Origin of the sequence: Micromonospora sp. SL4-19 (assembly GCF_047921475.1) — a bacterium.
Classification (GTDB): Bacteria; Actinomycetota; Actinomycetes; order Mycobacteriales; family Micromonosporaceae; genus Micromonospora.
The window spans coordinates 275,487-331,471 of the sequence record NZ_JBLROB010000003.1 but is presented as its reverse complement, the minus strand read 5'-3'; the positions used below and the strand labels follow the sequence as shown (position 1 = coordinate 331,471).

Annotated in this window: 53 protein-coding genes (2 of these 53 cut by a window edge); 18 read left to right on the top strand and 35 right to left on the bottom strand. The window is 73.4% G+C overall.

Annotated elements, in window-relative coordinates; all coding sequences use genetic code 11:
* The 9 genes in view from ACNAVT_RS07620 to coxB are tightly spaced (at most 7 nt apart) and all read right to left on the bottom strand, a layout consistent with a single transcriptional unit that may run on beyond the window.
* On the bottom strand, nt 1-709 hold the start of the coding sequence (locus ACNAVT_RS07620) for a cytochrome b (protein ID WP_416294126.1). Its footprint begins 1,073 nt before the window's first position; the window shows 709 of its 1,782 coding nt (coding positions 1-709); it begins with the start codon at nt 707-709; the stop codon falls past the left edge of the window.
* Nucleotides 706-1,569, bottom strand: coding sequence for a ubiquinol-cytochrome c reductase iron-sulfur subunit (locus ACNAVT_RS07615; RefSeq protein ID WP_416294125.1), 864 nt, complete (start codon nt 1,567-1,569; stop codon nt 706-708). Before ACNAVT_RS07615 ends, ACNAVT_RS07620 begins: the two co-directional genes overlap by 4 nt.
* Nucleotides 1,566-2,372: a c-type cytochrome gene (locus tag ACNAVT_RS07610; protein ID WP_416294124.1), complete on the bottom strand. Its 807-nt coding sequence runs from the start codon at nt 2,370-2,372 to the stop codon at nt 1,566-1,568. The genes ACNAVT_RS07615 and ACNAVT_RS07610 overlap by 4 nt, the downstream gene beginning before the upstream one ends.
* 3 nt (nt 2,373-2,375) lie before the next feature.
* Nucleotides 2,376-2,771 (bottom strand): c-type cytochrome, encoded by a 396-nt coding sequence (locus tag ACNAVT_RS07605; RefSeq protein ID WP_416294122.1) that lies wholly within the window; start codon nt 2,769-2,771, stop codon nt 2,376-2,378.
* Complete coding sequence (locus ACNAVT_RS07600; protein WP_416294120.1) at nt 2,768-3,658, bottom strand: cytochrome c oxidase assembly protein; 891 nt, start codon at nt 3,656-3,658, stop codon at nt 2,768-2,770. Before ACNAVT_RS07600 ends, ACNAVT_RS07605 begins: the two co-directional genes overlap by 4 nt.
* Nucleotides 3,655-4,056, bottom strand: coding sequence for a hypothetical protein (locus ACNAVT_RS07595; protein WP_416294119.1), 402 nt, complete (start codon nt 4,054-4,056; stop codon nt 3,655-3,657). The genes ACNAVT_RS07600 and ACNAVT_RS07595 overlap by 4 nt, the downstream gene beginning before the upstream one ends.
* A complete protein-coding gene (locus tag ACNAVT_RS07590; RefSeq protein ID WP_416294117.1) occupies nt 4,056-4,685 on the bottom strand; it encodes a cytochrome c oxidase subunit 3 in 630 nt (209 codons plus the stop codon). The genes ACNAVT_RS07595 and ACNAVT_RS07590 overlap by 1 nt, the downstream gene beginning before the upstream one ends.
* On the bottom strand, nt 4,682-6,610 hold the full coding sequence (gene ctaD / locus ACNAVT_RS07585; RefSeq protein ID WP_416294115.1) for a cytochrome c oxidase subunit I: 1,929 nt from the start codon (nt 6,608-6,610) through the stop codon (nt 4,682-4,684). Before ctaD ends, ACNAVT_RS07590 begins: the two co-directional genes overlap by 4 nt.
* Nucleotides 6,611-6,617: 7 nt before the next feature.
* Nucleotides 6,618-7,640 (bottom strand): cytochrome c oxidase subunit II, encoded by a 1,023-nt coding sequence (gene coxB / locus ACNAVT_RS07580; protein ID WP_416294114.1) that lies wholly within the window; start codon nt 7,638-7,640, stop codon nt 6,618-6,620.
* A 136-nt stretch (nt 7,641-7,776) separates the two neighbouring features.
* Between coxB and ccsA the strand changes: the two genes are divergently transcribed.
* From ccsA to ACNAVT_RS07555, 5 genes are read left to right on the top strand one after another with little or no spacing between them, the layout of a single operon-like run.
* A complete protein-coding gene (gene ccsA, locus ACNAVT_RS07575) occupies nt 7,777-8,532 on the top strand; it encodes a cytochrome c biogenesis protein CcsA (protein WP_416294112.1) in 756 nt (251 codons plus the stop codon).
* The gene (locus tag ACNAVT_RS07570) at nt 8,529-8,936 is read left to right on the top strand and encodes a cytochrome c maturation protein CcmE (RefSeq protein ID WP_416294110.1); all 408 of its coding nucleotides are present in this window, start codon (nt 8,529-8,531) and stop codon (nt 8,934-8,936) included. Before ccsA ends, ACNAVT_RS07570 begins: the two co-directional genes overlap by 4 nt.
* Nucleotides 8,926-10,932, top strand: a complete 2,007-nt coding sequence (locus ACNAVT_RS07565; protein WP_416294109.1) for a heme lyase CcmF/NrfE family subunit — start codon at nt 8,926-8,928, stop codon at nt 10,930-10,932. Before ACNAVT_RS07570 ends, ACNAVT_RS07565 begins: the two co-directional genes overlap by 11 nt.
* Nucleotides 10,929-11,492 carry a TlpA family protein disulfide reductase gene (locus ACNAVT_RS07560; RefSeq protein WP_416294107.1) on the top strand — a complete coding sequence of 188 codons (564 nt, stop codon included), beginning with the start codon at nt 10,929-10,931 and terminating at the stop codon, nt 11,490-11,492. The genes ACNAVT_RS07565 and ACNAVT_RS07560 overlap by 4 nt, the downstream gene beginning before the upstream one ends.
* Nucleotides 11,493-11,506: 14 nt before the next feature.
* Nucleotides 11,507-12,379, top strand: coding sequence for a cytochrome c-type biogenesis protein CcmH (locus ACNAVT_RS07555; RefSeq protein WP_416294105.1), 873 nt, complete (start codon nt 11,507-11,509; stop codon nt 12,377-12,379).
* A gap of 71 nt (nt 12,380-12,450) precedes the next feature.
* On the opposite strand, the gene ACNAVT_RS07550 is transcribed toward ACNAVT_RS07555, so the two are convergent.
* From ACNAVT_RS07550 to ACNAVT_RS07515, 8 genes are all read right to left on the bottom strand, one after another.
* On the bottom strand, nt 12,451-12,633 hold the full coding sequence (locus tag ACNAVT_RS07550) for a hypothetical protein (RefSeq protein ID WP_416294103.1): 183 nt from the start codon (nt 12,631-12,633) through the stop codon (nt 12,451-12,453).
* Nucleotides 12,634-12,774: 141 nt separating this feature from the next.
* On the bottom strand, nt 12,775-13,209 hold the full coding sequence (locus tag ACNAVT_RS07545; protein ID WP_416294102.1) for a ChaB family protein: 435 nt from the start codon (nt 13,207-13,209) through the stop codon (nt 12,775-12,777).
* Nucleotides 13,210-13,256: 47 nt separating this feature from the next.
* Nucleotides 13,257-13,703, bottom strand: coding sequence for a phage holin family protein (locus ACNAVT_RS07540; RefSeq protein WP_416294100.1), 447 nt, complete (start codon nt 13,701-13,703; stop codon nt 13,257-13,259).
* A gap of 82 nt (nt 13,704-13,785) precedes the next feature.
* Nucleotides 13,786-14,442, bottom strand: coding sequence for a DUF3105 domain-containing protein (locus tag ACNAVT_RS07535; protein ID WP_416294098.1), 657 nt, complete (start codon nt 14,440-14,442; stop codon nt 13,786-13,788).
* Nucleotides 14,435-15,067, bottom strand: coding sequence for a flavoprotein (locus ACNAVT_RS07530; protein ID WP_416294096.1), 633 nt, complete (start codon nt 15,065-15,067; stop codon nt 14,435-14,437). Before ACNAVT_RS07530 ends, ACNAVT_RS07535 begins: the two co-directional genes overlap by 8 nt.
* Nucleotides 15,049-17,283, bottom strand: coding sequence for a peptidase domain-containing ABC transporter (locus tag ACNAVT_RS07525; RefSeq protein ID WP_416294095.1), 2,235 nt, complete (start codon nt 17,281-17,283; stop codon nt 15,049-15,051). The genes ACNAVT_RS07530 and ACNAVT_RS07525 overlap by 19 nt, the downstream gene beginning before the upstream one ends.
* A complete protein-coding gene (locus tag ACNAVT_RS07520) occupies nt 17,271-20,456 on the bottom strand; it encodes a type 2 lanthipeptide synthetase LanM family protein (RefSeq protein WP_416294093.1) in 3,186 nt (1,061 codons plus the stop codon). The genes ACNAVT_RS07525 and ACNAVT_RS07520 overlap by 13 nt, the downstream gene beginning before the upstream one ends.
* A gap of 93 nt (nt 20,457-20,549) precedes the next feature.
* Nucleotides 20,550-20,732 (bottom strand): mersacidin/lichenicidin family type 2 lantibiotic, encoded by a 183-nt coding sequence (locus ACNAVT_RS07515; protein ID WP_416294091.1) that lies wholly within the window; start codon nt 20,730-20,732, stop codon nt 20,550-20,552.
* A 349-nt stretch (nt 20,733-21,081) separates the two neighbouring features.
* Between ACNAVT_RS07515 and ACNAVT_RS07510 the strand changes: the two genes are divergently transcribed.
* A complete protein-coding gene (locus ACNAVT_RS07510) occupies nt 21,082-23,706 on the top strand; it encodes an AAA family ATPase (RefSeq protein WP_416294089.1) in 2,625 nt (874 codons plus the stop codon).
* A gap of 124 nt (nt 23,707-23,830) precedes the next feature.
* Here ACNAVT_RS07510 and ACNAVT_RS07505 read toward each other — a convergent pair whose 3' ends face one another.
* The 8 genes from ACNAVT_RS07505 to ACNAVT_RS07470 all read right to left on the bottom strand — a co-directional run bounded on the left by ACNAVT_RS07505 (nt 23,831) and on the right by ACNAVT_RS07470 (nt 34,652).
* Entirely contained in the window at nt 23,831-24,586 is a 756-nt protein-coding gene (locus ACNAVT_RS07505) for an ABC transporter permease (protein WP_416294199.1), read from the bottom strand.
* A gap of 98 nt (nt 24,587-24,684) precedes the next feature.
* Complete coding sequence (locus tag ACNAVT_RS07500; RefSeq protein ID WP_416294088.1) at nt 24,685-25,665, bottom strand: ATP-binding cassette domain-containing protein; 981 nt, start codon at nt 25,663-25,665, stop codon at nt 24,685-24,687.
* A 67-nt stretch (nt 25,666-25,732) separates the two neighbouring features.
* The gene (locus ACNAVT_RS07495) at nt 25,733-28,900 is read right to left on the bottom strand and encodes a BTAD domain-containing putative transcriptional regulator (protein ID WP_416294086.1); all 3,168 of its coding nucleotides are present in this window, start codon (nt 28,898-28,900) and stop codon (nt 25,733-25,735) included.
* 97 nt (nt 28,901-28,997) lie between these two features.
* Nucleotides 28,998-30,098 (bottom strand): hypothetical protein, encoded by a 1,101-nt coding sequence (locus ACNAVT_RS07490; protein WP_416294085.1) that lies wholly within the window; start codon nt 30,096-30,098, stop codon nt 28,998-29,000.
* Nucleotides 30,099-30,396: 298 nt separating this feature from the next.
* Nucleotides 30,397-31,539, bottom strand: coding sequence for a P1 family peptidase (locus ACNAVT_RS07485; protein ID WP_416294083.1), 1,143 nt, complete (start codon nt 31,537-31,539; stop codon nt 30,397-30,399).
* Nucleotides 31,540-31,565: 26 nt separating this feature from the next.
* Entirely contained in the window at nt 31,566-31,907 is a 342-nt protein-coding gene (locus ACNAVT_RS07480) for a VOC family protein (RefSeq protein WP_416294081.1), read from the bottom strand.
* A 25-nt stretch (nt 31,908-31,932) separates the two neighbouring features.
* The gene (gene aroA / locus ACNAVT_RS07475; RefSeq protein WP_416294079.1) at nt 31,933-33,210 is read right to left on the bottom strand and encodes a 3-phosphoshikimate 1-carboxyvinyltransferase; all 1,278 of its coding nucleotides are present in this window, start codon (nt 33,208-33,210) and stop codon (nt 31,933-31,935) included.
* Nucleotides 33,211-33,368: 158 nt separating this feature from the next.
* Entirely contained in the window at nt 33,369-34,652 is a 1,284-nt protein-coding gene (locus ACNAVT_RS07470) for an RNA-guided endonuclease InsQ/TnpB family protein (RefSeq protein ID WP_416294078.1), read from the bottom strand.
* Between the two features lie 197 nt (nt 34,653-34,849).
* Here ACNAVT_RS07470 and ACNAVT_RS07465 point away from each other — a divergent pair, with 197 nt between their 5' ends.
* On the top strand, nt 34,850-35,287 hold the full coding sequence (locus ACNAVT_RS07465; RefSeq protein ID WP_416294076.1) for a hypothetical protein: 438 nt from the start codon (nt 34,850-34,852) through the stop codon (nt 35,285-35,287).
* 27 nt (nt 35,288-35,314) lie between these two features.
* Here the strand turns inward: ACNAVT_RS07465 and ACNAVT_RS07460 are convergent, their stop codons facing one another.
* Nucleotides 35,315-35,602: a hypothetical protein gene (locus ACNAVT_RS07460; protein WP_416294074.1), complete on the bottom strand. Its 288-nt coding sequence runs from the start codon at nt 35,600-35,602 to the stop codon at nt 35,315-35,317.
* 101 nt (nt 35,603-35,703) lie between these two features.
* Here ACNAVT_RS07460 and ACNAVT_RS07455 point away from each other — a divergent pair, with 101 nt between their 5' ends.
* The 4 genes from ACNAVT_RS07455 (at nt 35,704) to ACNAVT_RS07440 (ending at nt 39,093) form a co-directional block, all read left to right on the top strand.
* Complete coding sequence (locus ACNAVT_RS07455) at nt 35,704-36,762, top strand: helix-turn-helix transcriptional regulator (protein WP_416294073.1); 1,059 nt, start codon at nt 35,704-35,706, stop codon at nt 36,760-36,762.
* Between the two features lie 117 nt (nt 36,763-36,879).
* The gene (locus tag ACNAVT_RS07450) at nt 36,880-37,206 is read left to right on the top strand and encodes a PadR family transcriptional regulator (protein WP_416294072.1); all 327 of its coding nucleotides are present in this window, start codon (nt 36,880-36,882) and stop codon (nt 37,204-37,206) included.
* Nucleotides 37,197-38,318, top strand: a complete 1,122-nt coding sequence (locus tag ACNAVT_RS07445; protein ID WP_416294070.1) for a hypothetical protein — start codon at nt 37,197-37,199, stop codon at nt 38,316-38,318. Before ACNAVT_RS07450 ends, ACNAVT_RS07445 begins: the two co-directional genes overlap by 10 nt.
* 46 nt (nt 38,319-38,364) lie before the next feature.
* Nucleotides 38,365-39,093 carry a hypothetical protein gene (locus ACNAVT_RS07440; protein WP_416294068.1) on the top strand — a complete coding sequence of 243 codons (729 nt, stop codon included), beginning with the start codon at nt 38,365-38,367 and terminating at the stop codon, nt 39,091-39,093.
* A gap of 77 nt (nt 39,094-39,170) precedes the next feature.
* Here ACNAVT_RS07440 and ACNAVT_RS07435 read toward each other — a convergent pair whose 3' ends face one another.
* The 5 genes from ACNAVT_RS07435 to ACNAVT_RS07415 form a co-directional block, all read right to left on the bottom strand.
* Nucleotides 39,171-40,748, bottom strand: a complete 1,578-nt coding sequence (locus ACNAVT_RS07435; RefSeq protein WP_416294066.1) for a DHA2 family efflux MFS transporter permease subunit — start codon at nt 40,746-40,748, stop codon at nt 39,171-39,173.
* Between the two features lie 203 nt (nt 40,749-40,951).
* Nucleotides 40,952-41,533 (bottom strand): DUF305 domain-containing protein, encoded by a 582-nt coding sequence (locus tag ACNAVT_RS07430; protein ID WP_416294065.1) that lies wholly within the window; start codon nt 41,531-41,533, stop codon nt 40,952-40,954.
* Nucleotides 41,534-41,607: 74 nt separating this feature from the next.
* A complete protein-coding gene (locus tag ACNAVT_RS07425) occupies nt 41,608-42,351 on the bottom strand; it encodes a lytic polysaccharide monooxygenase (RefSeq protein ID WP_416294064.1) in 744 nt (247 codons plus the stop codon).
* An 88-nt stretch (nt 42,352-42,439) separates the two neighbouring features.
* On the bottom strand, nt 42,440-43,135 hold the full coding sequence (locus ACNAVT_RS07420) for an SDR family oxidoreductase (protein ID WP_416294063.1): 696 nt from the start codon (nt 43,133-43,135) through the stop codon (nt 42,440-42,442).
* A 246-nt stretch (nt 43,136-43,381) separates the two neighbouring features.
* On the bottom strand, nt 43,382-44,575 hold the full coding sequence (locus tag ACNAVT_RS07415) for an FUSC family protein (RefSeq protein ID WP_416294061.1): 1,194 nt from the start codon (nt 44,573-44,575) through the stop codon (nt 43,382-43,384).
* A 189-nt stretch (nt 44,576-44,764) separates the two neighbouring features.
* On the opposite strand from ACNAVT_RS07415, the gene ACNAVT_RS07410 reads away from it, so the two are divergent.
* Both ACNAVT_RS07410 and ACNAVT_RS07405 read left to right on the top strand, forming a co-directional pair.
* On the top strand, nt 44,765-45,748 hold the full coding sequence (locus ACNAVT_RS07410; RefSeq protein WP_416294059.1) for an SRPBCC family protein: 984 nt from the start codon (nt 44,765-44,767) through the stop codon (nt 45,746-45,748).
* Between the two features lie 10 nt (nt 45,749-45,758).
* The gene (locus ACNAVT_RS07405) at nt 45,759-46,934 is read left to right on the top strand and encodes a zinc-dependent alcohol dehydrogenase (protein ID WP_416294057.1); all 1,176 of its coding nucleotides are present in this window, start codon (nt 45,759-45,761) and stop codon (nt 46,932-46,934) included.
* A gap of 18 nt (nt 46,935-46,952) precedes the next feature.
* Here the strand turns inward: ACNAVT_RS07405 and ACNAVT_RS07400 are convergent, their stop codons facing one another.
* The 3 genes from ACNAVT_RS07400 to ACNAVT_RS07390 all read right to left on the bottom strand — a co-directional run bounded on the left by ACNAVT_RS07400 (nt 46,953) and on the right by ACNAVT_RS07390 (nt 50,632).
* Nucleotides 46,953-48,305: an RNA-guided endonuclease InsQ/TnpB family protein gene (locus ACNAVT_RS07400; protein WP_416294197.1), complete on the bottom strand. Its 1,353-nt coding sequence runs from the start codon at nt 48,303-48,305 to the stop codon at nt 46,953-46,955.
* Nucleotides 48,306-48,527: 222 nt separating this feature from the next.
* Nucleotides 48,528-50,168 (bottom strand): MDR family MFS transporter, encoded by a 1,641-nt coding sequence (locus ACNAVT_RS07395; RefSeq protein WP_416294056.1) that lies wholly within the window; start codon nt 50,166-50,168, stop codon nt 48,528-48,530.
* Entirely contained in the window at nt 50,165-50,632 is a 468-nt protein-coding gene (locus tag ACNAVT_RS07390; protein ID WP_416294054.1) for a MarR family winged helix-turn-helix transcriptional regulator, read from the bottom strand. Before ACNAVT_RS07390 ends, ACNAVT_RS07395 begins: the two co-directional genes overlap by 4 nt.
* Nucleotides 50,633-50,743: 111 nt before the next feature.
* On the opposite strand from ACNAVT_RS07390, the gene ACNAVT_RS07385 reads away from it, so the two are divergent.
* The 5 genes from ACNAVT_RS07385 to ACNAVT_RS07365 all read left to right on the top strand — a co-directional run bounded on the left by ACNAVT_RS07385 (nt 50,744) and on the right by ACNAVT_RS07365 (nt 55,175).
* A complete protein-coding gene (locus ACNAVT_RS07385; protein WP_416294053.1) occupies nt 50,744-51,340 on the top strand; it encodes a TetR/AcrR family transcriptional regulator in 597 nt (198 codons plus the stop codon).
* A gap of 87 nt (nt 51,341-51,427) precedes the next feature.
* Nucleotides 51,428-52,201 carry an SGNH/GDSL hydrolase family protein gene (locus ACNAVT_RS07380; protein ID WP_416294052.1) on the top strand — a complete coding sequence of 258 codons (774 nt, stop codon included), beginning with the start codon at nt 51,428-51,430 and terminating at the stop codon, nt 52,199-52,201.
* Nucleotides 52,202-52,231: 30 nt separating this feature from the next.
* Nucleotides 52,232-52,573: an MmcQ/YjbR family DNA-binding protein gene (locus ACNAVT_RS07375; RefSeq protein ID WP_416294050.1), complete on the top strand. Its 342-nt coding sequence runs from the start codon at nt 52,232-52,234 to the stop codon at nt 52,571-52,573.
* A gap of 123 nt (nt 52,574-52,696) precedes the next feature.
* Nucleotides 52,697-54,028 (top strand): low temperature requirement protein A, encoded by a 1,332-nt coding sequence (locus ACNAVT_RS07370; protein WP_416294049.1) that lies wholly within the window; start codon nt 52,697-52,699, stop codon nt 54,026-54,028.
* 61 nt (nt 54,029-54,089) lie between these two features.
* A complete protein-coding gene (locus ACNAVT_RS07365) occupies nt 54,090-55,175 on the top strand; it encodes a cellulose binding domain-containing protein (RefSeq protein ID WP_416294048.1) in 1,086 nt (361 codons plus the stop codon).
* A 165-nt stretch (nt 55,176-55,340) separates the two neighbouring features.
* On the opposite strand, the gene ACNAVT_RS07360 is transcribed toward ACNAVT_RS07365, so the two are convergent.
* On the bottom strand, nt 55,341-55,985 hold the 3' portion of the coding sequence (locus ACNAVT_RS07360) for a SigB/SigF/SigG family RNA polymerase sigma factor (RefSeq protein WP_416294046.1). Its footprint extends 165 nt past the window's final position; 645 of the gene's 810 nt are visible here — the last part of the coding sequence; its start codon lies off the right edge, out of view — the gene reads right to left on this strand; its stop codon occupies nt 55,341-55,343.

Here is a 55,985-nt window from a genome sequence, read left to right as displayed (position 1 = left end):
TCCGCCCGGGACCCGGGAACTGGCTGTGCTTCTGCCGGACCAGGATGCCCAGGTGCAGCGAGACGAGGGCGACGAGGATGGCGGGCACCAGCAGCACGTGTGTGATGAACAGCCGCGGGATCAGGTAGTCGGAGGGGAACTCGCCGCCGAGGCCCAGCGCGAGCAGCCACGTCCCGACCAGGGGGATCGACTCCACCACCGAGGTGAGGATCCGCAGGCCCAGGCCGGAGAGCAGATCGTCCGGCATGGAGTAGCCGGTGAACCCGTTGGCCAGGGCGAGGGTGAGCATGGTGACGCCGATCAGCCAGTTCAGTTCGCGCGGTTTCCGGAACGCCCCGGTGAAGAAGATCCGCATCAGGTGCAGCAGGATCGCCGCGACGAAGAGCAGCGCCGCCCAATGGTGGGTCTGCCGGATCAGCAGCCCGGCCCGAAGGTCCCAGCTCAGCCGGACGGTCGAGGCGTACGCGGCGGAGGTGGTGGCGCCGTCCAGCGGCGCGTAGTCACCGTGGTAGACCCGGTCGGCGGAGCTGGGGTCGAAGAAGAAGGTGAGGTAGACGCCGGTCAGGATCAGCGCGACGAACGAGTAGAGCGCGAGTTCGCCCAGCATGAACGCCCAGTGGTCGGGGAAGACCTTCGCCAGTGCGCGCCGGGTGATCGGGGAGAGCCGCAGCCGGTCGTCCAGCGCCCGGGCCATCCGGTCGATGATCACTGCCGCCTCCAGGAGCCGGCGCCGGGCGGGCCGGTGAAGTCGCCGGTGGCGCGCAGGAAGCCGTCCGGGCCCACCTCGAACGGCAGGCCGGGCAGCGGTCGCGCGGCCGGCCCGGCCACCGGGCGCGCGTCGGCCAGCAGGTCGAACGAGGACTGGTGGCAGGGGCACAGCACCCGCCCGGTGCCCTTGAGATAGAGCCGGACCGGGCAGCTGGCATGGGTGCAGAGCAGCGACCAGACCACCAGGCCGTTGACGTGGCCGCCGGAGGGCGGCCGGGTGAACCGTTCCGGTTCCAGACGGACCGCGAAGGCGGGGCCGTCCCCGGAGTCGACGGAGCCCTCCGGAAACACCCCGACCACGGTGTTGGCCGGCACGTCCTCAGGTCGAAGCGGGCGACCCTGCTCGTCGACCAGCCGTACGCCAGGTGCCCACGGGGTTCCCGAGAGGGCCTCGGCCGGGCTCCGGCGGTTCCAGGGCAGCAGCGAGCGCAACGGGAACAGCGCCGCCACGCCGAGCGCGGTCACCGCCAGTCCGAGGGCCGCCAGCAGGCCGCGCCGCCGGACCGGGCTGTCGGGCGCGGTGAGCACCGCCGCCGTCATCGCCTGCTCGTCCGGTGGCGAGGTGAAACCCTCGTGCTCCTCGACGTACCCGCCGACCGGCACGAGGTGCCGCCCCCACTGCGCGAGCCCGACTGCCAGGCCGGCGAAGGCCACCGCCAGGCAGACCCCCTCCCACTGCGGGCCGGCGTTGAGCCCGTACACCACCGCGAAGCCGACCGCCCCGGCGGCGCTCGCCAGGAAGGCGGTGACGATGCGGCGGCCGGCCGCCCGTTCGGTCGCCGGGGGACGCCGGCCGCTCACTGCCCCGCCCTCCGTCCCAGCCACCGGACGGCGCCGACCAGGAACACCACGGTCACCAGCCAGGCCACCAGTCCCTCGGCCGACGGACCCAGCCGGCCGAGCGGGTTGCCGCCCCGGTCCAGCCGCTCGCTGCGCAGCCGCCCCACGTAGGTGGTCAGGTCGTTCACCTGCGCGTCGGTGAGCACCTGGCTCGGGAAGACCGGCATCAGCCCGGGGCCGACCCGGATCGCCTCGGCGACCTGGACGGGCGTGGCCCGGTCCAGCGGTGGGGCGATCCAGCCGTTGGTCAGCACCGCACCGGCGCCGGTCGCCCCGTGACACGGCGCGCAGTTCGCCGCGAACAACTCCCGGCCCGAGCCGAGGTTGCCCGGGGCGACCCTTGGGATCTGCGGCCCGCCGCCGAAGCTCGACACGTGGTCCACCAGGGCCGCGATGTCGTCGGCCGAGAAGGCCGGTTCCTCGCGCCGGGCCTCCTGCACCTTGTGCGTCAGCGGCATCCGTCCGGTGGAGACCTGGAAGTCCACCGAGGCCGCGCCGACGTCGATCAGGGACGGGCCCAGCTGCGTGCCCTGCCCCTGCGGGCCGTGGCAGCTCGCGCAGCTCTCCAGGTAGAGCCGGCTGCCCCGGTCGGCCGGCCCGGCGGGGCCGGTGGTCGCGGTGGGGGTCGGGCCGGCGGTCGGGGTGGGGGTCGGTGCGGGGGCGAGCGCCGCGGGGCCGGCGGCGAGCAGCAGCACCGTCCCCGCCGCGAGCATCCGGTGCGGGCGCGCGCTGGGCAGCCGGGTCGCTGGTCGGATACGGCGCATCGGTCAGCCCGCGGTGTAGAGGTAGGCGACGATGTCCTGCGCGTCGATCGCGCTGACGCCCAGGTTCGGCATGGCGGTACCGGGCTCCACGGCCTGCGGATCGGTGATCCAGCGGCCCAGGTTGTCGGCGTTGTTCGGCAGCTTGCCGGCGACGTAGGAGCGGGCGCCGAACTGGGTCAGCGGCGGACCCACCAGTCCGTTGGCGCGGTTGATGCCCGGGATGGTGTGGCACGATCCGCAGCCGTACTGGGCGATCAGCTGCGCGCCGCGGTCAGGTCGCCCGACGTGCGACTGCGGTGGCGGCGGGGCCGGGGCCGTCGAGGCGCAGCCGGGGACGGCGACGATCGGCAGACCGACGACGGCCGCGCCGAGCGCCCGGAGGGTGCGGGTCAGTGTCATCGGGCCATCCCTTCCGATCCGGCCTCGACCGTCGCCGACCGGGTCAGCGGTGCCGGTGGCGGCCCCTCGGGCCGGTCGCGGGCCATCCGCAGCAGCCAGCGCAGGAACACGCTCAGCGCCACGACCAGCACGACCACGTCCATCGGCGCCCACATCAGCAGCCCGGCGAGCTGCTGGTCGGTCAGCGGGTCGGGGCCGAGCACGCGCACCGGGTAGACCGGTTCCGGAGCGAAGACGAGCACGGCGCCGAGCGCGGAGGCGGGCAGCATGGTGCCCACCAGCAGCAGCACGGTCACCGGGGCGGGCGGGCGGCGCCGGGCGGCGCCGAGCACCGGCGCCCAGAACAGCCAGGCCGTCCCCAGCAGGCAGAGGTGCTCGACGTAGTGCACGGCGGGCCGGTCGACCGCCGCGACGTAGGGCCCCGGCAGGTGCCAGAACCAGAGCACGACGATCTGCGCCGCCCCGGCCAGCAGGGCGTACGCGGTGGGCCGGCGCAGCCGGCGTACCGGTGGCGCCACCCGGCAGTGGGCGAGCAGCCGGCGCAGCGGCGGCGGCACGGCCAGGCTCAGCGGCAGTCCTGCGGCGCCGGCCGCGAGCAGCGGCCCCGCCACCAACATGAGCAGCATGTGCTGGGTCATGTGGCCGGCGAACGAGGACTCGGCCAGCGCGTGCACCGGGCCGTGGTCCGCGGCGAGCACCACCAGCACGCCGGCGCCGAAGGCGCCCACCCGCCACGCCGGTACGACCGCGCCGGGGCCACGCCGGCGCCACAGCTCGTGGACGCCCCGGCCGTAGCCGGCCGCGAGCACGCAGATCGCGACGACCGCCAACATGGCCAGCAGGCTCTCGGCAGGGGCGTCCGGACCGTGGGCCCGGTGCACGCTCACCGCTGACATGGCGGGAACACCAGCACGGCGATCCCGCCGAGCACGATGATGGCGATAAACAGCAGGTTGGCCCAGACGCCCAACACCGCGAGCATCCGGGACCGGTCGTAGGCGCGGCCCGTCGTCCCGGCGGCCTGAGCCGCCGCGGTGCGCCGCCAGGCCAGCGCGGCCACCACCAGGGAGCCCACGGCGACCAGGCCGGGGACCACCACGGCCAGCCCGACGGCCTGCCAGAGCGGGAGGACCGAGATGGACTGCGAGCCGGTGGCGCAGACCAGCTCGTCCATCGACCACGCGGCGAGCAGGTGCACCGCCCAGGCGACGGCGCCACCGAGCACGCCGTACCAGAGCAGCAGGCCGCCGGCCAGCCGGGTTCGGGAGTCGGGCCGGGTGGTCATCACAGCCGCGGGGAGAGGTAGATGGTGAACAGGATGCCGACCCACACCGTGTCGACGAAGTGCCAGTAGATGGCGGCGTTACGGACCCGTTCGTGGCGGCGCGACCCGAAGCTGCCGCCGCGAAGCGAGGCGGCGAGCAGCCACCCGATCATGATCAACCCGACCGAGACGTGCAGACCGTGGAAGCCGGTGATCAGATAGAACAGCGAGCCGTAGACGTTGGTGGTCAGGGTGTGCAGCTTGAGGTCGTCGGCGTACTCCTTCACGAGCAGGCCCATGAAGATCAGCCCCATCACCAGGGTCGCGGCGAGGCCGGCCCGCAGGCGCCAGCGCTGGCCCTGCCGGATGCCGTGTTCGGCCCAGACCACGGGCAGGCTGCTGGGCACCAACACCAGGGTCATCAGCAGCGGGATGAGCAGCTTGGGCTTTTCGAGGCCGCCCGGCGGCCACTCGGGGCCGAACTGGAAGCGGAGGTAGAAGTAGCTGCCGAGCAGGCAGGCGAAGAGGGTGGCCTCAGTGGCCACGAACATCACCATGCCCCACCAGCCGGTCGGCCGACCGACCGGCAGTTCCGTGCTCAGCGCCTCCGCGCCGGTGGCCGCGGCCACCACCCCGCCGTGGTCGGTCATGCCGCCACCCCCAGTTCCTCGTCGGGGCGGCGGGGCGGCCAGAGCCAGGCCGCGATCGTCGCCGCCACCACCACCGCCGCGACCACCGCCACCGGATACCAGGCGAACAGCATGGTGACGAAGAAGACCAGCAGCGCCCCGGCGAGCAGCAGCGGTTTGAGGCTGGACTCCGGCATCTCGACCGCCCGTTCGTAGCGGGCGTCCAGTTCGCTGGTGAACACCGTGCGTTTGCCGTCGCTGAGGATGCGGTCCTCGGTCGCCCCCGCGCCGGTGGATTCGGCGGTCCGTTCGTCCCAGGCCGAGTGCAGGCTGTGCACCATGGGGATCACCGGGAAGTTGTACGGTTCGGGCGGCGAGGCCGCCGTCCACTCCAGGGTGTCGGCCCCCCACGGGTCCGGCGGGGCCGGCCGGCCCCGCAGCAGGGCGTGCACGATGCCGGCCAGCACCAGCAGCAACCCGAGCGCCAGCAGGTAGGAGCCGGCCGTGCTGACCGCGTTCCACCCGTCCCAGCCCGGCTCACTGCGGTAGGTGTAGATCCGACGGGGCATGCCGAAGAGGCCGGTGAGGTGCATCGGGAAGAACGTGACGTGCATGCCGGTGAAGACCAGCCAGAACGCCCACTTCCCGAGCCCCTCGTGGTACATCCGGCCGGTGATCTTGGGAAGCCAGAAGTAGATGCCGGCGAGCATCGGGAAGACCGACCCGCCGATCAGCACGTAGTGGAAGTGCGCCACCACGAAGTACGAGTCGGTGACCTGCTGGTCGAACGCGGTCAGCGCGAACATCGCGCCGGTGAACCCGCCCAGCACGAAGGTCACGATGAACCCGATGACGAACAGCAGCGGCACCCGCAGCACCAACCGACCGAGCAGCATGGTGGCCAGCCAGGCGAAGATCTGGAGCCCGGACGGGATGGTGATGATCGTGCTGGCCGCGCTGAAGAAGCTGTACGACAGCTGCGGCAGCCCGGTGGCGAACATGTGGTGCACCCAGACCCCGAACGAGATGATCGAGATCGCGACGATCGCCAGCACGACCAACGGATAGCCGACCACGCCACGGCGGGTGAACGCGGGAAGCACGGCGGACACGATCCCCAGCCCCGGCATCACGATGATGTACACGTCGGGGTGCCCGAAGATCCAGAACAGATGCTGCCAGAGCAGCACGTTCCCACCGCCAGCCGGCCCGAAGAAGTGGGTGTCGAAGCGACGGTCGAAGAAGAGCAACGCGTTGTCCGCGTTCAACGCCGGCAACGCGAAGATCACCATGAAGGAGGTGGCCACGATCGCCCAGACGAACAGCGGCACCCGGTTGAGCGACATCCCCGGCGCGCGCAGCTTCAGCGAGGTGACGATGAAGTTGATCGACGCCGAGGTGGTGGAGATGCCGAGGAAGAGCAGGCCGAGCGAGTAGATGTCCATGTGCAGCCCCGGGTTGTGCTGCAGTTGGTTGAGCGGGGCGTAGGCGAACCAGCCGTTGTTCGGCGCCGCCCCGAAGGGCACGCTGACCCACATGAACAGACCGGCGAACAGGAACACCCAGTAGCCGAAGGCGTTCAGCCGGGGGAACGCCATGTCGCGGGCGCCGATCATCAGCGGGACGAGGAAGTTGCCGAAGCCGAAGAGCATCGGGGTGGCGAACAGGAAGATCATCGCCGTGCCGTGCATGGTGAACAGCTGGTTGTACTCCTGCGGCGAGAGCACACCGGACTCGGGCCGGGCGAGCTGGGTCCGCATCACCAGGGCGCTGATCCCGGCGAGCACGAAGAAGAACCCGGCGGTGACCAGGTAGCGGCGGCCGATCCGCTTGTGGTCGGTGGTGCTGAACCATGCCTTCAGCGAGGGGCGCTCGCCCCAGTGCTCGGCCAGCCGGGCCAGGTCGTCGCCGCTGAGGCCGGCGGGCGGGCTCGTGGTCGTCGACATGTCCCATCTACTCCAGCGACCGCAGGTAGGCGATGAGGTCGGGCAGCTGGGCCGCGGGGACCGGCTGCGGCGGCATGGCGTTGCCCGGCTTGACCGTCTGCGAGTTGGCGATCCAGCCGCCCAGGTGGCCGGCGTCGTTGGGCACCGCCCCGGCGCCGATGCTCCACCGGGAACCGACGTCCGACAGGTCCGGCCCGACCTTTCCCTGGGCGCCGGTGCCGCGGATGCTGTGGCAGCCGGCACAGGTGCCCTGGACGAATGCCTGCTGACCCCGGCGCTCGGCGTCGGTCTGCGGCGCTCGAGCCGCGGCGTTCAGGCGGGCCAGCCAGGCGTCGAACTCGGCGCGGGGCTGCGCGACGACGAGGAACGCCATGTGGGCGTGCTGGGTGCCGCAGTACTCGGCGCACTGGCCGCGGTAGCTGCCGGCCCGCTCCGCCTGCAGCCAGGTCTCGCGGGTCTCACCGGAGATCAGGTCCGTCTTCGGCATCAGCTGCGGCACCCAGAAGCTGTGCAGCACGTCGTCGGTGCGCAGGCGTACCCGCACCGGCTCCCCCACCGGGATGTGGATCTCGTTGGCGGTGGCGCCGGACGCGCCCGCGTAGCGCACCTCCCACCACCAGGTGTGGCCGGTCACCTCCACGGTGGGCGCGTCCCGGGCGGGCGCGGCGCCGAGCGCGGCGAGGTCGCGCAGGCCGACGCCGTAGACGGCGACGAGGATGACGAACGGGATCGCGGCCCCGGCGATCGTGACGAAGCGCAGCGGTTGCCCGTGGCGTACCCGCACGTTGCCCCGCCGGAACACCAGGGCCCAGACCAGCAGCGCCATGACCTCGACGAAGACCGCCACGGAGATCCAGAACAGCAGCCACCACAGGCCCGCGACCCGGGTCGCCCCGGTGCCGCCGGGGTTCAGCGCCGAGGGCGAGTCGCCGGCGCAGCCGGTGAGCAGGAACAGGCCGAACAGCCCGGCGACGACGGGGCGCGGGCGCCACCCGGCCGCGTTCGAGGTCGTTCGCTCCGTCGTCTCCATCGGAACGGACAGTAGACCGTTTTAGCCGCCTACAACCCCTTTTAAACTATGAGAGCAAGAAGCTCCTTATGTCCCTTATCGTGGGTAGGCAGTCCTGCTCATCCGGCAAGCGCCAAGGGGCGCGGACAGGGAGATCATGCGCACCTCCACGGTGGACCTGGTCGCGGACACCGCCCGAGCGGCCGCGGCACGCCGCACGACGGCCTGGCTCGCCGGTGCGCTGGGCGTCGCCGCGGTCGTGGCCGGCGGCTGGCTGGCTCCCCCGGACGCGGTGCAGGGCCAGGCCCAACGGCTCATGTACCTGCACGTGCCCGCCGCCTGGGTGGCGTACACCGCGTTCGCCGTCGTGCTGGTCGCCAGCGGCGGGTACCTGATCGGCGGCGACCTGCGCTGGGACCGGTTCGCCCGGGCCGGCGCGGAGGTCGGCGTGGTGCTCACCGCCGTCGCCATCGCCACCGGTTCGCTCTGGGGGCACCTGGTCTGGGGCACCTGGTGGGCGTGGGACCCCCGGCTGGTCAGCACGGCCCTGCTGCTGCTCGCGTACGCAGGCTATCTGGCGTTGCGCCGGACGCTCAGCGAGCGGACCGGGGCGCCGGACGGTGGTGACCACCGGGTGGCGCGGCCCGCGGCGGTCGTCGGCGCGGCCGGTTTCCTGCTCGTCCCGGTGGTGCACTTCTCGGTGCTCTGGTGGCGTTCGCTGCACCAGCAGGCGACCGTGCTCGCCCCACAGCGCCCGCCGATCGACCTCCGGATGGGTGTCGCGCTGCTGCTCGCCGTCGCCGCCGCCACCCTCGTCGCGCTCTGCGTCGTGCTGCACCGGGTGGTCCGGCTGGAACGGCGGCTGGCCGCCGCCTCCCCCGCCCCCGAGCGCACGCCGGCCCGGGTCGGATGACCCGTCGCCGGGCGGGCCGGGCCGCCCTCGTCGCCGTGCTGCTCGCCGCCGGTGGGCTCCTGGTCACCAGCGCGCTGCGGGACACCCTGACCTACTACCGCACCCCCGCCGAGGTGCTCGCCGGCCCGTCCACCGGGGAGCGGATCCGCCTCGGCGGCGACGTGGTGCCCGGATCGCTGCGCCACGACGGCGACGTGGTGGTGTTCCGCCTCGCCGAGGGCGGCCGCGAGATCACCGTGCAGCAACGCGGCGTGCCACCGGAGACGTTCCGCGAGGGCGAGGGGGCGGTCGTCGAAGGCACCCTGGCGACGGACGGCGTGTTCCACTCCGACCACGTGGTGGTCCGGCACGGCAACGAGTACCGCCCGTCCACCGCGCCGCCGGGGCCGGTCGATGCTCGGTGACCTCGGCACCGCCAGCCTCGCGATCGGCCTGGCCTGCGCCACCCTGACCGCCCTGCTCTGGCTGCGGGTGGCGCTGCTCGGCGCGCCCGCCCGCCCGGCCCGCCTCGCCGCCGCGGCAACCCTGGCGGCCGCCGGCACCGCGTGCGCCCTGCTGGAGGTGGCCCTGCTCCGGCACGACTTCAGCATCCGGTTCGTCGCGGAGAACGGCGGCCGCCACGTGCCGCTGTACTACACGGTGACCAGCCTCTGGTCGGCCCTGGACGGCTCACTGCTGCTCTGGCTGCTGGTCCTCGGCGGCTTCACGGCGCTGCTCGCCCGGCAGCGGTACCCGGCCCGGCTGCACGCGTACGCGATGGTGGTCGTCAGCGCGGTGACCATGTTCTTCTTCGCGCTGTCCCGGTTCGCCGCGAACCCGTTCCGGGCGGTCGATCCGGTGCCCACCGACGGCCCTGGGCCGAACCCGCTGCTCCTGCAGCATCCCGCGATGGGGGTGCACCCGCCCCTGCTCTACGCCGGCTACCTCGGCCTGGTCGTGCCGTTCGCCCTCGCGCTGGCCGCCCCGCTCGCCGGGCCGCAGGGCCGGGCCTGGCTGCGGCTGGCCCGGCCCTGGGCCCTGGCGGCCTGGGCGGCGCTGACCGCCGGCATCGGCCTGGGCGCCTGGTGGTCGTACGCGGTGCTGGGCTGGGGCGGCTACTGGGCGTGGGACCCGGTGGAGAACGCCTCCCTGCTGCCCTGGCTGACCGCCACCGCTTTCCTGCACACCGCCCTCGGACGGGCCACCGGCCGGGCCGCGTGGAACACCACGCTGGCCGTGGCCAGCTTCATCCTGGTGCTGCTCGGCACCTTCCTCACCCGGTCCGGCGCGGTCACCAGCGTGCACGCCTTCACCGACTCGCCGCTGGGGCCGATGCTGCTCGGCCTCGTCCTGCTGGCCGTCGTGGTGTCGACAGTGGCGACGGGACGGCGTACCGACCGACCGACCCGCCACGGCGCCCCGGCACTGTCCCGGCCAACGGCGGTGCTGGTCAACGGCGTACTGCTGGTGACCATCGCGGCGGTGGTGCTGGTCGGCACGATCTTCCCGCTGCTCTCCGCGCCGCTCGGCGGGGTACGGACCTCCGTCGGACCCGCCTACTACCAGCGCACGGCGGTGCCGCTGGCGGTCGTGGTGCTGCTGCTGGCCGGGGTGACGCCGGCACTGCGCGACCGAACCCGGGGCCTGCGCCGGCTCGCCGTGCCCGGCGCCGCCGCGCTGGCCACCGTCGCGCTGGTGGGCCTGTTCAGCCGTCCCGGGCTGCCCGCGCTCGCCGCGTTCGGTGCCGCCACGTTCGTGCTGGTCGGCCAGGCCGGGCAGTTGGTCGACCGGCTGCGCGCCCGCGGCCGGGTCGTCGGTCTCGCCGGGCTCGTCGCGCACGCGGGCATCGCCCTGGTCGCGGTGGGTGTCGCCGGATCCTCGGCGTACGGCCGGGACACTGAGCGGACCGTCCGCACCGGGGAGACCCTGCGGGTGGCCGACGTGCGCGTCCAACTGCTCGGGGTGGACCGGGGCGCCGGGGGCGGCGGCATGACGGTGCGCGCCCGGCTCCGGCTCACCGAGGCGGGCGGCGCGGAGCGGACGATCACGCCGGCGCTGCGCTACCACCCGGCCCGGGACATGGCGGTGACCGTGCCGGCGATCGGCACCGGACCGCTACGGGACACGTACGTCACCCTGATCGCGGTCGCCGAGGACAGCGGCAGCGCGACCATCCGGATCGCGGTGAACCCGCTCGTCGGCCTGCTCTGGGCCGGTGGTGCCCTGACCACGGCCGGTGGAGTCGTCGCGGCGGTCGGCGCCGCCCGCTCCCGGCGGCGGCCGACCGCGCAGGCCGGCGGCCGGCAGCCGTCGACCGTCGCCGTCGGCGCGGAATCCGCCGACTCGCGAGTCGCCGGACCGCGAGCCGTCGGCGCGGAACCCGCCGGCTCGGGGGCCGCCGGCCCAGGAGGCGTCGGATGAGACGACCTGTCCGGCGCCCACCGGCCGGGCTGCGCCCCGGACCGGCGGTGGTGCTCGCGGTCACCGTCGCCATCGGCACACTGGTCGCCCTGGGCCTGCGCTCGCCCGGCACGCCGACGCCCACGGGCGCCGGCGCCTCGGGACCGGCGCCGGCCCCCGCGCTCTCCGGGGACACGCTGGACGGTGGACGGTTCGACCTGGCCGCCGCCCGGGGTCACGTGGTGCTGGTCAACGTCTTCGCCTCCTGGTGCGGCCCCTGCCGCGACGAGCTGCCGCTGCTGGTGGACGCCGAGCGCCGGTGGTCACCGCGCGGGCTGCGCCTGGTGGGGCTGAACGTCCGGGACGGCACCGAGGCGGTCCGGGCACTGCTCGACGAGACCGACGCGACCGGGCTGACCGTGCTGCCCGACCCGGACGGCACCCGGTCGGTCGACTGGGGCGTACAGGGGGTGCCGGAGACCTTCCTGGTGGACCGGGACGGCCGGATCGTCGACCGACAGCGGGGCGTGGTGACCCGGGCGTGGCTGGAGCAGCGGGTGGCCCCGCTGCTGTCCGGATGAGGTGGCGGGCGGCGATGGGCGCGCTCGTGCTCGTCGCGCTGGTCGCCGGCGCCGCGGCCGGGATGCTGCGCTCGGCCGGGGGCACCGGCGCGGAGGACCGGGTCCGCGCGGTGGCCGCCGGCCTGCGCTGCCCGGCCTGCCAGGGCGAATCGGTGGCCGACTCCCGGTCGCCGATCGCGGCCGCGATGCGGCAGGTAGTGGCCGACCAGCTCGCCCAGGGGCGGGACCGTGACGAGATCCGCCGGTGGTTCGTCCAGCGGTACGGGCCGGAGATCCTCACCGATCCCCCCGCCCGTGGGGTGAGGGTGCTGCTGTGGGCCGTGCCGGCGCTGACCCTCCTGGGCGCCGGCTGCGCCGCCCTGCGCACGCTGCGCCCCCGCCGGGCCCGGACCGGGGGCGCGGTGAAACGGCCGGCACCGGGCGGCCGGGCTGCCCGCCGGGCCTGGTGGGCGGGCGCGGCCGGGCTGGTGGCCCTGGTGGCGGCGGTCGGGCTTGCCGCCGACCGCCTGGACCGGCCGCCGCCGCAGCCGCCGGCCGACCCGGTCGCGGTCGCCGTGCAGCTGGCCGGCGACCTGGAGGCCCAGGACCGGTACGCGGCCGCGGCCCAGATGTACCGGGAGGCGCTGCGGGACCGGCCGGACGACAGGGTCCAGCTGCGGCTCGCCTTCGCGCTGCTGCGGGCCGGCGACGCCGCCGGCGCGCAGCAGGAGGCGCGGGACGTCCTCGCCCACGCCCCGGACTCACCGGACGGCCTGCTCGTGCTCGGACTGGCGCAGCGCGGTGAGCAGTCGGCGGAGGCACCGCGCACGCTACGCCGGTTCCTGATCGTCGCCCCGGACCACCCGGCCGCCCCGGAGATCAGCCGGCTGCTGTCGACCAGACCCTGAGCCCAGCGCGGCCGACCGGTCGTCAACGGGGGTGGGCAGCGCGAGGTGCCGGAGACCGTCGCCCGGGGGCGTCAGTCGCGCCGGCGGGACCGGGCCAGCAGGAAGCCGACGGCCAGACCGGCCGCCACGGGGACGAGGGCGCGGGCGATGCCCGCCGAGCGGAGCCGGGTGAGCCCCTGGCGAGGGTCGACGACCGCCCCGGCGATGCTGCCGGCCGCACCGACCACCATGTCACTCAGCCGATCCGTCTTCATCGCCCGTCGCCTTCCTCGTCCGTCCGAGTCCCGGTACCGGTCGCACGCGGGCGCAAACAGTCCACGTCACGCGGCCGGGGCGAGGGGCTCGCCGACCGGCGCCCGGCGGAGCCGGCCCGACCAGCGCCGAGACGGTGGCCGTCACCGCTTGCGGGCCCGGGCGGTGGCACGGGCGTTGGCCTTCTCGATCGCCCGCACGAGCTCGTCCCGGCCCAGGCCCTGCGGGTTGTCGATACCCACCCGGCGGGCCACCTGGTCGAGGTGCCCCTTGCTGGCGTTGGCGTCCACGCCCTGCGCGGTCGGGCGCCGGCGCTCCTGGGCCGCCGGGAAGCCCTGCGCCGCCTGCGGATCGGACGGCCCCCGGCGCTCCTTGGGTTCCCAGTGGTCGCCGACCTTCTCGTGGGTGTGCTTGAGCGACGCGTACGCGGTGCGGTGCGCGCGCTCGCCGTCGCCGTAGGTCTCCTCCGCGGACTCCAGAGTCTTCTTGTAGGTGCGGACCGCCTTGTCGTCCGACCGGGCGACGGTCGACGGCACCTCGGCCCGCATCTCCTCGGCCTGTTCGTGCTTGTCGGTCATGACGCGGCCCCCTCCGAACGGCGGCAACGGTGATCATCAGCAGCGGCTCAGCGCCCCAGCGCGTCCCGGGCCGCGGAGGACCCGGCAGGCACCACCCGGCCGGCGGTGCCGGAAACCGCGTCACGGACCTCGTCGGCCAGCCGGGCGGAACTCCCGCCCGCCGCCCGCAGCCGGTCCAGCCCGAACCGGCCCAGCACCACCGCGGCGGCCAGGTAGCCGCCGGTGAGCCCGACAGCGGCCAGCCGGCGCGGCAGGAACGCCTCCAACACGCGCAACACGGTCGTCGAGGCCGCGCCCGCGCCCAGCACCAGGCAGCCGCCGGCGGCGGCCAGCAGGACGAAGCCGAGCCCTGCGGGCCGGGCAGCGTCCGCCACCTGGCTGCGCACCGCGCGCACCTCCGCGCGTACCACCTCGGCCACGTCCTCCGCCAGGCGGTCGGCCGGACTGACCGGCCGTCCGGGCCCCGCGGGCTGATTCGCTGCGGCAGCACCCATCGAGGTCTCCACCTCCTCCTACCCGATCGGGTGGCTACCCCGGAACGGCCGCGGCATGCGTGCCGCCCGGCGCCCGGATGTGTCACATGCCGGTCGGCTCGGGCGAATCGCTCGGCGGGTGCGCCAGCACGAACCGCTCGACGGCGGCACCGCTGACCGCGGCGCAGAACTGCCGGTACCCGGCGGTGGCGCCCCAGTGCGACAGGGCCAGCGGCCGGCCGGCCGGGAACTCCCCGTACCCGGGGTCCCACGGCGCCACCACGAACCTTCCCCCGTACCGGTCGTCACCGAGCTTGCGCGCCAACGCCCGCAGCACCTCGGTCTGATCCCGGACCAGCGGCTCGACGTACCAGAGGATGGTGTAGCCGTGTTCCAGGTTGTGCACCAGGATCTCGATCGCCGGCCGGTCGCGGGTGGTGTAGAACCGGCGCACGGCCGGCGCCGGCACCACGAAGTGCGGTCCGGACGACGGCGGGACCAGGTCGTACCGGATCCGGGTGGCGTACGGCTCGGCGGTGCCGGGACCGACGTGGACACCGGCGCCCCGGACGGGGTCGATCAGCTCGGGGTCGCAGCCGGCCCGGTCGATGCCGACGCCGATGTCGGCGGCCGGCCGGCGTTCCGCCGAGTCGGCGTACGCGCGGACGAACGGGATCGCCGCCACCACCAGCAGCAGGGTGCCGAGCCCGACGGCGACGGCGGCGATCCTCGGCCCGGCCACCCCACGCGGCTCAGCCACGGCGCCCGTCCAGGCGCCGCAGGTGGGCGGCGGCCCACTCCAGCACCGCCTCGATCGGCGGCATTCCCCGGCCCTCGAACGTGCCGGTGCTCAGGGCGAGGACCGGCACCGGGGGCACCACGCCGTACCCGTCGTCGCGCAGCTGCGCGACGTTGCGCTGCACCGCGGGGCGCTCCCACATCGCCCGGTTCATCGAGGGCACCAGCACGACGGGCGCCGTGGCCGCCAGCAGGCAGGTGCCGACCAGGTTGTCGGCGATGCCCAGGGCCGCCTTGGCCAGGGTGTTGGCGGTGGCCGGCAGGACGAGCACCAGGTCCGCCCAGGCCGTCAGGGCCAGGTGCGGCACCTGCTCGGTCGCCTCCTCGTCGACGAGGGCGGGGTGCCCGGTCAGGAGGGCGAACGAGCGGGCCGGCACGAAGCGCGCCGCGGCGGGGGTGAGCACGACCCGTACGTCGAGCCCCAGCGCGTGCCGCATCACCATGATCGACTGCGGGAGCGTGAGCACGTCGGCGGAGCCGCAGGCGGCCACCAGGATCCGGCGCGCCGGGAACGGGCCGGCACCGGCCGTGGGTGGCTCGGCCGGGTGGTCCGGCCGGGCGGTGGTCGTCACGGTACGGGTAGCCACGGGTCGCCTCCTGGCAGGGGAGAGTCGTCGTCGGTCAGTTGGCAGCGGACCAGGTCGGCGTAGACGCCGTCGGCGCGCAGCAGCTCCTCGTGGCGGCCGCGCTCGACGATGCGTCCCCCGGCGACCACCAGGATCTGGTCGGCGTTGCGGACGGTGCTCAGCCGGTGGGCCACCACGATGCGGGTACAGCGCAGGGCCGAGATCGCCTGGTCGACCCGCCGCTCGGTGGCCACGTCGAGGTGGCTGGTCGCCTCGTCGAGCAGCAGCACGGCCGGTTGTCCGGCCACCGCCCGTGCGATGGCCAGCCGCTGCCGTTGCCCGCCGGACAGGGCCTGGCCCCGCTCGGCGACCTGGGTGTCGTAGCCCATCGGCATCGCCGCGATGTCCTGGTCGATCGCGGCGACCTCGGCGGCCGCCCGGATCGCCGGCATGCCGATGCCGGGGTGCACGAGGCTGACGTTGCGCCGGATGGAGTCGCGGAACAGGTAGCTCTCCTGCAGCACGACGCCGAACTGGCGGCGCAGCGCGGTCGGATCGATGCGCGACAGCGGCACCCCGTCGAACAGGATCTCCCCGGCGGTCGGCCGGTAGAGGCCGGTCAGCAGCATGGCCAGGGTGCTCTTGCCGCTGCCCGAGGGACCGACGACGGCGACCTTCTCCCCCGGCGTGACGTCGAACGAGATCCCGCGCAGCACCGGCGGCGCGGCGCCGTCGTAGCGGAAGCTCACGTCGCGGACGCTGATCCGGCCGGTGAGCCGGGGTGCGGGCAGGTCCGGGTCGCCGGCCGGTTCCGGCTGGGCGGCGAAGACGTCGCGCAGCCGTTGCAGGTGCGACACCACCGACTGGAGCACCTGGGCGCTGGCCACCAGCGAGGCCAGCGGGGTGAGGGCGGACAGAGCCAGCGCCTGCAGGCCGAGGGTCTGGCCGAGGCCGGCGCCGTCGAAGAGCCGGCCGGTGCCGAGCCAGAGCAGCGCAAGCGGGCCGGCGAGCTGGACGCTCGCGGTGATGTTGGCGACCGTGGCGGAGAGCCGGTTCTGGGCCACGTCGGCGTCGAGCGCGGTGGTGTAACGGCGCAGCCAGCCGTCGAAGACCTGCCGCTCGGCGCCCATGGACTTGACCGTCGCGATGCCGGACAGCGCCTCGATCAGCGCGCTCTCCGCGTCAGCCTGCACGGTGAGGTGCCGCTGACTCAGCCGCAGCAGTCGGCCGTTGACCACCGCGACGGCCACCACCTGGGCGATGCCGATCGCGGCGGCCAGCCCGGCGAAGGCGAGGTCGCTGGCGAGCAGCACGCCAAAGTACGCGATCACCAGCACGCCGTCGATCACCGCGGTCAACACCTGGGTGGTGACCAGTTCGCGCAGCAGGATGCTGCTGGACAGCCGCTGCATCAGGTCGCCGCTGGCGCGTTGCTGGAAGAAGGCGTACGGCAGCCGCAGCAGGTGCCCGAACAGCCGGGTCATCAGCGCGGCGTCCACCCGGGCCTGCAGCGTGACCAGGAGCCGGGACCGCAGGTAGGCCACGCCGAACTGGGTGAGCACCAGGGCCGCGATGGCCAGCGCCAGATACGGCATGAGGGCGGTCTCGCGGGCCGGCATGATCTGGTCGAAGGCGACCGTGGTGGCCATCGGCAGCGCCAGGCCCAGCGCCTGCAGGACAAGGGACACGGTGAACGCGGCGCCCAGCCGAGGCAGGAACGGCCGCAGCAGCGGTCGAACGCGCCGCAGCCGGGCGATCGGCCCGGGTCGGGCGTCCGGCGGCTCGGGCGGGGACTGCGGGTCGCGGGCGTAGGTCAGCACCGTCCCGCTGAACCCGGCGGCGAACTCGGCCGGGGTGAGCAGCCGACGTCCGAGCGCCGGGTCGACCAACCGGATCCCGCGCTCGCCGACGTGTTCCACGACGACGAAGTGGGCGTCCTCCCAGTGCACGACGGCCGGTAGGGGCAGCGTGCCGACCTGCTCCGCGTCGGCCCGGAAGGCCCGGCCGTGCAGCCCGAACCGTGGCCCCGCGGCGAGCAGCGCCCGCGCGGTGACCCCGTCCCGGCCGACGTCGAGCCGCTCCCGCACGGACGCCAGGGAGGCGCGTACGCCGTGCCAGCGGGAGATCATCGCCAGGCAGGCGGCGCCGCAGTCGGCGTCGGCCATCTGGAGCACCAGCGGCACCCGGTGCCGGCCCGGCCAGGCCCGGCGCGCCACGCTCCCGGTCAGGCTGCCCACTGTCGCCCCCGGGCGCCGGATGTGCCGGTGCGGCGGCGGGCCCGCCCGGCCGTTGCCGGTGGTGCCAGCAGGAGCACGGACGGCACGCGCTCGGGTGCGGCGAGCCGCAGCAGTGCGAGACCGATCCCGGACAGGCCGGTCATCAGTTCGGGGGACGCGAGGGCCGTCGGGTTCGCGCAGCGCCAGCCGCCGGCGAGCCCGTCGCGCAGCACCGCCGCCGCCGGCGCCACCGCCTGCTGCGGGGCCGCGGCCAGCAGCAGGTCGAGATTGCCGAGGTCGCCGTGGCACAGCGAGTGGTTGCGCCCGAACCCGACGGCGAGCGTGGTGGCGACCGCGGTCGCGATCTCGGTGTCCAGCGCGTCGTCCGGGCCGACGGCGTCCCGGACCAGCAGGCGCGACAGCCCGATTCCCGGGGCGCCGTGGCACCAGGTCACCGCGCAACGTCCCGGCCGGCGCAGGTCGGCCCAGTTCGCATCGGCGGGGCGGAACAGGCTGCGGTCGTAGGCCAGTGCCCGGGCAGCCGCATCGGCGTACGCGGGGTCGCCGGTCACCTCCCAGGCGTGCGCCAGCGCGGCGGCGATCCCGGCCGACCCGTGGGCGAGTCCGCCCAGGGGGACGCCGGTGGACCCGCGGGCCGGGTGGGCGTAGCGGTCGGCGGCGGCGAGCAGCCGGCGGGCGAGACCGCGCACGGCCGGCCCGACCCGCTCGGGGTCCAGGCCGGCGCGGGACACGGCGAGCACGGCGCCGGCGGACCCGTCGACCAGATCCGGGGCCTGGTCGACGGCGGCCAGCGCGGCGATCCGCGCCAGCGCCACGTCGACGGCCGGGCCGAACCGGCGGGTCTGCCACAGCGCCCCGAGATGGCCGAGGGCGTAGAGCAGGCCGCCCCAGCCGGTGAACGCGCCGATCCGGTCGTCGGGGATCCGGCGGTCGACGATCCGGGCGGCGAGCCCGGCGGCGGCGCGGTCCGCGAGGTCGGTGAATCGCTGCTCGCCGGTGAGCCGGCCCGCGTGGGCCAGGAAGAGCGCCACCCCGGCAACCCCGTCGTAGAGGTGCGGGCCCAGCGGCGCCGGCGCCCAGCGGCCCGGGTCACCGGTGGCGGGAGCGAGACCGAACCAGGTCGGCTCGGCTCCCGTGCAGGCCAGGCGGGCCACCGCGTCGGCCACCGCGTTCGCGGCGGTCAGGTACGCCGCCGGCGGCGGCACCGGAGCCGGCGGCAGCTGCGCCAGCCGCCAGCGCACGTGGGCGTGCGGGGCATCCGCCGCGTCCACCCGGGCGGTGAAGGCGGCCCGCACGAGCCAGCGCTGCCGGGCCAGGTCGGTCTCCCCCAGCCGCGCGAGCCGACGTCGCGCCTCGGCGAGGCCGGACCGGGCGAGCAGGCCGGGCAACCGCCGCCCGCGGCTGGTCCACAGGTCGCGGGAGTCCACCGTGGTGGTGAACATCGGCACGTCGCGGCCCGCGAGGTCGGTCCGTTCCGCCGCGACGGTGGCAGCCAGCAGCGGCAGTTCGGCCACCCCCGACCAGAGCCAGTCGTGCAGGCGCTCGGTGTCCAGGCCGTCCTGCAGCGCGTCGGTGTGCAGGGCGGCGTCCCGCAGCCGCAGGTACGTCCGGGTCGGACGGAGCACCACCCGGATCTCGTCGGCGGCGAACGCGGCGACCGGCCCGTCCGGGGCGAGCAGTTCGTCGCGTACCGCCATGAGCAGGCGGTAGGTGGTCGTGAAGCCGTCCAGCACCTGCGGCAGGCACGCGGCGACGTCGACCATGACCGGATCGGCGGTACCGGGGTCGTGCCGGCCGTGCTCGTCGTGGCGGTGGCCCGGCGCGCACAGCCGCATCTCATCGGTTCCCTCGGCCTGCCAGGCCGAGCAGTTGCAGCCGTCGCCGGCCGGGCCCGCCGCCTCGTCGGCCCGGGGCAGCAACCCCACCGCGAGCACCGAGTCGGCGATCGCGTCCCCGCCGTCGCGGGCCGTCGCGGCCCGGGTGACCGCGGGGGTGAACACGGTTTCGAGGTCGACCAGGACCGGATGCTCGCCGTGGACGAGCACGTTCTCCCGGTGGCAGTCCGTGGCGCCGACAGCCTGCAGCAGGGCCAGCAGTGCCCCGTACCGGCGGGCGAACCGGTGCTGGCCGGCGGGCGTGGTGGGGGCGCTCGACTCGACGTACTCGGCCCAGCCATGGTCGCCACGGGGCAGGACGGTGAACGTGTGCAGGTCGGTGCCACGCTCGTTGAGCCAGGCCAGCAGCTGTTGGAACCGGGCCTCGACGGCGACCGGCCGGGGCTTGTAGACCAGCCGCAGCCCACTGTCGAAGGTGGCCACCAGCACCCGGCGGCCGTCGCGGTGCGGGTCGCCGGTCTCCTGGACGTCCATCAGGCGCCCCGGTCGGGCGCCGCCGTGGAAGGTCGCGCCCAGCGTCGCGGCGTCGGCGCCGAGCCGTTCCAGGAACTCGATGGTGCGGTCGGCCCAGCCGCGGGTCAGGTCGTACGCCTGGCGGGCCAGGACCGGGTAGTCGGCCAGCAGGGCCAGGGCCGCCTCGGGGGCGCGGTAGCGCCGGAAGAAGGCCGCGTACCGTTCCTGCGGCGTGTCGCCGGGCGAGGTGCCCCGCAACCGGTCGATGTTGAGCTCGAGGACGACGGCGCGGCTGAGCACCACCACGAGTTCGTCGAGCACCTCGGTCACGCCCAGCCGGTCGGCGTCGGGCGGCAGCAGGTCGGGAGCGGCGTCGGCGAGCTGCCGGGCACGTCGCGACACCCGGGCTCGGGCCCGCGCGACCAGCGGCGCCACCAGCGCGAGGGACGCGTCGAGCGGGCGGCCGGGCAGCAGCTCCGGGTCGATCTCGGCGCTCGGCGCCGCGCGGTAGCAGGCCACCAGGTCGCGGATCCACTCCGGGGCCCGGCCGAGCCGGGCGGCGAGCCGCGCCGGCGACTCGTCCAGGAGCGCGAGCAGGGCCGGCTCGTCCAGGCCCTCCGCCGCCAGCCGGCGTCGCCAGTCCTCGTCGCCGGCGAAGGCGCCGCCGGTGCGCCAGCGCGACAGCCGCCACCGGGCCCGCTCGCCGGGCTCCGCGTCCGGGAACGGGGGCGCGGCCAGCCGTTCCGTGATCGTCAGCGCGGCCAGGAGTCGCTCTTCGATCCGGGAGGTCGGGTCGTCGTCGGCGGGATGCGGGACAGTGGACATGCGGCGCTCCAGCGGCGGTGGATCGGGTGGGACGGTGGGGTCCGGGCCGGGCCCGGACCCCGTGGGACCCGTCATCGGGTCGGCCGTACGGACTCAGCAGACGCAGTGGCAGCAGGCCGTGGTGTGACCGGTGGTCGCGGCGGCACCGCCGGCGACCGTCTCCAGCTGGTCGCGGTCCAGCTCCACTACGCCGGCCGGGTGGGCCTCGGCGGACGCCGGGGCGGTGGCGCGGCGGTACTCGTCCTTCCAGCCGTTGACGATGTCGGTGATGGACATGCGGATCTCCTTTCACGACGACCGTCCGGCCTGCCCGGCGGTCGCTTGCAGACCAGCCTCCGCGCCCCGGAACGTCGCCACATGAGTAGTCGCTACCTCAGTCCGGACCGGTCCTGTCGCGCCGGCGACAACCGTCCGGGCGGCCCGGAGCGTCAGGTGTGCGGGCGTGTCCGAAAGGCGACGGCCTCACCGCGCACGGTGTGTGAGGGTGGGGCCCGAGTCACTCAGACCGCCGCACGCTCCGATCCGGCCGGCCGAGCGGGTCGAGGAAAAGATTGGCGACCGGGCCCGGGGGTGGGTGGTCCGGCCCGGGGGGTGAAGGGGTCCAGTGGCTGCGCCAGGATGTCTCGTGGACGGGGATGCCGGATGGCCGTTCGTCGGCCGGACGCGTGAGCGGGACCGGGCGGTCGCGGCGCTCGGCGCGGCGTCCGGGTCGGGTGTCCTGCTCACCGGGGACCCCGGGGTCGGCAAGAGCCGGCTGCTCGACGAGGTGCTCGACCACGCGTTGCAGCGACAGCGTGTCGTCCTGCGGGTCACCGCCACACCCGGCTGGCGGGACGTGCCCTTCGGTGTCCTCGCCAGCCGGCTCCCCCAGCCGTCCGACGCGAACGTGGCCGACGTCTTCCGGGACGTCGAGCGACGGTTGCGCGACGTCGCGGCGGGGCACGGCGTGGTCATCGGCGTGGACGACCTCAACTGGCTGGACGACGCGTCGGGAGCGTTGCTCGAACGGCTCGTCGCCGGCGGCACCGTCCAGGTGGTCGCCAGCGTACGCACCGACGCCCTGGACGCGGGTCCGGTGGCCGCGCTGCGGCGGTCCCGGTCGGTGGACCGGGTGCACGTACCGCCGCTGGATCCCGACGAGGCCGCACTCGTCGTACGCGACGCGCTGGGTGGCCCGGTCGACGGCCTGACCCTCGGCGCGCTGTGGCGGATCAGCCAGGGCAACCCGCTGTTCCTCCGCGAGGCGCTACGGTGCGGGCTGCGCGACGGCGGGCTGGTCCGGCACGACGGCATGTGGACGTGGCCGGCCGAGTCGCTGTGCCCCACCCATCTCGCCGAGCTGATCGAGCAGACCCTCGGCACGCTCGACCCCGACGAGGCCGAGGCGCTGCAGTACGTCGCCCACGCCGAGCCGGCACCCCTGGCCCTGATCGAGCGGACGGTCGAACCGCGTACCGCCGAGCGGCTGGAGGAACGCGGGTTGATCCGGCTGGTCCGGCACGGTTCGGCCGTGCTGGTGCAGACCGGCCACCCGCTGTACGCGGAGGTGGTGCGCAACCGTACCGGCGCGCTGCGCGCCCGCCGCCTGCGCCGGAACCTGGCCGAGGCGTTGGCGGCGGTGGACGGCGGTGGCGAGGGCGACCTGGCCCGGGTGGTGGCCTGGCGCTGCGAGGCTGATCTGCCGGTCGCCGAGGAGGACCTGCTGGTGGCCTCCGAGTACGCGCTGCGCCGGCACGACCCGGCGCTGGCGGAGCGGCTCGGCCGCCGGGTCGAGTCCGCCCGTGGGGACTGGCAGGTGGCGCGGGCACTGGTGGCTCAGGGCCGCAGCGACGAGGCGGACGGACACCTGGCCCGGGCGGTGGCGGACCTGACCGACCCCAGGGATCGCGCGGAGGCGGCGGCGCTGCGGGCGCTGAACCTGTTCTGGGGTGGCCGCCGGCCCGACCAGGCCCGCGAGGTGATCGACACGGGTCGCCGCGAGCTGCCCGCGGAGGCGTACCCCGGGTTGCTGGCCGCGGAGGTCGGGATCGCGGCGTTCAGCGGCGACAGCGGTGGCGCCGGGGCCTCCGTGGCTCGGCTGGCGGTGGACCCGCCGCGGGATCCCCTGCTGGCGACCGCCGTCACCGCCCTGCAGCCCTACCTGCTGCTGTTCGACGGCCAGCCGGGCCGCGCGGCCCGGATGTTCGACACCGGGGAGGTCGACATCCCGGACACCTGGGCGACGATGCGGGCCGCCACGCAGGCCTGCCATGTGCAGTCCCTGCTGATGTCGGGCCGGCTGCCCGAGGCCGAAGGGCTGGCGGAGCGGTACTACCGGGACGCGGTGGATCGGGGCGCCGCCGACGCGGTGGGCCTGCTCGCCTTCGCGCGGGGCAAGTGCGCCTACCACGCCGGCCAGATGCGCCGGTCGATGCGCTGGCTGCACGAGGCGCGGACCCTCGCCGGTGACCGCACCCTGTTCCCGATCCGGGACTACGTGCTGTCGGCCAACGCGTACGTGGCGGCGCAGCTGGGCGAGCTGGCCGAGAGCCGGCGGCTGCTGCGCCAACTGGTCGACGACCACGCCGGCGGCGACGGTGGGCAGCTCCGGGGCCTGGTGGCCGCCGACGCCGAACTGACCGCGGCCTGGTTGGCCGCCGCCGACGGGCAGCTCGCGACGGCCGTCGGCACGCTGCGCGAGCTGCCGGGGCGGGCCGACCAGGCGACGACGATCACGGTGGAGTGCCTGCACCTGCTCTCCCGGCTGGAGCCCACCGCCGGGACCGCCGAGCGGCTGGCCCAGGTCGCGGCCGGATGTGACAGCCCGTTGTTCGCGCTGTGGGCCGACTACGCGCACGCGCTCGCCGCCGACGACCCGGCCGCGCTCGAGCGGGTCGGCACCGCGTTGGAGACCGGCGGCTATCTGACCCTCGGGTTGGAGGCGGTGGTCGCCGCGGAGACGGCGTACGGCCGCCGCGGCGACCACCGCCGGGCGAACCTGCTGGCCCGTCGGGCCGACCTGCTGCGGGAGCGGTGCGGGGGCTACTGGCCACCGTTGAGCCCCCGGCCGAGCACCCCGGACGACCTCACCCCCCGGGAGCGGCAGATCTGCGAGCTCGCCGCGACGGGGCACGACAACGCGGCGATCGCCGCCGAACTGGTGCTGTCCGTGCGGACCGTGGAGAACCACCTCCAACGGGCGTACGTCAAGCTCGGGCTGCGGGGGCGGGCCGGTCTCGCGCAGGCCCTCGGGTTGCAGCGGGCGGGTTGACCTCGGCGCGGTAAGGCCGGGCTGTCGCCGTCCACCACCCCGGCGCCCGGCCCTTCTGCCGAGGCGCCACCCGCATCGCCCTGAACCCGGCCGGGCCCGCACGGGGCCCCGCCGGGTGTGTGCCTCAGCGGCTCAGCCGTTGGTAGCGCCGCACAGCCAGGGGCGCGACGAGCGCGATGAGCAGCACCGGCCACCCGACGGCCAGCGCCAGCGCGTGCTGCGCCGCCCACGACTCGCCGCCGATGCCCGGGTTGCCGAACAGTTCGCGCGCCGCCGCCACGGTGGCGGAGAGCGGATTCCACGCGGAGATCGCGCCGAGCCAGCCCGGCATCAGGTCCGGCGCGACGAAGACGTTCGACAGTGCGGTGAGCGGGAAGGCGAGCGGGAACACGATCACGCCGACCGTGTCCGGGTTCGGGACGGCGAGTCCCAGGAGGATGCCCACCCAGGTCAGGGCCAACCGCAGCAGCAGAATCAGGCCCACCGCCACCAGCGCGTCGGCCACGCCGTTGCGCCACCGCCAGCCGACGAGCAGGCCGCAGGTGACCAGGGTGGCCATCTCCAGCAGCGCGCGGATGACGTCGGCACCGGCCCGTCCGGTCAGCAGGGCGGACCGGGCCATCGGCATCGACCGGAACCGGTCGACCACGCCACGGCTGGCGTCGTGTGCGAGGCCCGACGCGGTGGCGCCGAGGCCGTAGAGCATCGTCATCACGAAGACCCCGGGCAGCAGGAACTCCCGGTAGTTGCCGTCGCCGGGCACCGCCATCCCGCTGCCGAACACGTAGCCGAAGACGAGCACGAACATGATCGGCAGGCTGAAGTAGAGGATGATCTCCTCGGGCGCCTTGGCCACGTGCCACATGTATCGGCCGGTCATCACCCAGCCGTCGTGCGCCGCCCAGCTCAGCCGGGCCAGCGGACCGGCGGACGACGGTGGCGCCGCGTCGCCGGCCACCCGGCGTCGCACCTCGGTGGTCATGCGACCACCTCCGTCTCCCGGGCGACGCCGGCGGACCCGCGCTGGGTGAGCCACAGGAACGCCTCGTCGAGGGTGGGTCGGCGCAGGGCGATGTCCTCGACCGCCACCGCGGCGTCCTGCAACGCCCGCATGACGTCGGCGAGGGCGGCGACCCGGTCCACCACGGGGGCGCTGAGCTGTCGGATCTCCGCGTCGACCGTCACCGGCCCGCCCACGATCCGCTCGACGATGCCGGCTGCGGCGGGCAACTGCGCGGCGTGCCGGAGCACCAGTTCGATCCGGTCCGCACCGATGCGGGCCTTCAGCGCTGCCGGGCTGCCCTCGGCGATCACCCGGCCGACGTCCACCACCGAGATCCGGTCGGCGAGCTGATCCGCCTCCTCCAGGTACTGCGTGGTGAGCAGCACGGTGGTGCCGTCGGCGACGAGCGAACGGACGGCCGCCCAGAGGCCGTTGCGGCTGCGCGGGTCCAGCCCGGTGGTCGGCTCGTCGAGGAACAGCACCCGCGGCGTCGTCATCAGGCTGGCGGCGAGATCGAGCCGGCGGCGCATGCCTCCGGAGTACGCCGCCGCGGAACGGTCCGCCGCGTCGGCCAGCCCGAACTGCTCCAGCAGCTCGTCCGCCCGCCGCCGGGCCTCCCGGGCCGGCAGGTGGCGGAGCCGACCGAACAGGACCAGGTTCTGCCGTCCACTGAGGCGGTCGTCGACAGCGACTTCCTGCCCGGTCAGCCCGATCGCGTGGCGGACCCGCTCGGGCTGCCGCGCCACGTCGTACCCGGCGACCCGGGCGCGGCCGGCGTCGAACCGCAACAGGGTGGCCAGGATCCGTACGGCGGTGGTCTTGCCCGCGCCGTTCGGTCCCAACAGGCCGTAGATCGTGCCGGCGGGCACGGCCAGGTCGAACCCGTCGAGGGCGAAGTCGCGGCCGTACCGCTTGCGCAGTCCCTCGGCCACGATGGCTGGTGTCTCGTTGGTCATGCCGGCAGCCTCGTCGGGGGCGCTGACCGGCCGCGCACCGGACGCTGACGGCGATGCGGTGGTGCTGTCAGCCGGCGTCCAGCAGCGCCGTCGCCTCCGGCCGGTCCATGGCGGCGCCCCGGGCGAAGGCCCGCTCGTAGGCGGTGTCGCCGAGCCGGTCCCGGGCGGCGGCCGCCACCGACGTGGCGTGTGCGGCGGCAACGGATCCGGGCAGCAGGGCGGACAGGGCACCGAGCAGCACCACGGCCTGCTCGTCCGCGCCGCGCCGCAGCACCGGCCCGGCCAGGCCCTGCAGAGCGGCGGTGAGCAGCGGCGGGTCCCAGGCCCCGACGGTCGCGCCGAGCACCTGCCGGTAGCGGAGGCGGGCGGTGGCCGGGTCGCCCGCCGCCTCGGCCGTTCGCCCGAGCGCGACCAACGCCGCCAGCCGGATCACCTCGGTGCCGAACCAGCCGGTGGGGCATTCGGCCAGGGCCTGCTCGCAGAGCTGCCGGGCTCCGGTCAGGTCGCCGCGCCGCCGGGCGATCTCGCCGAGACCGAGGTGGGCCGCGGCGAGCAGCTCCGGCGCGCCGGCCGGCTGGGCGAACGTCACGACCTGCCGGAAGTCGGCATCCGCGCCGTCCAGGTCGTCGGCCCCGAGCCGGCCCTCCGCCCGGGTACGCAGGAGTTCGGCCATGTCGAGCGTGGAGCCGAGTTCGTCGGCCAACCGCAGGGCCTCGTCCATCGCTCCGGTGGCCGCCGCGGGATCGCCGGCGCGGTAGGCCACCTCGGTCAGCGAGGTCAGCACGAGGATCATCCCCCACCGTTCGCCGATGGCGCGGAAGCCGTCGAGGGCGACCATCAGCTCCGCACGGGCACGGTCGAACCGGCCGTCGAACAGCCACATCAGTCCGACGCCGAGCCAGCCCAGCGCCCGCGTCCACGGGTCGAGGCCGAACAGCGCGTCCCAGCTCTCCGGCACGCCCAGCAGCAGGCGCCGCTCCGGCGACGGCGGGCCGGAGGCCATCCCGGACAGGTAGAGCAGGAACGGGTATTCGGGCGGCCGGCCCAGCTGCCACAGGGTCGCCGCGGCCGGTTCGACGTCGCGCGGGGTGACGCCGCCCAGCGAGGCGACCAGCAGGCAGAGCGCGTACTCCTCGGCCAGCCCGGGCGGCGGTCCGTCGAGCCGGTCGACGAGCTGGCCGGCGACCGCTGCGGCCTCGCCCCGCAGACCCCGCAGCCACCAGTAGAACGTGAGGGCGGCGACCAGCCGCAGCCCACTGCCGGTCTCACCGGCGGCCACCGACTGGCGCAGCGCCGCGTGCAGGTCGTCGCGGTCGTCGTCCAGCCGCCGCAGCCACTCCAGCTGCCGCGGGCCGCGCAGCCGCGCGTCGCCGGTGCGGGCCAGGTCGAGGAAGTACGCCACGTGCGCCTGGCGGAGCTGCTCCGCCTCCCCCGCCTCGGCGAGCTGCTCGGCCGCGAACGCGCGCACCGTCTCCAACATCCGGAACCGCCCGCCGGCGGCCTCCACCAGGGACTTGTCCACCAGGCCGGACAACACGTCGACGACATCGGCGCCGAGCGGCCCGCAGATCCGCTCGACGGCCGCCAGGTCGGCGCTGCCGGCGAACACGCTGAGCCGGCCCGCCAGCCGCCGCTCGGTCTCGTCCAGCAGGTCCCAACTCCACCGCACCACCGCGCGCAACGTCTGGTGCCGCGGCTCGGCGACCCGGCTGCCCCGGCTCAGCAGCCGGAAGCGGTCGTCGAGGCGGGCGGCGACCTCCGCGAGCGGCAGCGCCCGCAGCCGCGCCGCGGCCAGTTCGATGGCCAGCGGCAGGCCGTCGAGCGTACGGCAGATCCGTAGGACCGGCCCGACGGTGTCGGCGTCCACAGCGAAACCCGGTGCCACGTCGGCGGCGCGGTCCACGAAGAGCCGGACCGCCGGGTACTCCCGGGCGAGTTCGGGCGTGGCGGCTCCGGACGGCACCGGCAGGCCGGTCACCGGGCACAGTGCCTCGCCGGGCACCCCGAGCGGTTCGCGGCTGGTGGCCAGGACGCGCAGCAGCGGAGCGGCGCCGAGCAGCCGGGCGGCGAGCCGGGCCGCGTCGGCCACGACGTGCTCGCAGTTGTCCAGCACGAGCAGCAGCCGCCGGCCGGCGAGCGCCGCGACAAGGCGGTCGGCGGCGTCCCGCGGGCCGGCCCGCCCGCCCAGTGCGGTGTCCCGCAGGTCGAGCGCCGCCAGCAACGCCGCCGCCACGTCCGCCCCCGAGGCCACCGCCGCCAACTCGACCAGGCGGACCTCGCCGCCGTACCGGGTCGCGGCCTCGACCGCCAACCGCGTCTTGCCGGCACCACCCGGACCGTGCAGGGTGACCAGCCGGCCCACGCCGAGCAGTTCGCCGACCCGGCGCAGCTCCGCCTCCCGGCCGACGAAGCTGGTGAGCTGGCCCGGCAGGTTGTCCCCGACCGGCCCGGCAGCTGCCGGTGGCGCGACCTCGTCCCGCAGCAGCGTCGCGTGCAGCGCGACCAGTTCGGCGGACGGGTCGGTGCCGAGCTCGTCGGCGAGAAGGCGACGCAGGTCCGCGAAGGCGACCAGCGCCTCGGCCCGCCGGCCGCTGAGGTGCAGCACGCGCATCAGCTGGCCGCGCAGCCGTTCCCGCAAGGGGTACGCGCCGGCCAGCTCCCGCAGCTCCGCCAGCAGCGGCTCGGCGGTGGACGCCCCGGGCCCCGCCCCGGCCAGGCCGAGTTCCGCCTCGATCCGATCCTCGATCGCCGCCAGCCAGCGTTCCCGCAGCCGTGCCGCCCAGGCCGGAGCGAACGGCGCCTCGATCACGTCCGCCAGCGGGTCGCCCCGCCACAGCCCGAGCGCCTCGCGCAGCAGCTCGGCGGCCCGGCCCCGGTCACCGGCGGCCAGCGCGCCGTGCCCGGCGTCGGCCAGCCGGGTGAAGCGGTGCACGTCGACGTCCTCGGGATCCACCGCGAGCCGGTAGCCCGCCGGGTGGAGCTCCACCGGTGCGGCCCGCCGGGCCGGCCCGGACAACGTCTGGCGCAGCCGCGACACCTGAGACTGCAACGCGTTCGCCGCCCGCGCCGGCGGCTCGTCGCCGTAGAGGCCGTCGATCAGGCGGTCGGCCGGGACCACCCGCCCCGCGTCGAGCAGCAGCAGCACCAGCAGGGCACGCAGACGTGGCCCACCGACGGCGAACCGGTCGCCGTCGGCCGGGTACACCTCTGTCGCGCCGAGGATGCCGAACCGCATGGCGTCGATTGTCGCCCACCGGGTCGCGACGCCCGCGACCAGCGCGACGGGTCGGCGTTGCCGAGGTGCGATCGCCCGGTCGGGCGGCGTGCTCGGGTCACCGCACGGGCGGCTCCTGCGGCCGGCGGTCCGTCGGCCGTTGGGGCGGCAGGGGTGTGCTGGGGAAGTCCCGGTCGCCGGTCCACAGCGCCGGCACCGCGTCGGTGCTCTGGGCCAGCGCGTAGGCGATGTTCTCGTAGTTGACCCGCCAGCCGCGAAAGTGCGGCCACGACTGCTCGGCCGAGCGTTCCAGGGGGAAGCCGGCCCGGTGCACGTGCGCCACCGCCTCGGCGTACTCCTCGAACGTGAGCTGGAGCGGGCCGTCCGGGTGGGGGTCGGGGTCGAACGGGATGCGGACGACCCGGGCGATGTCGCGAAGCGCGATGAAGCTCGAGCGCAGCATCAGCCGCGCGGCGGGGACCGTCGCCGCCGCCGGGGCGAGGGAGATGTGCATCGCGGCGGCGTCCATCACCGCGATCAGGGCGACGACCCAGCTACGGTGCGGGCGCGGCGACCGGAACGCCAGCAGCACCGGATAGTTGGTGTGGGTCTCGCCGATGTCCGCGGCCAGGCGCTCCCAGTCCTCGTACAGCCCGCGCAGTTCGTCGACCGTCCCGACGAGGGCCTGCCGGGCCAGCAGCTCCGGCCCCCAGGCGGGCGGGGACACCCGGGACCCCAGCAGGGTGACCTCCAGTTCCCGTCGGTTGTAGGCGCCGTAGAGCGTCGGCAGGTACGCGATCTGCAGCGCGATCACCAACGGCCCGCTCGCCGCGGCGACGAAGTCCAGCGCGTTGAGCCGGCTGCGGGCGCTGGAGGCGAAGCCGAGGGTGAACAGGCTGGAACCGGCCTCCCGGAACGAGTCCGACCAGGACAGCCCGGAGATCCCGTACATGAGCAGCCCGTACCCGAGCAGCAGCCCGGCCAGCCAGGACCACAGCATCACCAGCAGCACGATCGGCGCCAGCCAGGCGAGGAACCGGTCGCGTGCCTCGTAGCCGCGCAGGGGCGCGGACGCCCGGCGCAGCAACCATCGCGTCAGCCGCCAGAGCACGCGCACCAGGGCCGAGCCCAGCCCGCGCGTCACCACCAGGTTGCGCAGGATGCTGCTCGCCGTGATCGCCAGGACCGCCACGCCGACCAGCCCCGAGATCCACCGCATCAGGTGGTCCCTCGGGCGGGTCGCGCGGCTGTCACCGCGACCGCCTTCGTCGCATCGGCTCCCTCTCGGACCTGGCCGGTTGTCGGCGCTCACCCGGGTACGGGCGGCGGACCTGGGCACCCGCAGGCAAGGGCTGGCGTCACACCGGCCGACCAAAGGTGCCTCCGGCCACCCAACTAGGGACGGTATGCGTGTTTCGTCACTGTAGCGCCGCGAAGCGGGGGCGGGGTGCGGATGGCGAGCCGGGTGACGATGCGCTGCTTCGCGCCGCCGAACCTGTCCCGCTGCGGCTGCCGGGTCAGCGAGCTGCGGCGACCTCGCGGAGCAACTCCGCCACCCGGGCGTGCGGTAGCCCGGGCACGTGGTGACCATCCCGACCGGTCATGTCCGCGCCCGCGACGAGCGCGTTGACGACGGCCTCCTCGACGGCCTGGACACAGGCCTCGTAGAACGGGTCCAGATGCCCCCACGGGACGAACCGGAGTTGCTCGACGCGTTCGGTGGCCGCACCGGGGTGACGGCTGGCGAGCACGCCGGGGTTCGCGGTGGAGAAGGCCAGGAAGAGGTCACCGGAGAAGTGGGAGCCGCTGGTGCCGGTACGGGCCAGCCCCAGCGGCACTCGCCGGGCCAGTGCTGCGCACTGGCCCGGCAGCAGCGGGGCGTCGGTGGCGACGATGGTGATCACGGATCCCGCCCCCGGCGGCAGCGTACGGCTCGGAACCGGGATCTCCTCGCCGAGCAGCCGCCCGACGGGCACTCCGGCGAGCGTCAGTTCGGGGCGGGCGCCGAAGTTCGCCTGCACGAGCACGCCGAGGGTGTAGGTGGCGCCGGCGAAGCGGACGAGCCGTGACGCGGTGCCGGTGCCGCCCTTGAGGTCGTAGCAGGTCATGCCGGTGCCGCCGCCGACTGATCCCTCCGGCACGGGGCCACCGGTGGCGGCGTCGAGCGCCGCGACCACGGTGGCCGGGCGGACGTGGTCGCCGTTGATGTCGTTGAGGTAGCCGTCGAAGGTCTCGGCGACCACGGGCATCAGCCAGATGTCGGTCTCCGGGCGCTCGCGCAGCATCCAGTCGATGGCGCCACGATGGCCTGCGCCAACGGCGTGCGAATTGGTCAGGACGACGGGCGTGGACAGGATGCCGCTCTCGGCGATCCACGCGGTGCCGGTCATCTCCCCGTTGCCGTTGAGCACGTGCACGCCGGCGGCGCAACCGTCACCGGCGCCCGAGCGGCCCCTGGGCAGGATGGCGGTCACCCCGGTACGCACAGGCCCGTGCCCGACCCGCAGCGGCCCGTCACCGGCGATGAGCGTGCGTATCCCCACTGCGACGCCGGGCACGTCGGTGATGGCGTTGAGCCGGCCGCTCGATCCGTGACGCGGAAATCCGATGAGTGCGGCTCGCGCCCCCGCCGCCGTCCCCCGCTCGGCCTGCTTGTCCACCGGTCAGTTCCTCCGCTCCGCCTCGGTCATGCGGGCGCGCCGCCGAAACCGATCTCGTTGCCGTCCGGGTCGCGGAAGATTGCCTTGCGGACGCCGTTGGCGTAGGTCTCGCGCTCGGCCGGCTCCAGTCCATGCTCGGCGATCTGCGAGATACGGGCCTCGAAGTCGCCGACGAAGACGGTGTGCATGGCGTGCCCGGCATGCTCTGGCCGCACCTCGACAAACAGGTACCGGTGATCGGCGAGCTCCCACACCGCCTCGATGTCGTTGGGCAGGAACGACGGTGGGGCGCCGAGAAGCCGCTCGTACCAGGCCACCGCCGAGGTGTAGTCACGGACGGGGAGGCCCGCGAACAGATCTACGGTCATGAGGTCATGCTAGGGGCCCCGAGGGTCATCGGAGCCTCGCGAGGTCGGTGAAGAAGCCGGGGTAGGTCTTGGCGACACAGCCGGGGTTGGCGATCTCGATGCCCGGGGTGCGCAGGCCGACCAGGGACAGGCTCATGGCCATCCGGTGGTCGTCGTAGGTGGCGAACCTGGTGGGTGTCGGGGTGCCGGGGCGGATGGTGAACCCGTCGTCGTGCTCGACGGCGTCGATGCCGGCTCGGCGTAGTTCGGTCACGATCGCGGCGACCCGGTTGGTCTCCTTGCCGCGGATGAAGCCGATGCCGCGTACCCGGGTGGGGGTGTCGGCGAACACGGCCACCGCAGCCAACGTCTGGGCGGTGTCGGAGATGTCAGCCATGTCGACGTCGATGCCCCGAAGGGCTCCGGTGCCGGTGACCGTCAGCCGGTCGGTGGTGCGTTCCACCCGGGCGCCCATGCGTTCCAGCAGGTCGGCGAACGCGACGTCGCCTTGGATGCTTCTGGTGCCCAGCCCGTCGACGGTGATCCGCCCTCCGGTCACGGCTGCGGCGGCGAGGAAGTAGGAGGCGGCGCTGGCGTCGGGCTCGATCACGTAGTCGGTGGGCTGGTAGCGGCCCGGGGCAACCCGGAGCCCGTCAACGGTCACCCCGAAGGCCGCCATCACCGCGGTTGTCATCGTCACGTAGGGCACCGATACCAACGGGGAGGTCAACTCCACCTCGAGACCGTCACGCATCAGCGGCCCTGCCATGAGGGCCCCGGACAGGAATTGGCTGGACAGGTGTCCGGGTAACCGCACCGGACCGCCCCGCAGGGGGCCGGTCACCGCGACCGGCAGGAGGCCCGGGTGAGCCGCATCCTCGACGTGTGCACCCAACTGGCGCAGCGCTTCGACCAGCGGGCCGAACGGGCGGGCACGTAACTGGGAGCTGCCGTCGACGACCGTCCGGCCTGCCCGCAGCGCCGCCGCGGGCAGGATGAACCGCGATGTGGTGCCGGACTGTCGGGCATCGACGAGAGCTGCCTCCTCGGAATGGCGCTGATCCACACCGGTCACCGTCACGACACCGGCCGGCTCATCGGCCGCGACGACCGCGCCGAGCGCCGACACGGCGTCGATCATGGCTTGAGTGTCATCGGCGAACAGGGCGCCGGAGAGACTGCTACGTCCGACGGCAAGCGCGGCACACAGCAGCGCCCGGTTGGTGATGCTCTTCGAACCGGGCGGCCGTACCGTCACATCCGGTGGGACCGAAACAGGCGACACGGCAAGAACATCGGGAAGATCTTCGGCGAGTGACGGCATCGCAACAGTCTCCCCCGGGTCAAGACCGCGCGCCCAGGATCGATCATCCGAGTTGCCGCAGGTGACATCGGTGCCGGTGTCGCCGAGGTAGGCGCCCTCGCCGACACTCGCCCCGTTGACGCTGATGTTGTTCCACAGGTGTTGACATCCTCTCCCGCCTAAAGGCGGGAGATTCCCGCTTCCAGCGCCGCACGTCGCTGACGCTGGGTGGGTGGTCGACAGGACGCCTTGCGGCTCCTGTCCCGGACTGCCCGCCCGGTGACTGGGGGCGCCGCCTCGGCCGCGTCCCTGACGTTGACCGCCGCGTTCACGTCAGCGTTCGCCTGGTATCCGCAGGACCCGCACCGGAACATCGCTTGGCTTTCGCGGTTGTTCCGATCCGTGTACCCGCAGCGGCTGCAACGCTGGGACGTGAACGCGGCAGGCACCCTCACGATCCGGGTGCCGGTGGTACGTGCACGACTGGCCAGTGCTTGCTCGAACAGGCCCCAGCCCTTGTCGAGGATCGCCCGGTTCAGCCCGGCCTTCTGCCGCACCTTGATACCAGGCTCGGCGGCGGTGCCCTTCGCGGTGGCGGTCATAGCCTTGACCTGGAGGCGTTCAAGCTTGACGGTCGCGTGCTGGCCGCAGATCCGGTTCGCCGCCCACATCACGAAGTCACGGCGCCGGTTACGGATCTTCGCCTCGGTCCGGGCGATCTCCGCACGGACCTCACGGGCGCGGTTCGAGCTCCTCACGCCGCGCCTGCGGCGAGCGGTCTCCTGCCTGCCCGCCTTCGACTTGAGCCGAGCCAGGTCGCGTTCCTGACCAGACGTCGTGAAGGCCCGGTTCCACATCCGCCCGTCGGACATTGCCAGAGCGACCTTGACTCCACGGTCGACCCCCACAACGGTGTCGGGCTGGGCGTGCGACTCAGGCAGCTTGATACCCGCGTGGACGCCGAAACCGACGTGCCAGGCAACACCGTCGAAGGACACCACGGCGTTGCGGACCGTGCCGCCCAAAGGGCGGGACCAGCGGAACCTGACATCGCCGACCTTCGGGAGGCTGACCGCGCCCCAACGGCGGCTGAGGCGGCGGACGTGAACCGCCTGTCCAGGAAACGGAACCGACAGTCGCACCGACCGTCGTTTCCGGGTCGGCGCCCCGGCGGGATGCTGCGGGTTCCACCAGTTGCCGTACGCCTGATCCAGTTGGCGCAGCACCTGCTGACCGGACTGCGCCGGCAAGTCCGCCACCCAGTCCAGCTCCTTACGCGCCTGCGTCAGATAGGCGCACTGCGCCGCGACCCCGAGCGTGACCCTGCGCTGCTGCCAGGCGAAATGGCGCTGCTCCAACGCGGTGTTATACAGCCAGCGGCACGTGTGCCCCCACGAAACCAGACGATCAGCCTGCTCGTCGGTGGGGTACAACCGGTACCTCCGGCCGACGTCCGCCTCCACACCCTCACTCTACCCTTGGTTTCAAGATCGTCGATGACCCGGTTCGCACCGGCAGGCACTGCGCTTTCCTCCTCCATGCCCCATTGCGCCGAGAGCGCATCACGGTCGAGATTGTGAAGCTGCGCGGGCTGGCCAGATGCCCGTTAGCTGCTGCCACCGCGCTACGGGGCAACGTGCGCCCATGATCCAATAGCGCCGTGGAACTCAGCAGGCAGTTCAGCGAACAGCAGTACGCTCGGGCGCTGGAGTCGTGGACCTGGCTGGATCTCGACGGCAAGGTTCCGCGGTTCACCTCGCTGTTCGGCGATGTGTTCCTCGAGGCTGCGGACGGGGCATGGTGGTTCCTCGACACCTTCGAGGGGCACCTCGTACGGGGGTGGAACAGCCGCCGCGACCTCATTGCCGAACTGGACACCGAGGCTGGCCAGGACAGGTACCTGCTGGCCAGCCTCGCCTTGGGCGCATACCACCGGCGCGGGCTTCGCCTGGGCGCCGGCCAGATCTATGCCTACGCACCGCCCCCGATCGTCACCGGCAGTTTCGACGTCGACCGGATTGAGGTGTTCGACTTCGTCGCGGTGGTCAATATCGCTGGCCAGTTACACGAGCAGTTCCGGAGCATGCCCTCGGGCTAGGAGCCGGCCCGCCGGTGCAACGGTTGATCACGATTGCTCGATCAGCTCGAGAATCCTGGTCTGGGGCGTGCCGATCAGCGCGGGCGCGTTGGCTGGCGTGGACCACACCCGGGTGGTGAGGAGGTCCCGGAACGTGATGGCCTCATCGCTGGTGCCGAAATCCAGTTGGATCAGCACGTAGCGCGGGTCGTCGGATGGGCGGTGGATGCGGTGGCGTAGCACACCGCTGTCGTGGCGCATGCCCGCGAACCGATCGAACGCCTGTTTCCAGGTGTCGAAGTCGCTGATCGCGTGCTCGATGTGCAGGGTGACCATCATCGTTCCTTCCGGTCGACCGATGATCCAAGGATCGGCCGGTGATCACGGCCGGCGCCATCCCAGAAGCCTGGGGGTGGTAGCGCGTTACGCTTCGCCTCGTGGCCGCATCGATCGCCCAGGAACGGGCACGCGAGCGGATCGCGCGGTTGTGCCGCACCAGCGTGCCGGCGCGGCAGCTGCGGGCAGCGGTGCTCGATCAGCTCCGCCAGGTGATCGGTTTCGACTCGTATGTGTTCGTCCTGACCGACCCGCACACCTGCGTCGGCGTCGACCCGCTGGCCGATGTGCCACTGCTCGACGAGCTGCCGCGGCTGATCCGACTCAAGTACGCCACCACCGTCAACCGGTGGACCGGGCTGGGCGATCCACCGGTGGCGCGGTTGTACGAGGGGACCGGCGGGCGCCGGGAACAGAGCCTGCTGTGGCGCGAAATGCTCGGCCCGGCCGGAATCGTCGATGTCGCGTCCGTGGTGTTCCGCGACCGCTTCGGCTGTTGGGGATTCCTCGACCTGTGGCGCGCGGGTCCGGCCAATCCGTTCAGCCGCGCCGACGCCGACTTCCTCGCCACGATTGCTCCCGCGGTCACCGAAGCACTTCGAAGCTGCCAGGCCGCCACCTTCTCCGCCCACCCCGCTGAGGCGAGCCGCCGCGCCCCGCTGGTGCTGCTGCTCTCGCCGGACCTGACGATCCAGGCGCAGACCCGGCAAACCCACGACTACCTGCGCCAGCTTCTGCCGACCCCGGCCGAGCGATCCGCGATTCCCGCCGCCGCCTACAACGTCGCCGCGCAACTGGTCGCGGTCGAGGCGGGCATCGACGAGCATCCGGCCACCGGCGGTGTTCACCTGGCCGATGGCATCTGGATCACCCTGCGCGCCGCCCGCATCGGCGACAACGGTCCCGAGCACCCCGGCGACATCGTGGTCACCATCGAGCAGGCGTCGCCAGCAGAACGGCTGGGCATCTTCCGCCGGGCCTTCGGACTCAGCACCCGGGAGGCTGAACTCCTCACGGTCCTCGCGGACGGAGCCGACACCCGCCAGGCCGCCCAACGCATGCTCCTGTCCCGGCACACGGTGCAGGATCACCTCAAGTCGATCTTCACGAAGACCGCCGTCCACAGCAGGCGCGAGCTCCTCACCCGAGCCCTCGGCTGATCAATCCACCTCCCGGCGCACTCCCGCACGAAGACGGTCCCGGTTGCCGGACCGAGCGTCCGGCTAGGCGCGCCGGACCTCTTGACCATTACCGCTACCTAAGTAGAGTTAACGGGCATGCGGCGTAACCGACCCTTGTCCACGCAGGCGATCAGCGTCCTACGAGCGTTGGCGGCCGACCCGTCGCGGTGGCGCTACGGCTACGACCTGGCCACCGAGGTTCACCTGAAGTCCGGCTCGCTGTACCCGATCCTGGTCCGCCTGGCCGACCGTGGCCTGCTGGAGGCGACCTGGGAAGCCGGCCCGGAGGGCCGACCGCCCCGTCACCTGTACCGGCTCAGCGGGGCCGGCCGGGAGTACGTGGCAGGACTACCCGCCGCCGCCCGGGCCAGCCACAGCGTCCCGCGTCCCAACCTGCGTCTGAGCGAGGCGTCATGCTACTGATGTTCATTTTCGTGGCGGGTGTCGCGGTGGCCCTGATCCGCCGCCGGCTCCTGGCCGCTCCCGACGACCCGATGCGGAGCCAGGACGCTCCGGCCCGGCTGCTGGGCTGGGCGGTCGGCCTGCTCGCAGCGGAGCGGGAGCAGTGGGGCCAGGCGATGATCGGCGAGTTGGACCATCTCGACGGCCGGGCCCGGCGGTGGCGTTTCGCCCTCGACTGTGTCGCCGCCGCCATGGTCATGCCGCCCTGGGGACGAGCCGCGGGCGCCCTCGGGTCGCTGATGGCGGTCGCGGCCAGCGCTGGCGGGCTGGCCCTCTACACGCACGTCCATTACCGGCTGGCTACCGACGGCTGGACCTGGGCGTGGGCGGCGATCCTGGTGGTGTTCCTGGTCGGCTACCTCCTTGGCGGCAACGCGCTGCTGCGCCGCCGGGGGGTGGCCGGTCCGGGACTGGTCGGCGGCCTGCTCGTCGCGGCGACCTGGTTGGCGGTCGGCGGGTTCACCTTCGATCGATGGCTGAACTCGCTCTGGTCGCACTGGTGGTTGCTGTTCCTGGCGCCAGTCGTGGTCGGGGTGGGCGGCACATTGTGGGGTGGCAGCGCCGCCGTCGGTCGGCGCGCCGCACGGCTGGCCGCCGTGACCGCCGCCCTGACCATCTACCTGTACGGGGTCCTCGCGGTCGCGGTCCTCGGCGCAGCCGGACATGATCCGAGCGACGGCTGGACGCCCGCCCAGGTCGTCGGCGACAACCTCGGCAACCAGGCCGCGTTCTACCTGATGGCGCTGCCCCTGATGACGGCGACCATCGGGTGGGCAGCCGCGGCGGCCACCGCCCGCCTCCGCCCCGCCCAGCCGGTCCTCGTGCCGGCGTCGCCGGTTCTCCCCGCACCAGGACCTGGTCCGGCACCCACCGCGACAACCCACGTGACCCCGACGCAGTCCCACCCCACGGCGCCAGGAGATCGCCCGGCATCCACCAACCCGCATCCCAGCAGCCCGCCTGGCGCGATCCCCACGGCGACACGCCAGCGCCGAATCTGGTACCTCCTCCTGCTGTGCGCCGCGCTGGTGTCAGCGGCGGTCCTGGTCTTCCTCGCCTGGCTGCGGTCCTGACCGATCGGCCACTGGATTCTGCAAGCCGGTGCCGTACCGTCACCGCATGATCGCCAAGATCCTTGATGCCACGGCTCGTCACCGTCGCGGCATCCTGGCCACGGGCGTCGTGGCAGCCATCGTGGACGCCGCTGGGGCATCGCTGGATCAGTCGATCGGCCCGCGGCTCGTTCCTGTGCTCGCCGTCGCCGGGGCGCTGCTGATCCTGGGACTGGCTAGCTGGCTCCAGCCGCGTCCGGCGATGTTCGTGGTTCAGCCGGACGTGCCTGCCTTTGGCAGCCCGGTCCGGGCGGGATCGATATACCTGGCCCTCTGCGTCCTGCTCTTCGCCGCAGAGGCGGTGGGCACACTGCTCCTCAAGGTCAGACTCGGGACCCCGGGGGCGCTCGCTTCCCTGCCATCTGCCGCAGGCATGCTGGTCTTCGCAGCCCTGTTCGTTGTCGCGGCGTGGCGTGGGCTCGGCGTCCGGCTACAGCCCGAGGGCGTCCGCGTTCGAGCGGTCTGGGGCACCCTGACGGTGCCGTGGGAGGCATTGCCGGTGGGGCAGACCCACCGCCCCGCCGACCAGCCGACGACCTTGCGCCTCGCGTGCGCCCGACCCGATCTGGTGCGACGCCGTGGGCGGGTGGCGAAAGAGACGCTGCCCACGGACAACATCGACGCGCAGTTCCTCGCCGACGCCATCCGGTACTACGTCCTGCACCCCGAACACCGCGCCGCGATCGGCACCGAGGTCGAGCACCGCCGTCTGCACGATGCCCTGACCGACCGGTAAACGTCGACTGCCGGCCGTGGATCGGGCCGGCAGTCGACGTCGGGCCACCAGGGTGCGCCTGGCGGCCCGATCGGTGATCAGTGGATGCCGACGGTGGTCGGCGCCTGCCCAGCCTGCTGGCCGTCGAGCAGGTCCGACGGCTTACGCCGGCGGGGCAGGAACGCGGCCGGGATGAACGTGAGCAGCACGAGCACGAACGCGACCCAGAACGTGTTGGCGAAGGCACCGGCCGCGAAGTCGAGGCCGCGCTCGATGAGGTTCATCGGGAACTTCTCGATGAGCTCCGGCTGCTGCTGTCCGGCGATGGCCAGCTGGGCCTCGGTGACCGCCTTGCCGCTCGGATCGGTCACGCCGGGGATCGGCCGGGAGCCGTTCAGCTCGCTGGTGAGGATCACCGACATCAACGCGGCACCGACCGAGCCACCGATCTGCTGGATGATGTTGACCAGCGTGGAGCCGCGGGCGACCTCCTGGGCGTGGAGGGTCTTCAGCGCCGACGTCATGATCGGCATCATCGTCGCGCCCATGCCCAGGCCCATCACGAACAGCGAGCCGCAGAGCAGCCAGTACGAGGTGTGCGGGTCGACCTGGGTGAAGGTGAAGAACCCGGCGGCGATGAGCACCAGCGCGAAGGGCACCGTCCGGCCGATGGGCATCCGGTCGGCCAGCATCCCGGCGATCGGCATCGTGAGCATCGCGCCGATGCCCTGCGGCGCCATCAGCAGGCCGGCGGTCAACGTCGACTCACCGCGGATCTGCAGGAAGTAGCTCGGGAACAGCAGGCCGGCGCCCATGAACGCGACGATGAACACGACCAGGGTCACGGTCGCGATGGTCAGGTTGCGGTTGGCGAACAGCCGCAGGTCGACCAGCGGGTGGCGGGGCTTGAACGAGTAGAGGACGAACGCCACCACGAGCGCGCCGCCGACCAGCATGGGCAGCCACACCTTGGTGTCGGCCATCGTGCCGGCCTCGGGCAGCGACGAGACGCCGAACAGGAACAGGGCCAGCCCCGGGGAGAGCATCAGCATGCCGAGGAAGTCGAACGACTCCGACGGCTCGGGGTTGTCCTTCGGCAGCGCCAGGAGCGCGTAGACGAGCGCGATGGCACCGATCGGCAGGTTGATCAGGAAGATCCAGTGCCAGCTCGCCGTGTCGATCAGCCAGCCGCCGAGGATCGGGCCGCCGATCGGCCCGAGCAGCATCGGGATGCCGAGGACGGCCATCAGCCGGCCGATCCGGTGCGGGCCGGCCGCCCGGGTCATGATCGTCATGCCCAGGGGCATGAGCATGCCGCCACCGAGGCCCTGCAGCACCCGGAAGGTGATCAGCTGCCCGATCGTGTCCGCCGTGGCGCACAGCCCGGACCCGATCGTGAACAGCGCCAACGCGACCATGTAGAGGCGCTTGGTGCCGAACCGGTCCGCGGCCCACCCGCTGAGCGGGATCACCGTGGCCAGCGCGAGTGTGTAGGCGGTCATCGTCCACGCGACCTGGGCGTACGTCGCGTCGAACTCTCTCTGGAACGTGGGTATCGCGACACTGACGACCGTCACGTCGAGGATCGACATGATCGCACCGAGGACGACGACTCCCGCCACCTTCAGCACCGCGGCGTCGAGCTTGTCCGATGTCGCGACAGGTTGCTGGGTCACAAACAGTCTCCTGAATCCGATTCTGATTGCCGGATGGTGGCGGCACCGCGCGGGTCCGGCGCGGGAGGTCGCATGCGGAGGCGACGTCCGCAGGGCAGCCTACCGACCAGCACCGACACTTCGCGCTCGGAATTACCGGGCGCCGCCCCGGAGTGGCCAGCGCCACTGTCCTGGGACATCGACGGCGACCGGCGGCCGGGCGTTCACGACCGGAACGGTGCGGCCGCAAGCTTCGCCATCAGCGCGACCTCCGCGGTCCGCGACTGTTCGATACGCCGGGCCAGCTCGCGGACCGTGGCGCTGGTGCCGGCGTCCAGCTGCGCGCGGGCGAGGTCGGCCGCCGCCCGCTGGTGGGCGCTGAGCGCGTCGAGCAGCACCCGGTCCACCTCGCCGGCCGGGGCGACGCGCAGTCGGGCCAGCGCGGCGGCGGCGTCGCTGTGCCCCGAGTGGTCGTGCCGCGCGGCGGCGGCCATCGCCGAGGGTCCGGCGTCGCGCAGCCAGCCGCGCATGGTGGACAGTTCGTCGGCCTCGGTGACCTCGATGGCGGCGATCAGGGTACGTGTCTCCGGGTCCGACGCGCGGTCGAGCCCGAGCCGGACGATCTGCAGGGTCTGCTCGGTGTGCGCCACCATCATGGCCAGGAACAGCACGTCGATCGGGCTGGTCGAGGCGTCGGCGACCGCACCGGCCGGGGTCTGCTGCGGCACCGGCGGCTCCGGGTGGCGGGCGCACCCGGTGGCGGACAGCAGGAGCGCCACCAGGACGGCGGTGAACGGACGACGCATGCCGTTGCTCCGATCGGAGGGCCGAAAGGCGGTGCCGGGTGCGGCACACGCCGAGCGTGGCCGCACCCGTACGGTCAGACCTGCAGCCACAGCGCCGGCACGTTGGGCGGTTCCCAACCGGGCAGCGCGGTGTGCGCCTGGCGGCAGCGGTACGTCACGCCGTTGTAGGTGACCTGGTCCCCGACCTGGTAGGCGCGCCCCGCCGTCCAGGTGCCGCCCGGGGCGGGTGAGCTGGTCGGGCTCACGGTCGGGCTCGGCGTCGGCGACGGGGTGGACGGGGTCGGGCTGGGCGTCGGGTTGCCCCCGCCCCCACCGATCTGCAGGTCCACGCAGGAGTAGAAGGCGTTGGCCGTGTCGGCGATGTTCCACACGGCGAGGAGCTTCTGCCGGCCGGAGAAGCCGCTGAGGTTGACGGTGTGCGACACGGTGGCGTCGGGCTGGCGGCCGCCGCCGTCGACGACGGCGACCCGGGTGTTCCCGATCCAGTACTCCCAGTTGCTGGTGGCGTGGCGGGCGGTGTTGACCCAGGTGAAGGTGACCGAGTTGCCGACCGAGGTGGCGGGCCAGTTGCGGCTGTCGTCGTTCAGGACGGCGAACTGGGCGATCCCGGCGTGGCAGCTGCGCAGGCCCTTCGGGCCTTCCACGCTCTGCGGCTCGTACTTGATCTGACCACAGTCCGGGACCCGGTTCTGGGCGCAGAGCGCCTGCCGGCTGGGCGGCGAGGAAACGTAACCGTGGGCCTGGGCGGGCGCGGCGACGGCCAGGGTGGAGGCGACGACGCCCGTCGTGACGAGGGGGATGGTGATTCTTCGACGCATGATGGCTACTCCCTTGGGACGACACGTGGAGCTGCCATCAACATAAATTAAACCTTGTTAACAGTAAAGACTCCCATCTATATGGCCGTCACCACCGTCCGTCCGCCCGCAGCACGCGCTCGCCGGAGACGTACAGGTCGTCGGGGGCGAGCTGAAGCAGTCGGACGACCTCCACGGCGACCTGCTCGGGCAGGGCATAGGTCTCGTCGAGGAACTCGTCACCCACCCGCTCCTGCAGGCGGGTGGGCATCGGTCCCGGATGCAGCTGCATCACCTTGATCTGGTTGCTGTGCTGCGCCTCCGCCAGCGACTCGACCAGGCTGCTGCCGTAGCTCTTGGTGGCCCGATAGACCGGGATGCCCGGGCGGGCCTTCGTCACCGCCATCGCGCCGACGTACACCACGTTGCCGAAGCCCTGGCGGTGCAGGTGCCGCAGCGCCTCCTTGAGCACGTAGGTGGTGCCGAGCGCGTTGACCTCGACCGCCCGGCGGATGTGCTGCGGAGAGAGCTCCGCCAGATCCCCGCCCGCCCACACCGACGCGCAGGTGGCGACGCCGTCGATGGTGCCGTACCGGTCGACCACCTCGGCGAACGCCTGCCGCACCTGCTCGTACGAGGAGACGTCGCAGACGACCCCGGCACATCCCAGCTCATCGCTCACCTCGGCGACCTCGTCGCGTACGTCTCCGAGGACGGCCACCTGGTGCTCCTCGACGAGGAGGCGGGCGACCGCCAGACCGAGGCCGCTGGTCCCCCCGACCACGATGAAAGATCTCGCGCCCATGCCTCTCCCGACCTCGTGGCGCACGAGCGGTACGCGGTGCGGTGACGGCAGTGCCTTCCCGCTGGCGCTGGTCCCACACCGGACAAGCGGCGGAGAGCTGGACGCCGGACCCCTTCGGCGGCGCGCTCCTCCCGATTCGGGTTCCCGGGGCCGGCGCGGCCAAACCGGCCCGCACGGCCGCCCCCGAGGGGATAATCCGCCCCACCGCCGAGCGGCCCGAACCGGCAGGTCGAGGTGCGGGTCGCGTCACCGGTCCGACCGTGAGTACCCCGTCGCCGCCTCGCGCACCATCCGGTTGGCCTCGTCCGTTTCCTCGCCGGTCGCCCGCAGCAGGTCACTCGCCACCGTCCGCAGCTGCGTCACGAACGCCTGGCCGAAGGTGCCGAGCACCTCGGGCGGGACCTCCCCCGCCCGGCCCACGGCGGCCAGCACCCCGTCCCGGACCCGCTGCGGATCGCGCCCGGTGCGGCTGATCCGGTGCAGCAGCCGGACCGCCTCCGCGAGCCGCCGCGTCGCGTCGACCAGTTCGTCGGGCACCCGCTCGCCGCGCTGCATCGCGGTGGCGGCCCAGCGGGCCACCTGCCGGCACTCCAGGATCACCCGCTCCAGCCGCTGCATGCCGTGGTGGTAGCGCTCGACGTCCTGACGCCGGCGCCATCGAACCGGCGAGAGTGTCACTACCTCCTGCGCGCCGCTCATCGCGGCCTGCAACCGGGCGAGGTCGTCCCCCATGCCCCGCAGGCGATCACGTGCGCGCACCGCGCGATCCGCGTCGTGCGTGGCCAGCGCTCCAGCCACCTCGTCGAGCTGGGCGGTGAGCGTGTCGAAGACGGGCGTCGCGGCACGGTTCAGGATCCGCATGGGGTCGACCGGGATCAGCAGCAACACCACCGCCAGCCCCACCAGACCGCCGACGCCGGCCTGCACGATCCGGGGCCACTCGAGGTTGGGGGTGATGGGTGCGAGGGTGGCGAGCAGGACCGCCGTGCCACCGGCCTGAGCCACCAGAGCGCCGCTGCGCCCGTGAAGCACGAAGGCGACGATGAGGGCCACCGTCACCACGACGCCGACCTGCCACGGCCCGTACCCGATCTGAAGCAGGACCGCGTCGCCGACGACGATGCCCAGGCCGACGCCGAGCATGGTCTCCGCGGTGCGGCGCCCGCGCTGGCCGATCGCGGAGACGATCGTGCCCACCGCGGCGCTCGGGGCGAATACCGGACTCGGGTTGTGCAGCAGGTCGCGGGCGACGAACCAGGACAGCGCGGCGGCCAGGCCCGCCTGGACGGAGATCAGCAGCATGATCCCCAGTTGCCGCTTGCGGAGCCGGCCGGCGCGCTCGACCCGCTGGGGAGCCTGCGCCAGTGCCGCACCGGCGCGATCGGCGGCCGCGTCGGCCCAGGACCGGCCCTCGTCCCTCGTGCCTGGCTGCTCGGCCATCCCGCCCCCTGCCCGGCCGGGTCCCCGAATGGAGCATATCGGGCACAGCCGCGCCGGCGGCCGTGATCGGGACTGCCGGGAGCACAGGTGTGAAGCCGGGATCAACGGGAATGGCACGCCAGCCGGTCGGATGCGGCGGCGTTTCGGGCCGCCGTCGCGAACTACTCGACACACGGGGTGAGAGAAGGCATGACACGCAGAACGACGATCGGAGTCCGCTCGGTGACCGACGCACTCGGGATCGAGCGTGCGACCCCGGACCGTGGATCCGAGGGCCTGGCTCGGCTCCTCGGCTGGTTCAGCCTCGGTCTCGGCGTGACCGCCCTCGCCGCCGGGACCAGGATCAGCAGGCTGGCCGGCATCGACGACTCCCGCACCGCCCGCACGATGCTGCGTACGGCCGGCGCCCGCGAGCTGGGCCACGCCGCGACGCTGCTGGTCCCCCGTCGGCCGGGCCTGGGGGCGTGGACCCGGGTTGCCGGTGACGTCATGGACCTGGCCGCGACCGGCCAGGCGTTGCGCCACCGCAGCGGCGAGCGCCGGCGCCGCCTGATGTACACCATGGCCACGCTCGCCGGCATCACCGCGATCGACCTGTACGCCTCGGTGCGCGCGACGCGGAGTCGGCCTTGGCCGACGGGTGCCGGCCGGGCCTACGGCTCGGTGACGATCAACCGCACCCCGGCGGCGGCGTACGGCTTCTGGCACGACTTCGAGAACCTGCCGCGCTTCATGTACCACCTGCAGTCCGTGCAGCGAACGGACGGTCGGCGTACGCGGTGGACGGTGAAGGCCCCGGCCGGCCGGAGCGTGCACTGGGAGGCGGAGATCGTCGAGGACCGGCCGAACCAGTTCATCCGGTGGCGTTCGGTCGACGGCGCGACGGTGCCGAACTCCGGGAGCGTGTGCTTCATGCCGGTTGCCGGCGGCCAGGGCACCGAGGTCCGGGTGGAGCTGGAGTACGCCGCGCCGGGCCGCGCCCTGGGCCGGCTGGTGGCCAGGACGTTCGGCGAGAACCCGCAACAACAGATCCGCGACGACCTGCGGCGGTTCAAGCAGGTCATCGAGACCGGCGAGATCGCCCGCTCGGACGGCACGCCGGAGGGCACGAGCATCCAGGGCCAGGCGAGGCAGCGTCCGGCACGGCCGCTGGCGACGCCGCGGAGCGCGTGAGGGAGACAGGATGAGAGCGAACTGCTGGATCGCCCCGAACCGGGTCGCGGTCGAGGACGTCCCGGACCCGCAGATCCTCAACCCTCGCGACGCCATCGTCCGGGTGACCTCGTCGGCCATCTGTGGATCCGATCTGCATCTGCTCGACGGCTTCATCCCGGCGATGCGGCGAGGCGACGTGCTCGGCCACGAGTTCATGGGCGAGATCGTGGAGCTCGGCCAGGGCGTACGGGACGGGCTGCGGGAAGGCGACCGGGTCGTCGTCGGCTTCCCCATCGCCTGCGGCGACTGCATCTCCTGCCAGCGCGGCCTCTACTCCGTCTGCGAGAACTCTAACCCGAACGCGCCGATCGCGGAGGCCGCCATGGGCCACTCCCCCGCCGGCATCTACGGGTACTCGCACCTGCTGGGCGGGTACGCGGGCGGGCAGGCCGAGTACGTGCGGGTGCCGTACGCCGACGTCGGCGCCCTCAAGATCGACGACGACCTGCCAGACGAGAAGGTGCTGTTCCTGTCCGACGTGCTGCCCACCGGCTACATGGCCGCGGAGCTGTGCGACATCAAGCCCGGCGACACCATCGCGGTGTGGGGCGGCGGACCGGTCGGGCAGTTCGCCGCCGCCAGCGCCTACCTGCTCGGGGCCGGAAGCGTGATCGTCATCGACCGGTTCCCGTACCGGCTCCGGATGGCCCGGGACGAGGTCGGCGCGGACACCATCAACTACGAGACGACCGACGTCCTGGAGACGCTGCGTGAGCTGACCGCCGGCCGGGGCCCGGACGCGTGCATCGACGCGGTCGGCATGGAGGGCCACCACGCGTCGGCGGCCCTGAACGCCCACGACCGGGCGAAGCAGGCGGTCAAGGCGGAGAGCGACCGGCCGCACGCGCTGCGCGAGGCGGTGCTGAGTTGCCGCAACGGCGGCATCATCGCGGCGATCGGGGCGTACGGGGGCTTCATCGACAAGTTCCCGATGGGTTCGTTCATGAACCGTTCCCTGACGATGCGGTCGGGCCAGGCCCACGTCCAGCGCTACATGCGGCCGCTGCTGGAACGGATCCGCAAGGGCGAGATCGACCCGAGCTTCGTCATCACGCACACCATGCGGCTCGACGACACGCCCGAGGGCTACGACATCTTCAAGAACAAGCAGGACGACTGCGTCAAGGTGGTGCTCAAGCCTTAGTGCGGTGTCCATCAACGTTCACCGGGTCCCCGGTGGTTGTTGTGGATCCTCGCCGTCTGGGCGAGCGACTCCCCACCACCTTTGTGGTGGGGCGGGCCTCCGCGGGCCAACTGATCCTCGCGCCGTCCGGGGTGGGCGGCGGGGGTCACGTCGGGACTGGCCGGCACCGGGCAGGTGCCGTCCGGCTCGACGGTGCGTGACCACCTCCGGCAGCACAACAACTGCTGTGGGGGTGGTGGGTCCGCCGCCCGGGGTGCGGGTGGCGATGATGGCGGCTGCGACCAGGTCGCGGTGCCCGGAGTATTGGCAGTGCGGGCAGGACAAGATCCGCCCACGCGGTTTCGGTACCCGCCGCCGGCAGGCGGGGCAGGTGGACGACGTGCCGCGCTCATTGACGAGATGGACGGTGATGCCCGCGAGGGTGGCTTTGTCGGTGAGGACCTGCAACAGGCGGCCGATCTGCCACTGCCGTAGCCGCAGGTTGTGCCGCCGCCCCGCATCCAGGTCCAACACCCCACGCGGGTCACCCACATGCAGCACCCCGACCCGCTGCTCCACAGCCCACGAGACGACGGCGCGGGCGGCCTCGTGTTGGGCCTGACGCACCCGGCGCCGATGCCGGCCCTCCACCAGCCGCGCCCGGCGCCGGTACTGGCGCCACCGCCGTGACCCCCGCTGGCCCGGCTTCGGCGCCCGCTGTGAGACGGCGCGGCGGCGGGCTTTCGTGTCGGCCAGGTGCATGCGGTGCTCGGCGCGGATCGCCCGCCCGGACACCAACAGGCCGTCCCCGTGCGGGCCGGCCACCGCGTACGGGTGGATCACACCGAGATCCACCCCAGCCCGCCTGCCCGGATCCGGCCCCTCACCCGGCGAATACACCGCCACGGGGACTTCGGCGGTCACGTCGAGGAACAGCCGACCGCCCTCACACAGCAGGGTGACCGAGCGGACCTGCTCGACCGGGTACGGCACCTCCCGCGCCAACCTCACCCACAACGGCGCGGCGCCTTTGGCCATTGGGATGCGCACCCGGCGTTCGTCGATGCCGAAGGTGCCGTGATACCAGCGCACCGGCATCAACGCCCGACGGCGGCGTGGGAACCGCGCCGAGACGTCACCGTCGCGGCGGCGTTTCACCGCCGCGAACCACGCATCGGAGAACCGGCGCAACACCGACCGGGCACCCACCGAGTCCAGCTCGCCGAACGTGCCCGGGCCCGACCCGGACAACTCCCGGCACAACTCCTGAAAACCAGTCAGCGGCGCATCCCGGCGGCGGCGCCGCCACGCGTTGACCTCCAACACACACGCCCACACATCACCAGCCGAACGCAGCAACCCGAAACACCGCCGCCGCTGCCCCGCCGTCACCCGCAACCCGACCCGCGCAGTGCGGTACACGACCCGAGGCGCGGCAGGATTCCGACGACGAGGCACGACCGAACCCAACCCGACGGGTACGACAGTTTCCTGCAGCGGTCAACCCGGCGAGCGTTGGCGGACACCGCCTTAGCAGGGCCGACGCCCCGACCTGGACGCGACGCCGGGCCGCCGCCGTTGCCGGCGACGGCCCTGCGCTCGAGAGGTCGGGCGTCAGCGGCGTGCGGATTCGCCCTTCGCCACGGCGTCGACGGTCACCTGGTCGAAGGCGGGGGCGCCGTCGACCGCGTCCGCCGCGACGGCGGCCGACCGCGCGGTGTCGGGCAGATCGAGGCTGGACCGCAGGGTGACCGGCTTGAGCAGCAGCGCGGCGACGATGCCGACCACGGCGATGGCGGCGGAGATGAAGAAGATGTGCCCGGTGGCATCGCCGTACGCGGCGCGGACGATGTGCTCCACCGGTGCCGGCAGCGCCCCGAGGTTGAGCGTGCTGCTGCCGCCACCCCCGGACGTCGGGATGCCGGCGGCGGTGAGGTCGTGGGTGATTCGGTCGGTGACCCGGCGGGCGAGGACCGCGCCGAGCACGGAGACACCGATGGTGCCGCCGAGGGAGCGGAAGAACGCCACGGCGGAACTGGCCGCACCGATGTCCTTGAGCGCGACGCTGTTCTGCACGGCGAGCACGAGGTTCTGCATGGTCATGCCGACGCCGGTGCCGACGATGAACATGGCGGCGCCGACGAGGAGGAGCGAGGTCTCGTGGTCGATCGTGCCGAGCAGGGCGAACCCGGCGACGAGGATGATCGATCCGGCGACGATGTAGGGCTTGACCCGCCCGGTGGCGGTGATCAGTCGTCCGGCGACGATCGACGAGAGGAGGACGCCGGCCATCATCGGGATGGTGAGCAGGCCGGCCTCGGTCGGGCTGTAGCCACGGCCGATCTGGAAGTACTGACCGAGGAAGACGGCGCCGCCGAACATGGCCATGCCGACCGCGAGGCTGCCGATGATGGCCAGGGCGGTGGTGCGTTCGCGGACGATGTTCAGGGGCACGACCGGCTCGACGGCCCGCGACTCGACCCAGGTCGCCAGGGCGAGCAGGAGCACCGAGCCGCCGACCATCGCGAAGGTCTGCCAGGAGAGCCAGGCGAAGGAGCTGTCGACGAACGAGATCCAGATCAGCAGCAGGCTGACGCCAGCGGCGATGAGGGACGCACCGAGGTAGTCGATCTTGACGTTGTCCCGGCGTACGGTGGGCAGGCGCAGGGTGGCCTGGAGCAGGATCAGCGCGATCACGGCGACCGGTACTCCCACGAAGAAGCACCAGCGCCAGCCGAGCCAGGACGTGTCGACGATGAGGCCGCCGAGCAGCGGACCGCCGACCGTCGCGAGGGCCATCACACCGCCCAGGTAGCCGTTGTAGCGGCCCCGCTCGCGAGGCGGGATCATCGCCGCGATGGCGACCTGGACCAGGGCCTGGAGTCCACCGACACCGATGCCCTGGAACGCGCGGGCGGCGATGAGCTGCCCGGTGCTCTGCGCGAAGCCGGCGATGATCGAGCCGAGCAGGAACACCACGATGGCGACCTGGATCAGCAGCTTCTTGTTGAACAGGTCGGACAGCTTGCCCCAGATCGGGGTGGTCGCCGTTGCCGTGAGCAGGGTGGCGGTGACCACCCAGGTGTACTGGGTCTGCGAGCCGTTCAGCGCCCCGATGATCTTCGGCAGGGCGGTCGAGACGACCGTGCCGCTGAGCATCGCGACGAAGAGCACCAGCAGCAGGCCGCTGAGTGCTTCGAGCGTCTGCCGCCGATTCATGGGCGCGGCTTCGGCCGTTGCGGTGGGTGCGCTCATCGCGCGTCCTCCAGGTTGTCGTGGTGTGCGAGGGCGACCTCGAGGTCGCGGGTGAACCGGCCGAGCGCGGCGGACAGCGCCGCCACCTCGCCGGGTGTCCAGTCGTCGAGCGCTCGGGTGAGCACCTGGCCGTACCAGTCGCTCGCCTCGGCCAGGGCGGCCCGGCCGGCCTCGGTGACGGTCAGCCGGCTGGCGCGCCGGTCGGCCGGATCGGTCCGTCGTTCCACCAGGCCGTGCGCGACGAGGGCCGCGACGGCGCGGCTGACGGTCGACGGGTCGAGCCGGCTGCGGTCGGCCAGCTCCCGGGCGTGGCAACCGCCGCCGTGGCCGTCGATGAGCAGGAGCAGGCCCACCAGGCCGGACGGCACGGCCGGCCGCTCGTCGACGCGATGCTGCCGGAGCAGCCGCACGCCGGTCAGCAGGTCGCGCAGCCGCGTGCCGAGTTCACCGATGGCGGTGTCCAACTCTCGTCCTCCAGCCCAACGTTGGTTGCCTCAAGCAATCATCCGCAGATCTTGCGCACCGGGCAAGTTTTCTCATTGAGAAGAGGATCACGTTTCCCGTACGCTGACCCCATGGAAGAGACGGCGGGGTTGCGGGAACGCAAGAAGGCGGCGACCCGCCTCGCCCTGCACGAGGCGGCGCTGCGCCTCGCCGCCGAGCAGGGCCCGGACCGGGTCACCGTCGAGGCGATCGCCGACGCCGCGAACGTCTCCCGGCGGACCTTCTCCAACTACTTCTCCAGCAAGGAGGAGGCCCTCTTCCACGGCGACACCATGCGGCTGCGCCGGTTGCTGGAGCTGCTGCGCGCGCAGCCCACCGGCGAGCCGCCGTGGACCGCGCTGAGCCGGGCCACCCTGCAACTGGTGGCCGAGGTGTACGACGATCCTGCTCTGGCCTGGCTGAACCGTCGCCGTCAACTGCAGGGACACCCGGGCCTGATCGCGCACCAGGTCGCCGCGTACGCCGCGATCGAACGCGAGCTGGCCGGCGAACTCGCCGCGCGACTCACCGGCCCCGACCGGGCGCTGCGCGCCCGGGTCCTGGCGGCGACCTTTCTGGCCACCCTGCGGATCGCCACCCAGCACTGGATCGAGCACCCGGAAACCCCGATGGTCGACACGATCCGGACCGCGCTCGCCCACGCGGCTCCCGCGCCGGCAGACCGCTGACGCCCCGTCGGGCTGCCACGCCGGCCACCGACCCGCCACCGACGGCGTGGGCGGCGGGCCCGCGACGACCGGGGCAGAATTGTCGGCATGGCCCGGCGACGCGTACCCAGGGCGGCCAAAGCCGCCGGCCTGGCGGCGTCGGGCACGGCCCTCGTCCTCGCCCTGGCGTCCCCGCTCGGGCCGGCCACCGCCACCCCCTCCCCCGCCGGGACCGTCGTCGCGCTCGGTGACTCGGTGCCGGCGGGCTCGGCCTGCGGGTGTGTTCCCTTCCCCGACCTGTACGCGCGGATGCTCGCCCCCACCGCCACCGCCGTCAACCTGGCCCTCGGCGGGTCCACCTCGGCGGACCTGGACGAGCAGCTCCGGTCGCCGGCCGCCCGGCAGGCACTGCCGCAGGTCGACGCGGTGCTGATCATGTCGGGCGCCAACGACATGGTCCCGCTGGTCGAGGAGCGCTCCGGCGAGCAGACCTACCGGGCGACGGCGCAGCAGGTCGGCGCGAACGTGGCCGCCGCGATCAGCGCGCTGCGGGACCTGCACGGCGCTCCGCTGCCGGTCCTGGTGCTCGGCTACTGGAACGTCGCCGAAGACGGGCAGGTCGCCCGGGACGGCACCGACGCCGCCGGGCTCGCCGAGGCGGACGTCGCCACCGCGTACGTCAACGACGCGCTGCGGGCGGCGGCGCGACGCAGCGGGGCGATCTACGTGCCGACGTACCCCGCGTTCCGGGGACCGACCGGACAGGCCGACCCGACCGACCTGCTCGCCGGCGACGGCGACCACCCCAACGCCCGTGGGCACGAGCTGATCGCCCACGCTGCGTACGCCTCCTCCAAGGACCTCCTCCGGTCGACACCGTAGCTGTCGGTGGGTGGCGATACCGTCGTCCCCGTGGTCACCGTCGACGACGTCCGGGCACTGGCCCGGACGCTGCCCCGCACCAGCGAGCACCTGATTCACGACCGGATCAAGTTCCGGGTCGGCGCGATCGTCTATGTCGCGTTCTCCAGGGACGAGCGGACCATGGGCTTCGGCTACCCGAAGGAGCAACGGGACGGCCTCATCGCCGCCGAGCCGGACCTGTTCTTCCTCCCTCGCGCCTCCGACCTGCGGTTCAACTGGGTGTGCTGCCACCTCGGCCGGCTCGACCACGACCAGATGACCGAGCTGGTGACCGAGTCCTGGCGGATGGTGGTGCCGAAGTTCCTGGCCCGGCAGCGGCTGGGCGACTGAGACCGGGCCCGCTCACCTATCTGGGGCGGTTGACCAGTCGTCGCAAGCAGGGGTGAGGGTCGGCCCAGGTGGGCGTGCGCCGATTCCGACCCGCGACCGGGCCGGCGCTGCGAGACTCGTGCGGTGAACGGCGACCGGAGGCGCGGCAAGCTGGGGCCGGCCATCCCGATCGCCCCGGCCGCCCGGGTGGACAAGTTCGAGGTCTTCTTCGACCTCGTCTTCGTCGTGTCGTTCTTCATCATCACCCGGGCCACCGCCGCCAACGTGACCGGGCTCCAACTGCTGCACGCCCTGCTGGTGCTCGCCGTGCTCTGGTGGTGCTGGGTGGTGCACAGCGTGGTCGCCAGCCGGCTCCGCCTCGGCGAGGGCTTCGTCCCGGCGCTGACGGTGGTCGGCATGATCGCGTTGTTCACCTTCGCGCTGGCCCTGCCGCAGACCTTCGGCGAGGGCCAGCGGAGCATCGGCGGCCCCATCCTTGTCACGATCAGCTACGTGGTGTTCCGCGCCGTGCACCTGATGCTGTTCGCGCACGCCACCCGGGGCCGGCCGCAGTCCCGCCGCCAACTGGTCCGGTTCCTCCCCGAAGTGGTGATCACGGCCCTCCTGCTGCTCACCGCGGCGTTGCTCCCGGCGGTGATCGCGGACCCGGACCTCGGGATGTGGCTCCGGGACGGGCTGTGGATCGCCGTCGTCGTCATCCAGTACGCCAGCGGGTTGCTGGGCCGCGCCGGGGGCTGGGAGATCACCTCCGCCGAGCACTGGACGGAGCGCTACGACCTGATCCTCATCATCGCGCTGGGCGAGTCGGTCATCTCCATCGGTGTCGGCGGCAACCTGCTCGGCAAGCCGGTGACCTGGTCGGCCGTTGTGGCGGCGATGCTGGGCATCCTCTTCACGGCGGCGCTGTGGTGGGCGCACTTCGACATGATCGGTCCGGCCGCCCGGATCGCACTGCACGCCGCCCAGGGCGCGCGGCGGGTGGCGATGGCCCGCGACGCGTACGCCTACCTCTACCTGCCGATGATCGCCGGGGTGATCCTGTTCGCGATCGGCGCGGAGGCACTGGTGCGTGAGATCACCGAGCCGACGGGCGGGGTGGCCGAGCGGGCACGCGCGCCGGCCGTACCGATGCTGTTCGGCGGAGTGATGATCTACCTGGCCACCGACATGGCGTTCCAACTACGCACCTTGGGGACCGTGACGTGGACGCGGGTCGCCGCGCTCGTCGCGCTCGCGGCCGGGCTCCCCTTCGGAGGACAACTGCCGGCGCTCGCGGCGCTCAGCCTGCTGACCGCCATCTGCGTCGCGCTGGTCGCCGTCGAGGTGGTGGTGCTGGCCGACTCCCGCGACGCCCTGCGCCGGGCCGTGTACGAGGAGAAGATCAGCCACGAGGCGCGCGAGGCCGCCTATCGCGCACGCTGGCGCAACGGCGGCCCGGAGCAGTCGGCGGAGTAGCGCGACGGTGGTGATCGCCCGTCCGTTAAGGATGGCGCACCCCGACCCGTAGAGTCTGCGCGTGATCGAGATCGACATCGCGGTCGACCTGTTCCACCCGTCCGACACGGTGTGGCGGGCGCTGACGGAGCGGGCGCTGCTCGCCAAGTGGTTCGCCGAGAGCGTGCCGGTGGCCGACGCGCCGGATCGGCTGCTGCTGCGTACGGCGGGGCTGCCCGGGTACGACGCCGACATCGAGGCGACGGTGGTCGAGCGGCGGGCGCCGGAGCTGCTCGTGCTCAACTGCCTCGAGGGTGCCCGGCGTACCCGGCTGAGCTGCCGCGTCGTCCCCACCGGCCACGGCTGCCGGTTGTCCGTTCGCGAGGCGCTGGAGCACGGCGACTGGGACGCGGCACAGCGCGATCGCCGAACGGAGCACCACCAGCACGCGGTGACCGTGCGGCTGCCGGCCATTCTCGACTGGGTGGCGTTCCAGCGGATCGACCTGCGACGCGCCGAGGGCGGGCTGACCGCCGAGCTACCTGTGGTCCGGTTGACCGGCGACGCCCGCTCCCGGACCGGACGCCGACGGGTGTGGGTGATCGGCGCGCTGGCGTGCCTCGCCCTCGCCCTGGCCGGCGGGCTGGCGTTCTGGGCGACCCGGCCGACACCACCGGCCCAGGACGCCGCGCCGCAGTCCGCTCCGCTGCGGCAGCCGGCCACCACCAGCCCTGCCCCCGGGAGCACCCCGTCGCGGTCGGCACCCTCCACCACCCGGAGCAGTGCCGCCCCGACCCCGACCCCAACCCCGACTGCCCCGCCCACCCGTACGCCCAGCGCGAGCCTCGCGCCGGCCACCGCGCTGACCGCCCGCTACCAGACCGTCTCGGACCGGGTGCTCGGCTACCGGGGCGAGGTGGTGGTCACCAATCCCGGCAGCGCGGCGAAGCAGGGCTGGGCGGTGATCGTGACGCTGGGCGAGGAGGCCACGATCAGCAAGGTCAGCGGGGCCGAGTGGCAGCAGGACGGGCGGGTCGTCACGTTCACCGGACCGGCCGTGCCCGCCGGGGGGTCGACGACGTTCCGATTCGACGTGCGGGATCGGGACATGCGCGCGAAGGCACCCGAGGGCTGCGCGGTCGAGGGCTCCCCGTGCTCGGTCGGATAGACCTCACCCCGGTCGGCCCGGAGTTCGCCGGGGCGCGGACGGGTTGAGCCGGGAACGCACCGCCACCGTGGGGAGCCGATGGCGGTGCGCAGGGACCCGGACGTTGCGGCGGCACCGCTCGCCGGACCGGAACCGGGAGCCGGGTCAGCCCGGTACGGGCGCGGATCAGACCTCGGCGAGCTGGCCGCGCAGCTTCGTCAGCGCTCGGGCGAGCAGCCGCGAGACGTGCATCTGCGACACCCCGATCCGGGTGGCGATCTCGCTCTGGGTCAGGTTGCCGTGGAACCGGAGGATGAGGATCTTCTGCTCCCGCTCGTCCAGCGTGGCCAGCGCCGGGCCGAGCGAGGCACGCAGCTCCGCCAGCTCGTACTCGTCGTCCTCGGCGCCGAGGGTGTCGCCCAGCTCGGTGGTGCTGTCGGCGGCACCGACCGGCGTGGACAGCGAGACGGCGTTGTAGGCGCGCGCGCCTTCCAGTCCCTCGAGGACCTCTTCCTCGGTGATGTCGAGGTGGCCCGCGATGTCGGCCACCGTGGGCGCCCGGTTGAGCGCCTGGGTGAGGGTGCTGTTCGCCTCGGAGATGCGCAGTCGCAGCTCCTGGAGGCGTCGCGGAACCCGGATGTTCCAGGTGCGGTCGCGGAAGTGCCGCTTGATCTCGCCGAGGATGGTCGGGATGGCGAAGCCTGCGAAGTCGACACCACGGGAGGCGTCGAACCGGTCCACCGCCTTGATCAGGCCGAGGGCCGCCGTCTGGGCCAGGTCGCCGGCCGGCTCGCCGCGGCCGCTGTAGCGGGCGGCGAGGTGGTTGGCCAG

Excerpts from the sequence above, each read along its gene's own strand:
- ACNAVT_RS07505 (WP_416294199.1), bottom strand. The coding sequence starts at position 24,586 with ATGACCGGCCGATACATGTGGCACGTGGCCAAGGCGCCCGAGGAGATC.
- ACNAVT_RS07385 (WP_416294053.1), top strand. The coding sequence starts at position 50,744 with ATGGAAGAGACGGCGGGGTTGCGGGAACGCAAGAAGGCGGCGACCCGC.
- ACNAVT_RS07420 (WP_416294063.1), bottom strand. The coding sequence starts at position 43,135 with ATGGGCGCGAGATCTTTCATCGTGGTCGGGGGGACCAGCGGCCTCGGT.
- ACNAVT_RS07500 (WP_416294088.1), bottom strand. The coding sequence starts at position 25,665 with ATGACCAACGAGACACCAGCCATCGTGGCCGAGGGACTGCGCAAGCGG.
- ACNAVT_RS07395 (WP_416294056.1), bottom strand. The coding sequence starts at position 50,168 with ATGAGCGCACCCACCGCAACGGCCGAAGCCGCGCCCATGAATCGGCGG.
- ACNAVT_RS07590 (WP_416294117.1), bottom strand. The coding sequence starts at position 4,685 with ATGACCGACCACGGCGGGGTGGTGGCCGCGGCCACCGGCGCGGAGGCG.
- ACNAVT_RS07540 (WP_416294100.1), bottom strand. The coding sequence starts at position 13,703 with ATGGGTGCTGCCGCAGCGAATCAGCCCGCGGGGCCCGGACGGCCGGTC.
- ACNAVT_RS07605 (WP_416294122.1), bottom strand. The coding sequence starts at position 2,771 with ATGACACTGACCCGCACCCTCCGGGCGCTCGGCGCGGCCGTCGTCGGT.
- ACNAVT_RS07545 (WP_416294102.1), bottom strand. The coding sequence starts at position 13,209 with ATGACCGACAAGCACGAACAGGCCGAGGAGATGCGGGCCGAGGTGCCG.
- ACNAVT_RS07550 (WP_416294103.1), bottom strand. The coding sequence starts at position 12,633 with ATGAAGACGGATCGGCTGAGTGACATGGTGGTCGGTGCGGCCGGCAGC.
- ACNAVT_RS07425 (WP_416294064.1), bottom strand. The coding sequence starts at position 42,351 with ATGCGTCGAAGAATCACCATCCCCCTCGTCACGACGGGCGTCGTCGCC.
- ctaD (WP_416294115.1), bottom strand. The coding sequence starts at position 6,610 with ATGTCGACGACCACGAGCCCGCCCGCCGGCCTCAGCGGCGACGACCTG.
- ACNAVT_RS07595 (WP_416294119.1), bottom strand. The coding sequence starts at position 4,056 with ATGACCACCCGGCCCGACTCCCGAACCCGGCTGGCCGGCGGCCTGCTG.
- ACNAVT_RS07440 (WP_416294068.1), top strand. The coding sequence starts at position 38,365 with ATGATCGCCAAGATCCTTGATGCCACGGCTCGTCACCGTCGCGGCATC.
- ccsA (WP_416294112.1), top strand. The coding sequence starts at position 7,777 with ATGCGCACCTCCACGGTGGACCTGGTCGCGGACACCGCCCGAGCGGCC.
- ACNAVT_RS07560 (WP_416294107.1), top strand. The coding sequence starts at position 10,929 with ATGAGACGACCTGTCCGGCGCCCACCGGCCGGGCTGCGCCCCGGACCG.
- ACNAVT_RS07430 (WP_416294065.1), bottom strand. The coding sequence starts at position 41,533 with ATGCGTCGTCCGTTCACCGCCGTCCTGGTGGCGCTCCTGCTGTCCGCC.
- ACNAVT_RS07555 (WP_416294105.1), top strand. The coding sequence starts at position 11,507 with ATGGGCGCGCTCGTGCTCGTCGCGCTGGTCGCCGGCGCCGCGGCCGGG.
- ACNAVT_RS07495 (WP_416294086.1), bottom strand. The coding sequence starts at position 28,900 with ATGCGGTTCGGCATCCTCGGCGCGACAGAGGTGTACCCGGCCGACGGC.
- ACNAVT_RS07480 (WP_416294081.1), bottom strand. The coding sequence starts at position 31,907 with ATGACCGTAGATCTGTTCGCGGGCCTCCCCGTCCGTGACTACACCTCG.
- ACNAVT_RS07490 (WP_416294085.1), bottom strand. The coding sequence starts at position 30,098 with ATGCGGTGGATCTCGGGGCTGGTCGGCGTGGCGGTCCTGGCGATCACG.
- ACNAVT_RS07610 (WP_416294124.1), bottom strand. The coding sequence starts at position 2,372 with ATGCGCCGTATCCGACCAGCGACCCGGCTGCCCAGCGCGCGCCCGCAC.
- ACNAVT_RS07515 (WP_416294091.1), bottom strand. The coding sequence starts at position 20,732 with ATGTCCATCACCGACATCGTCAACGGCTGGAAGGACGAGTACCGCCGC.
- aroA (WP_416294079.1), bottom strand. The coding sequence starts at position 33,210 with ATGCCGTCACTCGCCGAAGATCTTCCCGATGTTCTTGCCGTGTCGCCT.
- ACNAVT_RS07520 (WP_416294093.1), bottom strand. The coding sequence starts at position 20,456 with ATGTCCACTGTCCCGCATCCCGCCGACGACGACCCGACCTCCCGGATC.
- ACNAVT_RS07565 (WP_416294109.1), top strand. The coding sequence starts at position 8,926 with ATGCTCGGTGACCTCGGCACCGCCAGCCTCGCGATCGGCCTGGCCTGC.
- ACNAVT_RS07450 (WP_416294072.1), top strand. The coding sequence starts at position 36,880 with ATGCGGCGTAACCGACCCTTGTCCACGCAGGCGATCAGCGTCCTACGA.
- ACNAVT_RS07405 (WP_416294057.1), top strand. The coding sequence starts at position 45,759 with ATGAGAGCGAACTGCTGGATCGCCCCGAACCGGGTCGCGGTCGAGGAC.
- coxB (WP_416294114.1), bottom strand. The coding sequence starts at position 7,640 with ATGGAGACGACGGAGCGAACGACCTCGAACGCGGCCGGGTGGCGCCCG.
- ACNAVT_RS07415 (WP_416294061.1), bottom strand. The coding sequence starts at position 44,575 with ATGGCCGAGCAGCCAGGCACGAGGGACGAGGGCCGGTCCTGGGCCGAC.
- ACNAVT_RS07460 (WP_416294074.1), bottom strand. The coding sequence starts at position 35,602 with ATGGTCACCCTGCACATCGAGCACGCGATCAGCGACTTCGACACCTGG.
- ACNAVT_RS07410 (WP_416294059.1), top strand. The coding sequence starts at position 44,765 with ATGACACGCAGAACGACGATCGGAGTCCGCTCGGTGACCGACGCACTC.
- ACNAVT_RS07380 (WP_416294052.1), top strand. The coding sequence starts at position 51,428 with ATGGCCCGGCGACGCGTACCCAGGGCGGCCAAAGCCGCCGGCCTGGCG.
- ACNAVT_RS07445 (WP_416294070.1), top strand. The coding sequence starts at position 37,197 with ATGCTACTGATGTTCATTTTCGTGGCGGGTGTCGCGGTGGCCCTGATC.
- ACNAVT_RS07570 (WP_416294110.1), top strand. The coding sequence starts at position 8,529 with ATGACCCGTCGCCGGGCGGGCCGGGCCGCCCTCGTCGCCGTGCTGCTC.